Annotated in this window: 36 protein-coding genes and 1 pseudogene; 13 read left to right on the forward strand and 24 right to left on the reverse strand. The window is 63.4% G+C overall.

Annotated features, from left to right (window positions below; all coding sequences use genetic code 11):
- Positions 1-909: pseudogene (locus tag G520_RS25405) on the forward strand (hypothetical protein); the annotation flags it as partial.
- On the forward strand, positions 909-1469 hold the full coding sequence (locus G520_RS0114915) for a cob(I)yrinic acid a,c-diamide adenosyltransferase (protein WP_028536346.1): 561 nt from the start codon (positions 909-911) through the stop codon (positions 1467-1469). The pseudogene G520_RS25405 and the gene G520_RS0114915, both read left to right, overlap by 1 nt.
- 10 nt (positions 1470-1479) lie before the next feature.
- On the opposite strand, the gene G520_RS0114920 is transcribed toward G520_RS0114915, so the two are convergent.
- Together G520_RS0114920 and G520_RS0114925 are read right to left on the reverse strand one after the other, a co-directional pair.
- Positions 1480-2238, reverse strand: a complete 759-nt coding sequence (locus tag G520_RS0114920) for an SDR family NAD(P)-dependent oxidoreductase (protein WP_028536347.1) — start codon at positions 2236-2238, stop codon at positions 1480-1482.
- Between the two features lie 96 nt (positions 2239-2334).
- Positions 2335-2895: an acetate uptake transporter gene (locus G520_RS0114925; protein WP_028536348.1), complete on the reverse strand. Its 561-nt coding sequence runs from the start codon at positions 2893-2895 to the stop codon at positions 2335-2337.
- 309 nt (positions 2896-3204) lie between these two features.
- Here G520_RS0114925 and G520_RS0114930 point away from each other — a divergent pair, with 309 nt between their 5' ends.
- Positions 3205-5070: a methyl-accepting chemotaxis protein gene (locus G520_RS0114930; protein WP_028536349.1), complete on the forward strand. Its 1866-nt coding sequence runs from the start codon at positions 3205-3207 to the stop codon at positions 5068-5070.
- Between the two features lie 50 nt (positions 5071-5120).
- Here the strand turns inward: G520_RS0114930 and G520_RS0114935 are convergent, their stop codons facing one another.
- The 5 genes from G520_RS0114935 to G520_RS0114955 all read right to left on the reverse strand — a co-directional run bounded on the left by G520_RS0114935 (position 5121) and on the right by G520_RS0114955 (position 10245).
- The gene (locus tag G520_RS0114935; protein WP_028536350.1) at positions 5121-6143 is read right to left on the reverse strand and encodes an adenosine deaminase; all 1023 of its coding nucleotides are present in this window, start codon (positions 6141-6143) and stop codon (positions 5121-5123) included.
- A gap of 112 nt (positions 6144-6255) precedes the next feature.
- Complete coding sequence (locus G520_RS0114940) at positions 6256-6612, reverse strand: response regulator (protein WP_028536351.1); 357 nt, start codon at positions 6610-6612, stop codon at positions 6256-6258.
- On the reverse strand, positions 6609-8297 hold the full coding sequence (locus tag G520_RS23000) for a cache domain-containing sensor histidine kinase (protein ID WP_084637661.1): 1689 nt from the start codon (positions 8295-8297) through the stop codon (positions 6609-6611). Before G520_RS23000 ends, G520_RS0114940 begins: the two co-directional genes overlap by 4 nt.
- 93 nt (positions 8298-8390) lie before the next feature.
- Positions 8391-9650, reverse strand: coding sequence for a Y-family DNA polymerase (locus G520_RS0114950; RefSeq protein WP_028536352.1), 1260 nt, complete (start codon positions 9648-9650; stop codon positions 8391-8393).
- 4 nt (positions 9651-9654) lie between these two features.
- Positions 9655-10245 carry a LexA family protein gene (locus G520_RS0114955; protein ID WP_028536353.1) on the reverse strand — a complete coding sequence of 197 codons (591 nt, stop codon included), beginning with the start codon at positions 10243-10245 and terminating at the stop codon, positions 9655-9657.
- A 224-nt stretch (positions 10246-10469) separates the two neighbouring features.
- Here G520_RS0114955 and G520_RS0114960 point away from each other — a divergent pair, with 224 nt between their 5' ends.
- Entirely contained in the window at positions 10470-10865 is a 396-nt protein-coding gene (locus G520_RS0114960; protein WP_028536354.1) for a hypothetical protein, read from the forward strand.
- Positions 10866-11169: 304 nt separating this feature from the next.
- Positions 11170-11622 carry a hypothetical protein gene (locus tag G520_RS0114965; protein ID WP_156876976.1) on the forward strand — a complete coding sequence of 151 codons (453 nt, stop codon included), beginning with the start codon at positions 11170-11172 and terminating at the stop codon, positions 11620-11622.
- A gap of 87 nt (positions 11623-11709) precedes the next feature.
- On the opposite strand, the gene G520_RS0114970 is transcribed toward G520_RS0114965, so the two are convergent.
- Positions 11710-12765 carry a 3-deoxy-7-phosphoheptulonate synthase gene (locus G520_RS0114970; protein WP_028536356.1) on the reverse strand — a complete coding sequence of 352 codons (1056 nt, stop codon included), beginning with the start codon at positions 12763-12765 and terminating at the stop codon, positions 11710-11712.
- Positions 12766-13041: 276 nt separating this feature from the next.
- Between G520_RS0114970 and G520_RS24080 the strand changes: the two genes are divergently transcribed.
- Complete coding sequence (locus tag G520_RS24080; RefSeq protein ID WP_051229433.1) at positions 13042-16665, forward strand: PAS domain S-box protein; 3624 nt, start codon at positions 13042-13044, stop codon at positions 16663-16665.
- 12 nt (positions 16666-16677) lie between these two features.
- Here the strand turns inward: G520_RS24080 and G520_RS0114980 are convergent, their stop codons facing one another.
- Positions 16678-17568, reverse strand: coding sequence for a hypothetical protein (locus G520_RS0114980; RefSeq protein ID WP_028536357.1), 891 nt, complete (start codon positions 17566-17568; stop codon positions 16678-16680).
- A gap of 369 nt (positions 17569-17937) precedes the next feature.
- Between G520_RS0114980 and G520_RS24085 the strand changes: the two genes are divergently transcribed.
- The gene (locus G520_RS24085) at positions 17938-21990 is read left to right on the forward strand and encodes an EAL domain-containing protein (RefSeq protein WP_051229434.1); all 4053 of its coding nucleotides are present in this window, start codon (positions 17938-17940) and stop codon (positions 21988-21990) included.
- Positions 21991-22036: 46 nt separating this feature from the next.
- On the opposite strand, the gene G520_RS0114990 is transcribed toward G520_RS24085, so the two are convergent.
- The 5 genes from G520_RS0114990 to trxB all read right to left on the reverse strand — a co-directional run bounded on the left by G520_RS0114990 (position 22037) and on the right by trxB (position 26409).
- The gene (locus tag G520_RS0114990) at positions 22037-22828 is read right to left on the reverse strand and encodes an alpha/beta hydrolase (protein ID WP_036666379.1); all 792 of its coding nucleotides are present in this window, start codon (positions 22826-22828) and stop codon (positions 22037-22039) included.
- On the reverse strand, positions 22828-24231 hold the full coding sequence (locus G520_RS0114995) for a PhoH family protein (protein ID WP_028536359.1): 1404 nt from the start codon (positions 24229-24231) through the stop codon (positions 22828-22830). The genes G520_RS0114990 and G520_RS0114995 overlap by 1 nt, the downstream gene beginning before the upstream one ends.
- A gap of 52 nt (positions 24232-24283) precedes the next feature.
- A complete protein-coding gene (locus G520_RS0115000) occupies positions 24284-24736 on the reverse strand; it encodes a peroxiredoxin (RefSeq protein WP_028536360.1) in 453 nt (150 codons plus the stop codon).
- Between the two features lie 98 nt (positions 24737-24834).
- Entirely contained in the window at positions 24835-25452 is a 618-nt protein-coding gene (locus G520_RS0115005) for a Smr/MutS family protein (protein ID WP_028536361.1), read from the reverse strand.
- Between the two features lie 3 nt (positions 25453-25455).
- The gene (trxB, locus tag G520_RS0115010; protein ID WP_028536362.1) at positions 25456-26409 is read right to left on the reverse strand and encodes a thioredoxin-disulfide reductase; all 954 of its coding nucleotides are present in this window, start codon (positions 26407-26409) and stop codon (positions 25456-25458) included.
- Between the two features lie 140 nt (positions 26410-26549).
- On the opposite strand from trxB, the gene G520_RS0115015 reads away from it, so the two are divergent.
- Positions 26550-26750, forward strand: a complete 201-nt coding sequence (locus G520_RS0115015) for a hypothetical protein (RefSeq protein WP_028536363.1) — start codon at positions 26550-26552, stop codon at positions 26748-26750.
- Between the two features lie 10 nt (positions 26751-26760).
- On the opposite strand, the gene G520_RS0115020 is transcribed toward G520_RS0115015, so the two are convergent.
- Complete coding sequence (locus tag G520_RS0115020) at positions 26761-27318, reverse strand: hypothetical protein (protein WP_028536364.1); 558 nt, start codon at positions 27316-27318, stop codon at positions 26761-26763.
- A gap of 112 nt (positions 27319-27430) precedes the next feature.
- Between G520_RS0115020 and G520_RS0115025 the strand changes: the two genes are divergently transcribed.
- Positions 27431-27958: a lipocalin family protein gene (locus tag G520_RS0115025; RefSeq protein WP_028536365.1), complete on the forward strand. Its 528-nt coding sequence runs from the start codon at positions 27431-27433 to the stop codon at positions 27956-27958.
- On the opposite strand, the gene G520_RS23015 is transcribed toward G520_RS0115025, so the two are convergent.
- From G520_RS23015 to glnE, 5 genes are all read right to left on the reverse strand, one after another.
- Entirely contained in the window at positions 27944-28504 is a 561-nt protein-coding gene (locus tag G520_RS23015) for a TetR/AcrR family transcriptional regulator (RefSeq protein WP_246542753.1), read from the reverse strand. The two genes, G520_RS0115025 and G520_RS23015, sit on opposite strands and share 15 nt — an antisense overlap.
- Before the next feature lie 23 nt (positions 28505-28527).
- Positions 28528-29550, reverse strand: a complete 1023-nt coding sequence (gene waaF, locus G520_RS23020; RefSeq protein WP_036666381.1) for a lipopolysaccharide heptosyltransferase II — start codon at positions 29548-29550, stop codon at positions 28528-28530.
- 63 nt (positions 29551-29613) lie between these two features.
- Positions 29614-29814, reverse strand: coding sequence for a zinc-finger domain-containing protein (locus G520_RS0115045; protein WP_028536367.1), 201 nt, complete (start codon positions 29812-29814; stop codon positions 29614-29616).
- A 41-nt stretch (positions 29815-29855) separates the two neighbouring features.
- Entirely contained in the window at positions 29856-30779 is a 924-nt protein-coding gene (locus G520_RS0115050) for a branched-chain amino acid transaminase (protein WP_028536368.1), read from the reverse strand.
- Positions 30780-30868: 89 nt separating this feature from the next.
- Positions 30869-33541, reverse strand: coding sequence for a bifunctional [glutamate--ammonia ligase]-adenylyl-L-tyrosine phosphorylase/[glutamate--ammonia-ligase] adenylyltransferase (glnE, locus tag G520_RS0115055; protein WP_028536369.1), 2673 nt, complete (start codon positions 33539-33541; stop codon positions 30869-30871).
- A 56-nt stretch (positions 33542-33597) separates the two neighbouring features.
- Between glnE and G520_RS0115060 the strand changes: the two genes are divergently transcribed.
- From G520_RS0115060 to tldD, 3 genes are read left to right on the forward strand one after another with little or no spacing between them, the layout of a single operon-like run.
- Positions 33598-37398: a YhdP family protein gene (locus tag G520_RS0115060; RefSeq protein ID WP_246542755.1), complete on the forward strand. Its 3801-nt coding sequence runs from the start codon at positions 33598-33600 to the stop codon at positions 37396-37398.
- Positions 37395-38204, forward strand: coding sequence for a carbon-nitrogen hydrolase family protein (locus G520_RS0115065; RefSeq protein ID WP_028536371.1), 810 nt, complete (start codon positions 37395-37397; stop codon positions 38202-38204). Before G520_RS0115060 ends, G520_RS0115065 begins: the two co-directional genes overlap by 4 nt.
- 11 nt (positions 38205-38215) lie before the next feature.
- Positions 38216-39658, forward strand: coding sequence for a metalloprotease TldD (tldD, locus tag G520_RS0115070; RefSeq protein WP_028536372.1), 1443 nt, complete (start codon positions 38216-38218; stop codon positions 39656-39658).
- Between the two features lie 15 nt (positions 39659-39673).
- Here tldD and G520_RS23025 read toward each other — a convergent pair whose 3' ends face one another.
- Positions 39674-40789 (reverse strand): FUSC family protein, encoded by a 1116-nt coding sequence (locus G520_RS23025; protein ID WP_051229436.1) that lies wholly within the window; start codon positions 40787-40789, stop codon positions 39674-39676.
- A gap of 210 nt (positions 40790-40999) precedes the next feature.
- Here G520_RS23025 and G520_RS23030 point away from each other — a divergent pair, with 210 nt between their 5' ends.
- On the forward strand, positions 41000-42187 hold the full coding sequence (locus G520_RS23030; protein ID WP_051229437.1) for a methyl-accepting chemotaxis protein: 1188 nt from the start codon (positions 41000-41002) through the stop codon (positions 42185-42187).
- 66 nt (positions 42188-42253) lie between these two features.
- Here G520_RS23030 and G520_RS0115085 read toward each other — a convergent pair whose 3' ends face one another.
- The 3 genes from G520_RS0115085 to G520_RS0115100 form a co-directional block, all read right to left on the reverse strand.
- Positions 42254-44416 (reverse strand): sigma 54-interacting transcriptional regulator, encoded by a 2163-nt coding sequence (locus tag G520_RS0115085; RefSeq protein WP_051229438.1) that lies wholly within the window; start codon positions 44414-44416, stop codon positions 42254-42256.
- 693 nt (positions 44417-45109) lie between these two features.
- Positions 45110-45826 (reverse strand): RHS repeat-associated core domain-containing protein, encoded by a 717-nt coding sequence (locus G520_RS24090; RefSeq protein WP_051229439.1) that lies wholly within the window; start codon positions 45824-45826, stop codon positions 45110-45112.
- 103 nt (positions 45827-45929) lie between these two features.
- The coding region (locus G520_RS0115100) for a hypothetical protein (protein WP_028536375.1) at positions 45930-46706 on the reverse strand (777 nt) is incomplete at its 5' end.

A 46706-nucleotide genomic window follows, 5' to 3' on the forward strand; every position in this document is an offset into this window, starting at 1 on the left:
CCGCTGGCATCGGCCATCATCCCCGAGCCGGGCATCGAAGCCGAAATCGTCCCGCCGCTGGCTGCCGAGCCGGGTGCCGCCGCCGAGCCGCCGCAGGTCGCGCTTGTCATTCCCGAGCTGAATCTTGAAGCCGAGCCGTCGCCGGCATCGGCCGTCATCCCCGAACTGAAGGACGAAGCGCAAGCCATTCCGACGCTGGTCGGTATGTCAGAACGGCTCGGTGAAGCCGAGGCCGAGCTGCCATCGCTGCTCCCGCTGCAGTCCATTTCCCTCGACAGTTTGCCACGCGGCGTTCTTGGGGGCGGGGTTGGTCCTGAACCTGAACCGGTGTCCGGGCCTGCTTTCGATGTGCTGGCCGACTTGCCGCCGCCTGCGCCGGCTCCGCAGCCGGCGTCGCCGCTGGCTTTCTCCTCCATTGCGCACGGTGCGAGCATGGAGGAGATGATCCAGGCCGCCAAGCTGCGGTTGGCCGACGAATTGCGCCGTCAGCAGACGCGCGAGTTGGAAGAGCGTTTGGCACGGCCCTTCTCCATCGAGGGCGGGGCGACGGGCGACGGGGTAGCGATGGACGAAAGCGCTCCGGCCGGACCCGCGGTGTCCGTGATAAAGGTGGCGGGTGTCGCCGCCGCCTCGCATGTCCAGCCGCCGCCGCCGTCGCGGCAACCGGTGATACCCGTCGACGAAGCGGAGCTGGTCGATCTGCTCGCCCATAAGATCATGCCGCGCATGAAAGTCGAGTTGTCCTTGTGGCTGCAGGATGCCCTCGAATTGCAAGCCAAGCAGATGCTTTCCGGTGTCATGCACCAGCTCAAGGAAGACTACGAGATGTTGTTTAACGAAACCTTGCGCGACAGTTTGCGCCAGGCCATCGCCGAACTCGGCCATCCCGAGCGCGAGGAGAGATTTTGATGGGACACCGCTTGTCCAGGATTGTGACGCGCACGGGCGACGACGGCAGCACCGGTCTGGGAGACGGCTCTCGCGTCGGCAAGGAGTCGCCACGGATAGAGGCGCTCGGCGATGTGGATGAGCTCAATAGCGTGCTGGGCGTGCTGTTGGCCGAGTCGCTGCCGTCCGATGTGACCGACTGGCTGTGCGCGGTGCAGCACGATCTGTTCGATTTGGGGGGCGAGCTGGCGGTGCCCGGTTATGCCGTTCTGACGGTCGGGCATGTCGAGGCGCTCGAGCGCCAGCTCGCCCTGTTCAATGCCGACCTGCCCATGCTCAAGGAGTTCATTCTGCCTGGCGGCTCGCGCGCTTCGGCCCTGTCGCAGCAGGCACGGGCCGTTTGTCGTCGTGCCGAACGGGCTCTGGTGGCGCTGGCGCGCGACGAAGCCGTTTCCACGCCAGCCCGGCTGTATCTGAACCGCCTGTCCGACGCTTTGTTCATCCTGGCGCGCTATCTTAACCGGGCGGCCGGCGTCGCCGACGTCTTGTGGCAGCCCGGCCGGCGCTCCGTGCCGGGCTGAGCCATTCCCGTCAGGACGCTCTGCGTTTGACGGCCTGGCCGCCGAAGGACTGGCAGTTCGGCATCATCATGATGCTGTTGATCGTGACGTGTGCGGGACGGTCGGCCACCCAGGCGACGGTGTCCGCTATGTCCTGCGAACTCAGTGGCGTCGTGCCCTCATAGACCGATTGCGCGCGCTCTGCGTCGCCATGGAAGCGGACCCGGGAAAATTCGGTGCCGCCACAGAGTCCGGGCTCGATGCAGCAGGCACTGACGCCGCTGCCGACCAGGTCGGCGTTGAGATTGTGCGTGAACTGCAGTACGAAAGCCTTGCTTGCCCCGTAGGCGGTTGAGCCTGCGTAGGGGATCTCACCCGCGGTCGACCCGATATTGATCACGACTCCGCGTCCACGCTCCACCATGCCCGGCAGCACGGCCCGGCTTACGTAGGCGAGTCCCGCGCAATTGGTTGCGATCATGGTGTCCCAGTTGTCCAGATCGGCTTTATGCGCGGGCTCCAGACCCAGGGCGAGGCCTGCGTTGTTGACGAGTACGTCGATGGCGGCGAAGGGGGCGGGCAGGGCGGCAATGGCATTTTGCACGGCAGCCCGGTTCTGAACGTCAAGTTCCAGCGGCAAAATCGATGTGCCAAATTCGTCGGCCAACGCCGCCAGCTTGTCGGTGCGTCGCGCGGCGGCGACGACCTTGTCGCCGCGAGCCGCGAACAGGCGGGCGCAGGCCAGCCCGAAGCCGGCGCTGGCGCCGGTGATCAATACTGTTTTTTGCATCGTGTTCTCTCCTTTGCTACGGCCGGATTGCACCGGAAAAAACATCATTCTACGCCTCTGGCCCCGCTCCCGCCGCAGCGGGAGCGGGGATCGCGCTTAGTGCGCGGCGGCGGGGCACAGCACCTGCTTCATGCCGCCGGCCATGGCCGAGGCTCCGCAGATCAGCCCGACTACGCCTGCAATATGCAGCACGGTGGCACTGGCGGTCAGTTCGGCGGCTGCGAGCAGGAAAAAGAGCAGGGTCAGCGTGCCGAAAATAACCTGGCTCATGCGGTCATGCTTGAGAGTGCCGACGAACATCAGCAGCGTGAATACCCCCCACAGCAGCAGGAACGCCGCCATCGATGCAGGGTCGGCTGCGGCGACCAGACCGGTCTTGGGCAGGACCACCAGAAATACCAGCGACAGCCAGAACATTCCGTAGGACGTGAAAGCGAGTGTGCCGAAGGTATTCCCTTTTTTCCATTCCAGTACCCCGGCGATGACTTGTGCTATGCCACCGTAGAAAACGCCCATGGCCAGAATCATGCCGCTCATGGCGAGCAGTCCCAGATTGTGCAAGTTGAGCAGAACGGTCGTCATGCCGAAGGCCAGCAGGCCTAGCGGAGCGGGGTTGGCGGTTTGGTCCTTGAAAGTCAATTCTTTGGTTTCCTGCATGCTAATCCTCAAAAATGGTCTGAGCCGACGGCGACATTTCGGCCATCAGGGCCGCGCAGTATAGCAAGCTCGCGCGTGCCCATGTTGCGGTGCGTCAATGTTGTTCCATCCGCGCCGGTATTGGCTTTGCGCACGTTAACACCCTTTTTTAATACCTGTGAATTAAACACTTTGAATTTATGGGGCCTGCTCAGTAGACTGTCGCCTGCCTCGATGCTCGGGGCGCCGCTGTCCTGTGCCGCCGGGCGCGGCGGCAGCGGGGACTGGCCGTATCCGCCGCTTGCGGAGTGGGGAAACAAGGGGAATGTAATGAAATCGTTAAGAGTCAGGCTGTCTGTCTATTCAAGCCTGCTGGTCGCCGTTGCCGTCTTATTGGTTGCCGGCCTGTGTTACCACAGTCAGATGCGTCAGGCCGAGGATGCGCGGCTGGCCCAGATGCGGCTGGCGGCGGATACGTATTCCGCTTCGCTCGCATCCTGGGTCGGCGATAAGAAGCGCCTGACGTCCGCGTTGTCCGCCGCCGTCGGCCTTGGCGACCCGGTGCCGGCGCTGGCGGAAATCGATAAGGGCGGCGATTTTCTTCTGACCTACATCGGTTTCGCCGACAAGCATTATGTGTTCTCGCGCAAGACCGATGTGCCTGCGACCTACGATCCGACGTCGCGCCCCTGGTACCGGGAGGCGGTGGCCGCCGGTCAGGTCACCCTGTCCCAACCCTATGTCGATGCATTCACCCATCAACTGACCTTGTCCATCGCCGCTCCCGTGGCCAGGGACGGCAAGCCGGTGGCGGTGGTTGCCAGCGATATCAATGTCGATGGCGCACTGGCGGCCATCGGGCAGACCCATATCGGCGACAAGGGCTATCTGTTTTTGATGAACAAGGCCGGCCTGTTGTTGTCGTTTCCGGACAAGGCACGGGTGATGAAGGCGGCACAAGAGGTTTGGCCGGGGTCTGGCCCGGCCCTGTCCGGCACCGGGGTGCAGGACGCCAGGATCGGGGGGCGCGATGTCTACGTCCTGCTGCATCCGGTGGCGGGCAGCGACTGGACGCTGGGGGTCGTGGTCGATCGCCGCGAAGCGGCAGCGCCGTTGCGGCAGGTGGCACTGACCATCGCACTGGCGGTCATCCTGATTCTGGTGCTGTCACTGCCGCTCGTGTACTGGGTCATCTCGCGGGCGCTGGCAAGCCTGGATAGCATGAAATCGGCCATGCGCGATATCGCCGGCGGCGAGGGCGACTTGACGCGGATGCTGCCGGTGTCGAGCCAGGACGAGGTCGGTGAGGCGGTGCTCGCGTTCAACCACTTCATTGCCACGCTCAAAGCCATGATCAAGGAACTGCGTGGCAGCACGCAGGCGATGACGCACACGGTGACCGATGTGGCCGCCGAGCTCAAGCATATCGCCAGCGAGTCGCAGGATATTGCCCGGACGAGTCTGGACAATGGCAGCGCCATGGACAATATCAGCGGTAGCGTGGCGTCGATCGCCGATTCGGCACGCATGACCGACAGCATGATCAGCAAAGCTTGCGTGATTTCGGTCAATAGCGAAAACGAAGCCAAACGCGTCGTGGCCGAGGTGCGCGACCTGGTCGGCAGTGTGAGATCGCTGGCGGAAACCTTGAGTGGTCTCAACCGCCGTGCCGAAGATATCCGCGATATCACCAATGTGATCAAGGATATCGCCGATCAGACCAATCTGCTGGCGCTGAACGCGGCGATCGAAGCGGCGCGAGCCGGCGAGCAGGGCAGGGGGTTTGCGGTGGTGGCCGATGAGGTGCGCAAGCTGGCGGAAAAAACGGCGCAGGCGACCCTGGAGATCGGGAGTCGCGTGAGCGGGATCGTACAGGAAACGGGTACCGCCGCTGACGTGGTCGATAGCGTGGTCGTCAGCGTGGACCGCAGTGTGGCCTCGATCGAGTCGTCGGCGGAAAAAATCGCGGCGGTCAAAGCGATAATGGAACAGTCGATGGTGCGTATCGAAGCCGTGGTGAGTGCAACGGACGAGCAGAGCGGTGCGGTGCAGCAGATCGCGCGTTCGAGCGAGTCGTTCAATGCGCGACTGCAGAGCCTCGATCAGGTGCTGCACCGTGTCGACCGGCAGCTCGATGCGATGGCGGCCCATGCCGAAGGCATCGAAAGCGGCTTCGGCCGCTTCCACGTCGATTGAATTGCCCCGGGCCGCGGCGCCGCCAGGCGCTGCGGCCCGGGGGCGGGAACTCAGTCGGGGAAGGTTGCCGCGATGCGGCGGCAGGCCGCGATATGCATTGCCTTGTCCGCCGCATCGAGCCAGCTCGCTTCAAAGGCATTGATTGCCAGTTGTACGATTTCGGTGCGCTCCAATTTCAGGGCGTGTGTCGTGCCCAGCCAGTTTTCCTGCAGGTACCCCCCGAAGTAGGCGGGGTCGTCCGAGTTGATCGTGGCGCAGAGCCCCGCGGCCAGAAGTTCGCGCAAGGGGTGCTGCTCCAGAGTATCGCAGACCTTGAGGCGGACATTGGAGTAGGGGCAGACGGTGAGCGGGGTGCGGCTGCGCGCAAGACGGGCGACCAGTTCGCTGTCTTCCAGTATGCGTACGCCGTGGTCGATGCGGCACACGTCGAGAACGTCGAGCGCTTCACGGATGTAGTCGGCCGGACCCTCTTCGCCGGCATGCGCGACGCGCGGCAGGCCGAGCGTTTTGCATTCGGCAAACAGGCGCGCGAATTTGGCCGGCGGGTTGCCTCGCTCGCTCGAGTCCAGACCGACACCGTCGATGCCGGCAAGAAACGGCCGTGCGGCTTCCAGCGTCTGCAAACCGTCCTCTTCGGACAGGTGGCGCAAAAAAGAGAGAATCAATTTCGAACTGATGCCGAGTTCGGCTTTTGCCTGATCCAGTGCGCGCCGGATGCCGCGGTAGACGGTCGCGAAAGGGATGCCGCGCCCGGTATGCGTTTGCGGGTCGAAAAAAATCTCGCAGTGAACGATGTTGTCGGTCTGTGCGCGTCGCAGATAGGCCCAGGTGAGGTCGTAAAAGTCGCGCTCCTCGATCAGGACGCCGGCGCCGGCGTAGTAGAGGTCGAGGAAGGATTGCAGGTTTTCGAAACGGTAGGCGGCACGAATGTCGTCCACGCTGGCATAGGGCAGCGTCACGCCATTGCGGCGGGCCAGTTCGAACATCATTTCCGGCTCGAGCGAGCCTTCGATGTGGAGGTGCAGCTCCACCTTGGGGAGCGCCGCGATCAGCGCTTGATGCCGTGTCGTCATCGTCGGTTTATTCCTGTGCTGGTGGCGATGTATCTGTGTATCGCACGGCCAAAGAGCGTAAGGATAGCGATTCCGGCGTCGCGACAGAAGCCCGGTCGCGCTTTTTGTGATTTCAGCTCATATCCAGAGCCCGTAGCAGGTCGTCGCGGCTGATCGGTTTGATCAGCAATTCGTCGAAGCCGGCCGCCATGATCTGTTCCTTTTCGCTGGGGAAGGCGTGTGCGGTATAGGCGATGATTTGCAGGGGCGGCGCCAGCGGTCTGGCCCGCAAAATGCGGCAGACTTCTTCGCCTCCCATTCCCGGCATGCTGACGTCGAGCAGCAAGTGCGTGATGTCCGGGTATTGCTGCAGCAGGGAGAGGCCGGTCGGCCCGTCTTCCGCATCCAGGACCTCCACCCCGTATTTTTTCAGGATTGCCATCGGCAGTTTACGATTGATCTCTTGATCGTCGACGACCAGTACTTTCATGAGATGTCCCCGGTTGTATTTTCCAATGCGCGCACCGGCGCCTGCGGTAGCGTGAAGGTGAAGGTGCTGCCCTTGCCCGGCGTGGAGTCGAGCGCCAGCTCGCCGCCCATCAACTCGACCAGTTGGCGCGATAGGGCGAGTCCCAGCCCCACGCCATCGTGCCGGCGGTTTTCGAAGGTGACAACCTGCCTGAATTTTTCGAAAACCAGGCGCTGCTCGTTCTTGGCGATGCCTGGGCCCGTATCGCGGACGGTGAAGCGCACTCTGCCGGTCTCGCGCGTCACCGCAAGGGCGACTTCACCCTCGCGCGTGAATTTGAGCGCATTGTGCAGCAGGTTGTTCAGTACCTGGGTCAGGCGCATCGCATCGCAATTCAGGTTCGGCGGGACGTCATCGGCTATCGTCTGCGTAAGAGCCAGGCCTTTCTCCGCCGCCATCGGCTGGTAGCTGGCCAGGATGGTGTGAATGAGTTCGCGCACGACAATCGGCTTCATGTCGAGTCTTACTTGCCCGGCCTCGACGCGGGCCAGATCGAGTATCGAATTGACCAGATTCAGCAAGTGGTGGCCGCTGGTCTGTATGACGCCGGCAAATTCGCGGCGCATGGCGCGATCTTCTTCCTCTTGCACCAGTTCCGCATAGCCGATGATACCGTTGAGCGGAGTGCGCAATTCGTGTGATACCGATGCCAGAAAGTCCGATTTCAAGCGGTTGGCCTCCTCCGCGCGCGCGCGCGCCTCGATCAGCCGGCGCAAGAGCCGCGTCGTGGCCAGGGCAAAGGCCAGCAATGTCAGGCTGACGAGCGCGCCGAACAGCAGGTAGCCGCGTTCGCGGGTGTGAAAGTCCGCTAGGGCGGCGTCCTCCGATACGCCGACGAGGACCATGAAGGGATAGTCCGGCAGGTGGTGGAAGGCGTAGAACCGCGTGGTGCCGTCGATAATGCTGCGCAGGCTGTAGACGCCCTGCCGCGCTTTGTGCGAAAGAGCCATGGCGGGGGAGGAGGACAGGCTCTGCCCGAAAGTGACGTCGTTTCCCGACTTGCGCACGCGAACGATGCCATCGTCGCCGAGCAAGGTGATCACACCCTTGGCTCCGAGATCCATTTCGCTATAAAGCCGGACGAAGTAGTAGGGGTCGAGCGAGACCACCACCGCGCCGCCGAAGCGGCCATCCGCCTTGTTGATCCGTCGCGTCATCTGGATCGACCACTTGCCCGAAGCGCGCCCGAGAACGGGTTTGCTGATGAACAGGCACTGGCAATCGCGGGCGATGTGGAATTTGAAATGCTCGCGGTCGGACAGGTCGATGACTTTGTGGTGGGGAAGATTGGACATGATGTAGCTGCCGTGTTCGTCGATGATGCCCAATTGATTGAACAAGCTGCCCAGTATCATCCCTTCATGTACGTAGCGCGGGATGTCGACCTGCTTCCCCTCCCGCTGGTAACTGAATTTGAGAAACAAAACCGCCTGGTCCACGCTTTTCAGCGTGCGTAGCGTGTGTTCCTGGAGTGCCTGGGCGAGATTGAGGTTGGTGCGGTTGATATTGCCGATCTCATGCTGCAGTTCGGAGCGGATTTTGTAGGCAATGGCAGACCAGGTCAGCAGCAAGAGGAGTAGCGTAAAGCCCCAGACTAGTTTCAGGCCGGGGGTCGGGGGCGATTTGAGCCTTTTGTCACGCGTCATCGTCAAATTATAGTTTATATGGGTACGATCTAATCGTAGGCGCAGGACATGCCCGGGTAAATGCCGGTTTGCTCCCGCTGTCGTGCCCCTGTCTCAGCGCACGAGGGGAATGTCGCTCAGGCGGGTGGTGTAGAGGGGGGAGCGCAAGTCCTGTCGCATGTGCCAGCGTTCGCTCAGTGCCTCGGCCGCCAGACGGACCGTGCCGTGGCCGTGGGTGCGGTTGAGCGTATCCAGCGTGCGCATCAGGTTTTCGCGGCGCGGGTCGGGCGGGGGGAGGAACAGGTCTGCCTGTTGCCGGTTGGCGGGTTCTATGTCCAGCAGGACCACTCCTGCTTTATGGTAGCGGCATCCGGCTTGATAAAGTGATTCGAGGGCCGCCAGTGCGACCCGGACCAGAAGCAGCGTATCGGCGCTGGGCGCCGCCAGCGGCAGGCAGGCCCAGTGCCTCGCCTCGCCTCCTGCTGCGGGATGGGTGCCGAGGCTGACGCCGATCAGCGCGCAGCGGCTGCCTTGGGTGCGCAATTTTTCCGCCGCACGGGTCGCGTGGTGGGTGACGGCGGCGCGCAATGCCGGCAGTTCGCTGATACGCTGCGCGAAAGACCGGCTGGAGAGGATTTGCTGCCGCGGAGGCGCCACGTCGTCCAGGTTCAGACAGGATATGCCGTTGAGTTCGGCTACCGTGCGTTCCAGCACGATGCTGAAGCGGCGCCGGATGCGGCCCGGGTCGGCGCGTTTGAGGTCTAAGGCGGTTTTGATGCCGAGCGCGCCCAGCTGCTCGCCCAGCCGGCGTCCGACGCCCCAGACGCGGGCGACCTCGAGGGTGGCGAGTCGCGCATCCATCGCTCCGGGAGGGAGCATGTTCCAGTCGAATACGCCGTCCAGGTCAGGCGTGCGCTTGGCGACATGGTTGGCCAGCTTTGCCAGCGTCTTGCTCGGGCCGATGCCGACGCAGGTCGGAATGCCTACGCGGCGGCGCACCTCGTCGCGCAGGCTGCGCGCAAGCGCGAGGCGATCGGCCCGGCTGTCGAGGCCGAGGAAGCACTCGTCGATCGAATACACTTCCTGGCGCGCGCACCGCTCGGCCAGAACCGTCATCATGCGCCGGCTCATGTCGCCGTATAGCGCGTAGTTGCTGGAAAAAACCGCTACCCCCAGGCGCCGGCACTGCGCGGCGATGCGGAAATAGGGGAGGAAGCCCTCTATGCCCAGTGCCTTGGCCTCGGCCGAGCGCGCGACGACGCAGCCATCGTTGTTGGATAAAACGATGATGGGGCGGCCGATCAGATCCGGACGGAATACACGCTCGCAACTTGTGTAAAACGAGTTGCCGTCGACCAGGGCGAAGTCGGCCATGCGTTCAGAATTTCCGTACGCAGGCGGTGACGACACCCCATATCATGAACTCCTGCTCGTAGCTGGGAATGATAGGGGGGAAGGCTGGATTCTCTGCCTGCAGCACGATACGTCCACCGCGGCGATCCAGCCGCTTCACGGTGAATTCGCCGTCCAGCGCGGCAACGACGATGTCGAACTGGACCGGTGTGCGCCCCTTGTCGACGACCAGCAGGTCGCCGTCGAAGATGCCGGCGCCTATCATGGAATCGCCCTCGACCCTGACCATGAAGGTGGCCGGGCCATCTTCGATCAGATAGCTGTTCAGGTCTATCCTGTCTTCGACATAGTCATCGGCGGGGGACGGGAAACCCGCGCGCACACCGCTCGCGAACAGGGGCAGGTGCAAAGCGTGCGGCGCTGCCGCGGGCAGCCAGTGCGGCGGTGCGGGGGGAGCGGCCAGTCGTTGTGCCTGCCGCCGCTGGACCAGGTCGATGACGGCCGACTTGTCGGCGACGGGAATGCGGAGCTGGGTCAGGGCTTCGCCGGTCTGGATGCGCCCGCTGCCGGCCGGTCGGCCGGCGCCGGGGCGGGAGCCGCCATGTTTCTTGAGCATAGGGAATCCTTAACTGAAGTCGGTATTTGATAATTGTAGCAAAAATCAATTCGGGCATTCATCTTAATTCCCCGGGTCACCAGAAATCCCGCCCGTCAGGTCGGAATCGCGGCGCAACGCCGGCTTGATGACTGGGGACTTTGGGCTGTTGCTGCCAGATAAAGTTGAATTACCAAAGGTGCCACCTATAGTGCTAGGGAGAGTATCCAGCCGGGAGAGGTGTCATGAGCAAAAAGACCAGTATCTACATCAGCGACCGTGCCGAGGATGTAATCAGTCAGGTGGAAGGGGGCAGTTTGTCCGGGCGCATCAACAACATCGTCGATCGCTATGGTCTGGTCGTCAGCCGTGCGCGGCGCGGCCTGATGCGGGAGCTGTCGCCGGAGCAGCTCGCCCTGATCCGGCAGGCGGCGCAAGGCTGGGCGACCGGGAAGGAGCCGGCCGGGATGCTGATAGGCACCCTGGCGGCGCGGGTGGAGGACGCCGCGCGCGGTGCCCTGGCCGGAGAAGACGTGCAGGGGGTGCTGGCTATCTTGTCCGATCTCGAGCCGGCCGAGGAGCTGGCCCTGATCGAATGGCTGGAGCAAGCGCCGCCGGTGCACGATGGGAAAAGTTCCTGACGAAACGCGGTTCGATTTGTTTTTTGTCAAAATGTTGCGGTTTCGCCTGTGTGACTTCGTGTAAACAGCTAAAATCGTACACTTAGGGGATGGACGCGGAACAGGCTATCTGCCAGAAGTAAAGTATTCTACAATGCAGTCTGCCACAGTTTATCCATTGGTGGCGGGGCACCGGTGCACGGTCGGGGGTTGGGCCGGGTTCGGGTGGCTGGCGGCCAGGAAATACCGAGCATTGGGACTCAGAAAACGCGCCTGCGGTGGCGCTGTGATGAAAAGTCTTTCAGGGAATAAAACAGGGAATAAAATGCCAACACATACTGATGCACAAGTTTTGCCAGAGAGCCCGGCCCTGTCCGAGATTCGACAAGAACGGACGTTGCCCGGCAAGCCGGCTCACGTCAGCAACAACGTCGCGATGTTGCTGGACGATATCTCCAGACGCCGCCGCCAGCACTCGTGGAAAGAGCGTGTTGCCCGGGTCGCCATCCGATGGCTGCTGGCCTGCCCGCTGGTGTTCGGGGTCTTTGCGCTGGTTTTCGCTTTCCAGGGCCATATCGACAAGACCATCGTGACCTGCATCGGGATGATTCTGACTTGCACCGTGGGCCTGATTTTCGATTTGCCTGCCATCGTGCGCAAGCATGCCGTGACCAATGACGGTCTGGCTTCGATCGAAGCCGAACTGCACGAGCGCGGCAGCATGTCGCCGGAAGAGGCCCGTCAGTTCTCTGCCAAGCTGGTGAACCTGACTCGCTGAACGGCAACGTTTCCGTGAAGAGGGGGCCGGCGCGCGAGCCGGCCCGGAAAACCGCCCTCGCCGTGAACAACGGCGAGGGCGGTTTTTTCATGCGCGCATCCCGCGCAGGTCGTGCGCGGCCTGACGCAAGGTTTGTACCGTACTGTCCCAGTCGAGGCAGGGGTCGGTGACCGAGCAACCGTAGCGCAGTGTCGCCAGGTCCCCGGTAAAGGGCTGGGTCCCGGCTTCGATGAAGCTTTCCAGCATCAGGCCGACCACGCTGCGATTGCCGTGCAGGATCTGGCGCACGACGTCGCCGACGACCAGCGGTTGCAGTTCGGCATGCTTGGCGCAATTGGCGTGTGAGCAGTCGACCACGATGTTGGCCGGCAGCGATGCCTTGCGCAGCGACTCCTCCGCCATCGCGATGCTGACGCTGTCGTAGTTCGGGCGGCCGCCGCCGCCGCGCAGGACCAGATGCCCGTAGCGGTTGCCCCGGGTGCGGATGATGGCCGAATTGCCTTCGGCATTGATGCCGAGGAAGCTGTGTGGCTGGGCGGCGGACATGATCGCGTTGACGGCGGTCGAGACCGAACCGTCCGTGCCGTTCTTGAAGCCGACTGGTGTCGACAGTCCCGACGACATCTCCCTGTGGGTTTGCGATTCCGATGTGCGCGCGCCGATTGCGGTCCACGCGATCAGGTCGCCGATGTACTGCGGGGCGATCGGATCGAGTGCTTCCGTCGCAGCCGGCAGGCCCAGCGCGTTGACGGCGAGCAGGAAGCGGCGCGCCTGCTCGATGCCTTCGTCGATGCGGAAGGAATCGTCCATGCGCGGGTCGTTGATGAAGCCTTTCCAGCCTGTCGTGGTGCGCGGTTTTTCGAAATAGACCCGCATCACGATCAGGAAGCGGTCGGCCAGTTCGTCCGAGAGCGCCTTGAGGCGGCGGGCGTAATCGAGCCCGGCGACCGGATCGTGAATGGAACAGGGCCCGGCAATGACGATCAGGCGGTCGTCCTCGCGGTCGAGAATCGCTTGCAGTTCCCGGCGCCCGGTCAGTACGGTTGCGGCGGTCGTTTCGTCGAGCGGCAGGCGACGGTGGATCTCGGCCGGCGTCGGCATGGCATCGAAAGAGTCGATATTGAGGTTTTCGGTCGGTAGCATGGGGGTACGTATTCGTTTATATGTCGTTCAAGACTATCAGATACGCCCGGGCTTGTGCGTGCCGCCATTGCCCAGCGCTAGAGTGCAGATTCTCAGCGGTAAATGTTATTAATAGCTTGCCATCTTTCCATAATACCTGAACAATGTTGCGGATCAATGGCTTGCCGTGCAGACGGACCCTGCGGGCCCCCAGTGCGACTGGCACGGGCGCGGCTCGCGTGAGCAGGGACTGCCGCGTGCGCCTGTTTGAACCAAGGCTTGGAAAGGAATGGCTGGATGGGCCTGCGCCCGTTATCGAAAACGTCCCGCTGGATACTGTACGGCATCATCGCTTGCACGCCGTTTTTCGTGCCCGGTCTTCAATCCGCTGCCGGGCATGCGGAGGCGTCGCTGTTGCTGTTGCTGCTGCCCGTTGTCCTGTGCGCCGCCATCGGTGGACCGATGGCGGCTCTCGCTTCGACGGCGGTGTCGACGCTGGCCGCCGATTATCTTTTATTCGAACCGGTTGCGGCGCTGCGCGTGTCCAATGCTTCCGATTTGCGCAGCTTGCTGAGTTTTGCCCTGCTCGGACTGGCCATCACCGCCATGAGCTGGGGCATGCACCGGGTTTTGCGCCGCAGCGCGGCCAACCGGCAGTCCTTGCAGGAACTGGCTACCTTGGTCGATGCGGCCGGGTCGGCCATCGTCGCTACCGATGGCGAGGGACTCATCACCCGCTGGAGCCGCGGCGCGGAGCTTTTGTTCGGCTACCGCGCGGATGAAGCACTGGGTCTGCCTTATGACTTCCTGCTGCCGCCGGGGGACCGCTTGCGCGACCGGCGCCTGCAGCAGCGCGTGATCGCGGGCGAGGACGTGGCGCCGGTCGAAGGCCGTTTTCTGCGCAAGGACGGTGTTCCGGTCGATGCCCTGCTGTCCGTGTCGGCCCTGCGCGATGCAGGAGGATGCGTCGTCGGTGTCGCGCGCGTGTGCAGCGATCTTTCCCGCCACAGGCAGGCGGAGGAGGCGAGGACGGACGCCGAGTTGAAGTTCCAGGCCCTGGTCGAGTCGTCGGTGGCGGGCTTTTATATGGTACAGGACGGCAGACTCTGCTATTTGAACCCGGCCTTTGCCTCGATTTTCGGCTATGAGCCCGGCGATTTATACAATGCCCCGCTGGAAAAGCTGTGTGCCGCAGAAGAGTTGCCCACGGTAGAACGCAATATCCGTCTGCGGCTGGACGGGACCGTGCGTGCGATCCGCTACAATTCGATCGGCCTGCGTTGCGACGGGAGCCGTATCGCCGTCGGCATCCACGGCAGCGTCTTCATGCAGGGCGGGCGGCCCGCCATTATCGGCGCCCTGGTCGACATGACCGAGGTGCAGCGCAGCCGGGAGGAACTCAAGGTCCTGGTCGAAGCGAAAACGGCCCAGCTGCGGCAGCGCGAACAGGTGCTGCAGACGATACTCGACAATGTTCCCGCGATGATCGGCTATTTCGATCGCGATATGAACAACCGTTTCGCGAACCGCGCCTATCACGACTGGCATGGTTCGCAAAGCGGCGAACTGCTGGGCAAGCATCTGAGCCAGATCCATTCCGACAGCGTTTATGGCGATCTGCTGCCCTATGTCGAGTCGACGCTGGCCGGAGAGGCGCAGTCGTTCGAAATCGCGGTCGATCGCACCGGCGGGCCGTCCGCGCGTTACCTGCAGGTGCATCTGGTTCGCGATACGCTGGACGGGCGGGTGCAGGGTTTTTATTCCATGTCTATGGACGTGACGCCGATGAAGCAGGCGCAGAATGCGCTGCGCGATTCGGAAGAGCACTTCCGCCAGCTGTTCGACGCCGCACCGGTCGCGATGGGCCTGTACCGCGCCGACGGTTGCTGCGTGATGGCCAATCAGGCCCTGGCGACCCTGGTCGGCGCCAGTCGCGAGCAGTTGATGGCGCATGACTTTCACCATACGCCGGCCTGGCGCGAGTCGGGCTTGCTGGTCACCGCGCGCCGGGCCCTGTCGTTTCGTGGCGAGCAGCGGCTGGAAACCCACTTCGTGTCTTCGCTCGGCCAGCGGCTGGAAGTCGATTGCGAATTCACCCTGCCGCTGATCAAGGGTGAGGTGCACCTGCTGATGGTGTGCCGCAATCTGGCGTCGCAGCGTGAAGCCGAGAGGATGAACCAGCAGGCGCTCGAGGCCGAGCAGTCGCGGCAGCGCGCCGATCAGCACTACCGTCATGTACTGGAAAATCTGACCGACGGTTTCTACGTGACCGACCTGCAGGGGCGCCTGCTGGAGGTCAACGATGCCTATTCCCGGGTCTCGGGCTATGACCGCGAGACGCTGCTGCGGATGCATGTCGGCGAACTGGAACAGGGACTGGCTCCCGACGCCATGCTCGCGCGGCTGCAAAGCATCGCCGAGAAGCGCAGCATCCATTTTGAAACCTTGCATCGCCGCCGTGACGGCACGGTGTGGCCGATCGAAGTGTCCGCCTCGTATTCGCCCGCCGATGGCGGCAAAATTTTCGTGTTCAGCCGCGATATCACCGAACGCAAGCGTACCGAGGACGAGATCCGCACGCTGGCGTTCTACGATCCGCTGACACAGCTGCCCAACCGGCAACTTTTGATGGATCGTTTACGGCAGGCTTTGCGCGCGAGCCAACGCAGCGGCCATCCCGGCGCCTTGCTGTTTCTCGATCTGGACAACTTCAAGCAGCTCAATGACACGCTGGGCCACAATATGGGCGATCAATTGCTGGTCAAGGTCGCACGCCGCCTGAAGGCGTGCGTACGCGAGCGTGACACCGTGGCGCGGCTGGGGGGGGACGAATTCATCATCGTGCTCGAAGGGATGAACGTCGCACCCGAGAAGGCGGCGGCGCAGGCGCGCCAGGTGGCGGGCAAGATCGTCAAGTCGCTGGACCGCCCCTACCTGCTCGGGCTGAACGAGTACAACAGTACGACCAGTATCGGTGTCACCTTGTTCTATGGCCAGACCGAGAAAACCGATGAGCTGTTGAAACAAGCGGATCTGGCGATGTACCAGGCCAAATCGTCGGGGCGCAACACCGTTTGTTTCTTTGATCCGGTGATCCAGTCGGCGGTCGAGAACCGTTCGATGCTGGAAAAGGATTTGCGGCGTTCGCTGACGCGCGACCATATCCTGTTGTACTTCCAGCCGCAGGTCGATCGCCATGGCCGCCTGATCGGCGCGGAATCGCTGGTCCGCTGGCACCATCCGGCGCGCGGGGTGGTCGGCCCCGACGAGTTCATCGGCCTGGCCGAGGAGTCCGGGCTTATCCTGCCCCTGGGGCAGCGCGTGCTGGAGCTGGCGTGCGAGCAACTCGCGCGCTGGCACGACGATCCCGTATTCAATACCCTGACGCTGGCGGTCAATGTCAGCGCCCGCCAGTTCCGTCATCCCGATTTTGTGCCGCAGATCCGGCGTCTGCTCGACGTGCATGGCATCCGGCGTGGACGGTTGAAGCTTGAACTGACGGAAAGCCTGCTGCTGCAGAATGTCAACGAGTCGATCAAGAAGATGGTCGAGTTGTGGGAGATGGGGGTCAATTTCAGTCTCGATGATTTCGGTACCGGTTACTCATCGCTTGCCTATCTGAAGGAGCTGCCGCTCGAACAGCTCAAAATCGACCGCTCCTTCGTCAACGATATTCTGAGTGCCGGCAACGATGCCGCCATCGTGCGTGCCATTATCACCATGGGGCATAATCTCGGACTTTCCGTGGTGGCCGAAGGGGTGGAGTCGCAGGCGCAGTGGGATATTCTTTTGGCCGAAGGCTGCGATATCGGACAGGGTTTTCACTTCAACCGTCCGATGCCGATCGAGGAATTCGAGCAGGTTCTGGGATTGCCGGGTGTGTCTTCCAGCGAGGACGACCGGATGCCGGCCAGAGCTTGACGCACGGCGGTCTCAGCGGAGGGTGGCGAGCAGCAGTACGTCGAGCGCACTGTGCTCCGTGTCGGAGAATTCTCCGGCGCTATCCCATATCCTGACGAAACTGCCGTGCGGAAAGACGACCTCGTCGCCGCAGGCCTGCGCCGCGGGCGTCCCGACCTGTATGCCCTCTGCCCTGCGCCGGTTGTCGCTGCTGGCGAGGGTGAAGCCCCTGATCAGTGGAACGGCGTTGGCGAGCCGGTGCCCGGCGGGGAGGGCCATGCTCCGGCTGTAACGGGCGGTGGTATTGGTCGAATAATGCAGCGGCTGGGCCAGGGTGTCGTGTTTCTCCGCGCTGACGAGGTAGAACGGATAGACCGAACACAAGGCGCCGCCGGCGGACGGCCTGCCATGCAGGCCTACGGTGCCGGTCACCCGTGCCTCGGACGAACCTTGCGCCTGATGAAAGGCGGCAGCGGCTGTCAATACGCCGAAATCCCGCCCGAACCCGTTGTACTGCCCGACGACGAACCCGCTCATGGCGGTTGCGCCCCACTGTGGAGTGTCGCCGCCGGTGTCAATGACATCCCAGCCGCCGTTGTGCAAGGGATTCAGGTATTCCAGTTTGACCCGGTCCGGGTCGGCGCCGCACCAGGCTATCAGGTTGACGGTGGCATGAGCCTCGTGCAACTGGCTGTTGCCGGCGGTATCCAGTACGGTGCAATTCACACTGCCGCGTATCGAGCCCGCGCCTGCGGCTACATCCACTATATTCAGCTCCAGCTTGGCAATGGCATAGTCCCCCGGCTTGAAGCGGATGCTGAATTCTTGCATTCCCAGAACATAGGCCTGTATCTCGCCGTCGCCTTTGAAACTGAACCAGGGGCTGTCGTGGCTGACGGTCTTGCTTGCTATGCGAAAGCTCATGCCTAACCTTTAATGATCGAAGATGTGCCGGGCGGGTGCATTTCCGGCATGGCGCCCCCGAGACAGGCGGGAGCGCCACGGATCGCTCAATTCTATGGCACTGAAAGCCCTGCGCGATGGCCAGACAAACAGTTGACGCACCGTGTCCGGTATCCTATTTTTAAAGGTCCGCGTCTCTGGGATGCGATTCGCTTTCCGTCCCCTGCTGCGTTCGGGCAGGCTGGTTGCATGATCTCCTACCCTGACATCATGGCAATTTGCTATACCGGGTTATGGCCGCATGAGTCCATGCGGTGCCGATGTTTCCGCGTCGCGATCATCGAGGGGTGCGGCGTATATCCCCCCCCAGTCTCCAGGAGCGATTCACGCATGACTGCGTCGAAAGGCCGCCGCTGGCTATGGGCGGGTGCCGGTTTGTACTTGATGTTCGAGACCTTGTGGATCGTGCCGCCGTACGCCGCACTATGGGGGAGCGCCGGAGTCCGGCTAGCCTTGCCGCTGGCCGTGGTCAAGCTCGGGCTCGCGCTGCTGCTGCTGTCCGGGCCGCGCGAAGCGGGAGGGACGCCGTGGCGCGGCGCTTCGCCCGTAGCCTGGCATGAGCGCATCCCGGTTCGCTATGGCCTCGCGCTGGCTGCGCCTTGCCTGGCCCTGTATCTGTGCGCCGGTCTCGGCGGCGATGTCGGTCAGCGTCCCTTGCTGATCCTGTTTATCCTGCCGGTCATTCTGTGTGCGATGTACGGTGGAGTCGGACCGGGCCTGCTTGCCACCCTGATCACGGTGCTGGGGGCCGGCTATTTTTTCATTCCTCCCGGCGGCCGCTTCGCCATCGAATGGTCCATTTTGCTGCTGGATGGCGTTCTGGTCAGCGTGCTGAGCGGCGGCCTGCATCGTGCGCGCTCGCGCGCGATGCAGGCGCAGGCCGATCAGGAGGCTGCGAGCGGGCGAATGCGCGCGAGCGAGGCGGATCTGCGCGCGATGTTCGATGCCAGTCCGGTGCCGCACTGCGTTTCACGCGTGGATGACGGGAGTGTGGTCGATGTCAATCCGGCCTTCCTGGCCCTGTTCGAGCTTGCGCGACAGGAGGTGCTGGGGCGTCCGCTTGCCATCGTGTGCGGGGAGGCGGGTCTGGCGGGCGACGGATGCGAACGCACCGAGTTCGAATTGCGTCGCCGCAACGGTTCGCGGATCAGCGTTCTGGCTTCTGCGCGCCCCATCGCCTATGCCGGCGCGATGTGTCGTCTGAGCAGCCTGGTTGACTTGAGCGCCGAGCGCCAAGTCAGCGATGCGCTGCGCCGCAGTGAACAGCAGTTTCGTCTGCTGGTGGATGCGATGACCGACCTGTCCTTCTGCCTGCTTGATCCCGAGGGGCTCGTCGTCAGCTGGAGTGCTGGCGCGGAGCTGATCAAGGGCTATTCTGCGGCCGAGATCGTCGGTCATTCCTGCGCCTGCTTCTATTCTCCCGAGGACCGCGCCGACGGGCTGCCCCAGCATTTGCTGGCGCAAGCCGTGCGGCAGGGGCGTGTCGACAGCGAGGGATGGTGTATCCGGCGCGATGGCAGTCGCTTTTGGGCGCACACGACGCTGTACGCCGTCAGCGGCAGCGACGGGCAGCTGCTCGGCTTCGGCAAAGTCACGCGCGATCTGAGCCGGGAGCGCGCCGCCCTGAACGAGTTGCGTGCAAGCGAGGCGCGCTGTGCCGGAATCGTAGAGTCGGCCATGGATGCGATTCTGGTCATCGATGCCGCACAGCATATCGTGCTGTTCAATGCCGCGGCCGAAACCATGTTCGGCTGGAGCGCGAGCCTGGTGCTCGGGCGCGGGCTCGATTTTCTGCTTCCCGCTGCGCTGCAGAGCGGTGGCCGCGCGGCATTCGAGTCCATGGCCCCCGATCGCAAGACCGGCGATTGGCGCGCCGGCGTGGTCGAGTTGTTCGGTCTGCGCGCCAACAGCGAGACCTTTCCGCTGGAGGCATCGCTGGCGCGGCAGGAAACCGCGGGCGAAACCTCGTTCACTGTCATTCTGCGCGATATCAGTACGCGGCGCCGCGCCGAAGCCGCGATAGAGCGACATGCGCGACAGCTGGAGTCGCTACAGGAGATGAACCAATTCATTCTGACCGCGCATGACCCACGCCAGGTGGCGCAACTCGGCCTGCGCCATCTGCGCAGCTGGGTGCCGTACTGGGGTGCGACCGCGATGGTGTTCGACTGGGAAAAACGCACGGCGACGGTCTTGGCGCTCGAGCGCAGCGATGGCGCACGGTACGCCCCCGAGACGCTGATGACGCTGGAAAGCTACGGCTTGGCCGACCTCGATCGGCTGCGTTGCGGCGAGGCCTGCCTGGTCGCTGACCTTGGGGCCTTGAACGATCGTAGCGCCTTGCTGGAGCGGCTGTATCGGCAGGGCATGCAGTCCTACCTCAGGCTGCCCCTGATCGCGGATGGCGCGCTACTCGGCGCCTTGAATCTGGCGTCCGACCGTGCCGGTGCTTTTGACCCGGTGCAGCAGCAGGAGGCTGAAGCCGTCGCGCATCAATTGGCCATCATGCTGCAACAGGTGATCCTGCGTCACAGGGTAGAACGGCTGAATCATATGTATGCGGTGCTCAGCGGGATTAATGCCTTGATCGTGCGTTGCCATGATCGCTCGGCCTTGTTCGACGAGGTCTGTCATATAGCGGTCGAGGCCGGCGCGTTCAAGATGGCCTGGATCGGTGTCATCGATCCGGTCACCGGCATCGGGCGTGTTGCCGCCAGCTACGGCGGGGATGATGCTTATCGCGAGAAAATCGAGCTGGATGCGAATCCGGACTCGCCGGTTTCCCGTCGCCCGTCGTGCCAAGCCGCGCGCAGCGGGGAACTCGTCCTGTGCAATGACATTGCCGCCGACGCGTCGCTGTCCGCGCTCTGGCCCGACTTCCTGCACGGCGGTCTGCGTGCCGTCGCCTGCCTGCCTATTGCTGTCGAGGGGAAGACGGTCGCCGTCCTGGCCTTGTTCGCGGGTGAAGTCGGGGCGTTCGATAGTGTCGAAGTTCCTTTGCTGGAAGAGCTGGCCGGCGACATCGGTTTTGCACTCGACCATATCTGCAAGGAGGAGGAACTCGACTATCTCGCCTATTACGACGCTCTGACCCGGCTGGCCAACCGGACCCTGTTTCTCGATCGCCTGAGTCAGACGCTGGCAGCGGCCGCGCGCGAAGTCCGCCGCTGTGCGCTGATACTGATTGATATCGAACATTTTAAATTCATCAACGATGTCTACGGACGCAGGACGGGGGACGAGGTTTTACAGTTGCTTGCACAGCGCCTGGCTGGATGTGTCGATGACCCCAGCCTGCTGGCCCGGCTAGGGTCGGATCAATTCGCGACGATCGTGCTCAATGCCGACAGTGATGACGAGGTGGCGCGTAGAGTCGAAAGCCTGTTGCGCGACTGTCTGGAAGTTCCCTGCGTGCTGGGGGCCGGCGAGTTGCGCGCATCGGCCAAGTTCGGTATCGCCATGTATCCACTGGATGGCAACAATGCCGAATCACTGCTGGAAAATGCCGAAGCCGCGTTGAAAAAAGCCAAGGCGACGAGCGAAAAATTCCTGTTCTATCGCCAGGAGATGACCGAGCGCGCCGTGGCAGCGCTGGCGCTGGAGAATCAACTGCGCCAGGCACTGGTTCGGCGCGAGTTCCTGCTCTACTACCAGCCCAAGATCGATGCCGCCAGCCGCGAAGTGGCCGGCGTCGAGGCCCTGCTGCGCTGGCAGAGCCCGCATGCGGGTCTGGTCGAGCCAGCGCGCTTCATTCCCATGCTGGAAGAGACCGGATTGATTCTTGATGTCGGAGCCTGGGCGCTCGGGCAGGCGGCCGAAGACAGGCAGAGCTGGGAGCTGGCCGGCTTGAGCGCTCCCCGCGTCGCGGTCAATGTGTCCGCCATCCAGCTGCGTCGCAAAGACTTTGGCAGCAAAGTTGCACAGGTATTGGCCCCTTTCGGTGCCGATCCCGGCATCGACCTCGAGATCACCGAGAGCTTGATCATGCAGAATATCGATCACTGCATCGAGTCGTTGCAGGTGATCCGCGCGACCGGCATCCGGGTCGCCATCGACGACTTTGGCACCGGCTATTCTTCGCTGGCCTATCTCGCGCGTCTGCCGGTGCAGGCGCTCAAGATCGATCGCGCCTTCGTCACGACGATGCTGGAGCAAGAGGATGCCATGACCCTGGTGGCGGCGATCATCTCGCTCGGCCATTCACTGCGTATGGAGGTGATTGCGGAAGGGGTGGAGACCGAGGCGCAGGCGGTCGCGCTGGCCGGGCTCGGCTGCGATACGATGCAGGGTTACTTGTTCAGTCGCCCGGTCAGTGCCGAGCGCATCGGCGCCATGCTGGCCCCGTGCGCGCCAAGCCTCCCCGTTCCGGGCGCGGAAGGATAGCAAGGACGGCGTGGCCGTCCTTGCTGCTGGGGTGCCGCGTACTGCGCTATAGCGTTTCGAGCCAGAGAAATATACGTTCTGCCGTTTTTTCCCAATGCGTGTCCAGCATCATCATATGCCCCATGTGCGGCAGTATCTCGGCGCTGACGCCGAGGCGCTCCGCGCTCGCGACCACGTCTTCCGGCGAGACCAGACGATCTTCAGCGGCGCCCAGGACCAGCGCCGACGTCTCATGCAGGGGCATGATGCCGAGCGGATTGACGAGCGTCATGTCGATGATGGCGCGCTGGCTTTCCTGCTGGCACAGGCCCATGGTGCTGGCCACTGTCTCGTCGGGCGCATCCGGGGAAAACAGCATCGCGCGCAATTCGTCGACGGCGGGGAGATAGTTGCTGCTCTGATACAGATTCAGTCGCATGAACAAGGATGGCGCCTGCGTCATCAGGCGCAGGCTGGAAGCCGCCATGCCGTAAGGAGGAACCGAAGCCAGTAGCGCGACACCCGGCAGCGGCTGATGAGTCAGATAGTTCTGAATCACATAGCCGCCCATCGAGTGACCTATCATCACCGGCGCGGTCTTGAGCCGTTTGACCGCCCATACCAGGTTGCGGCGGTAATCTTCGATGCTGATTGCCGATAGGTAGTGGTGGCCGTCGCTGCCGCCGTGTCCTTCCAGGCTGAGTGCCCAGCAGTCGAAACCGCGTTCGGCGAACCAGGGCATGAAGTGTTGCTGCCAGCACCACGCGGCGCAGAAGGCGCCGTGGACGAAAAGCAGCGGGGGCCGCGCGCGCGCGGCTCCCCGCGCGGCCTCGTGCACGAGCTCGAGGCTCGGCTGCATCACAGAACCTCGGCCGCGTGGTCGGCCAGGCGCGAACGCTCGCCGCGCTGCAAGGTGATGTGGCCGGAATGGTCCCACCCCTTGAAGCGATCGACGACGTAGGTCAGCCCCGAGCTTCCTTCGGTCAGATAGGGCGTGTCGATCTGCGAGACGTTGCCCAGGCAGACGACCTTGGTGCCGGGCCCCGCACGCGTGATCAAGGTCTTCATCTGCTTCGGCGTCAGGTTCTGCGCCTCATCGATGATCAGGTATTTGTTGAGGAAGGTCCGGCCGCGCATGAAGTTCAGGCTCTTGACCTTGATGCGCGAGCGGATCAGGTCGCGCGTGGCGGCACGCCCCCAGTCGCCGCCGTCGTCGTCGCTCTTGTTGAGTACGTCGAGGTTATCTTCCAGCGCGCCCATCCACGGGGCCATTTTTTCTTCTTCGGTGCCGGGTAGAAAGCCGATGTCTTCGCCCACCGGCACGGTCACCCGCGTCATGATGATTTCGCTGTACAGCTTTTGTTCCAGCGTCATCGCCAGGCCGGCGGCCAGGGTCAGCAGGGTTTTGCCGGTGCCGGCCTGGCCGAGCAGGGTGATGAAGTCGATTTCGGGATTCATCAGCAGGTTGAGGGCAAAATTCTGCTCGCGGTTGCGCGCGGTGATGCCCCATACATTGTTTTTCTGATGGCCGTAGTCTTTCAGCGTTTCCAGTACCGCCGTCTTGCCGTCGAGGGTGACGACCCGCGTCTGTAGCGGCGATTCTCCCTCTTGCCACAGCATCTGGTTGATGTACAGGCTGGGCGTGTCGGGGCCTTTGAGCTGATAGTAGCTGCGCCCGCGATCCTGCCATGACTTGAGGTCGCGTCCGTTGCGCTCCCAGAAGGTGGCGTCGATCTCGCGGGTGCCGGTGTACAGCAGGTCGGTGTCTTCCAGAACTTTGTCGTTGAAATAGTCTTCGGCTTCCAGGCCCAGCGAGCGGGCCTTGATGCGCATATTGATGTCTTTGGAAACCAGGATGACCGGGCGATCGCGGTACAGGTCCTTGAGTGCCATGACGATGCCGAGAATCTGGTTGTCGGCTTTGCCCACTGGCAGGGATGTCGGCAGGACGCTATGGATGGCCTGGGTCTGCAGAATCAGTTTGCCGGTCGCCGCGTCGCGGCTGTGCGACTTGAGGGGAATGCCCTCCTCGATATGATCTTCGGCCCCGCTGACGATCTCGTCGAGGAAGCGGCTGGCCTGGCGACCGTTGCGCGCGACTTCGGACATGCCTTTCTTGTGATCGTCGAGTTCTTCCAGAGTGATGATGGGGATGAAGATGTCGTGTTCTTCGAAGCGGAAGAGAGAGGTCGGATCATGCAACAGAACGTTGGTGTCGAGCACAAACAGCTTGCTGGTTTTGGTCTTTTTACGACTGGCCATGATTGTCCCCTTGTCAGCACGCGGTCCGGCCAGGATGGCCGGACCCGCGCGGTTAAAGTGTTTTCACGAACTCCAGCACTTCCGCAGCGTGACCTTCCACTTTCACGCCGCGCCATTCGCGGATCAACTGTCCGCTCCCATCGATGACGAAGGTGCTGCGCTGGATGCCCCTCACCTGTTTGCCGTACATGCTTTTCATTTTGATGACATCGAACAGATTGCAGGCGATTTCTTCCGTATCGCTGGCCAGTTCGAAGGGCAAACCGAATTTGCTCTTGAAGTTTTCGTGAGACTTGAGGCTGTCGCGCGAGATGCCGACGATGTCGGCGCCGAGCGCCAGGAACTCGGGGTGCAGATCGCGAAAGGCGATGCTTTCGTTGGTGCAGCCGGGGGTATTGTCTTTGGGATAAAAGTAGATGACGAGCGGTTTGCCGGCGGTGGCGGGGGAGAACGTGGTGCCGGAAGTCGCCGGCAGAACGAAGTCGGGGCAGCTGTGATCGGGCATGCCTTGCTCCTGTGACGATTATGGATGAATCCGTCTCACTGTCTAGGGTAGCGCAGAGCGCTGCCGCAGGACATGGGGCGGTCGAAAAAAAATGGCACTCAAGGCATGCCACGCCGCAACAATACCCACAAGGCGCCGCTGCCGCCGTGCAGCGGCGAGGCCTCGCAGTAGGCCAGAATGCCGGGATGGTGCCTGAGCCAGATACGGACCATGCGCTTGAGAACCGGTTCGCCGCCGGAACCGAAGCCCTTGCCGTGAATGATGCGCACACACTGCCCGCGCCGTTGCGCATGGTGCAGGAACACCAATAGCGCGTCTTGCGCCTGATAACGGTCGTGGCCGTGCAGGTCGAGTTGGGCGATGCAGGGCCAGTGTCCGGCGCGCAGGCGCTTGAGCGTGGAAGAGGGCATGCCGTCGCGGCAGAAGCTGTCATAGTCTTCCGCCGGTTCGAACCAGCCCGCCATCTCGCGTAGCCGCGCCCGCTCGGCATCTTCCGTCAACGGTGCCGTCGCTTGCTGCGGCCGGCGTCGCGGCGGGGGATGCGAGGCGGTCGGCCACGCCTGGCGCGTGTCCTTGAGCGGACGCACGTCGGCGAACAGGGTGCGAAAATCGGGCTCCGGCTCCGGAGCCGGTGTCTGGACGGGGGCGGGGGCTTCTAGGCGCTCGCGCGCGAGTCGTCGCGCGAGCGCCTTGAGCGGGTCATGCAAGGGCTTCAAGATTTATTTCAGCTGATCGAGGTAGCGTTCGGCGTCGAGTGCCGCCTGGCAGCCGGAGGCGGCGCTGGTGACGGCTTGGCGGTAAATGTGATCTTGTACGTCGCCTGCAGCGAAAACACCGGGGATGTTGGTGGCGGTTGCGTTGCCCTGGTGTCCGCCCTGCGTGATCAGGTAGCCGGTCGCATCCATTTCGAGCTGGCCTTTGAAGATTTCGGTATTGGGCTGGTGGCCGATGGCGATGAAAACCCCGGTCAGATCCAGGTCTTCGCATGTGCCGTCTGCCGTCGCCACGCGCAGACCGGTGACGCCACTGTCGTCGCCGAGGACTTCATCCACGCTGCGATTGAGTTTGAGGCTGATCTTGCCTTCGGCGACGCGTTCCTGAAGCTTGTCTATCATGATTTTTTCGGCGCGGAAGGTCTCGCGGCGATGGACGAGCGTGACGTGGCGCGCGATATTGGCCAGGTACAGCGCTTCCTCGACGGCGGTATTGCCGCCGCCGACCACCGCAACGTCCTGTTGCCGGTAGAAGAAACCGTCGCACGTCGCGCAGGCCGATACGCCTTTGCCTGCGAAGGCCTGTTCCGACGGCAGTCCAAGGTATTTGGCCGAGGCGCCGGTGGCGATGATCAGCGCGTCGCAGGTGTATTCGCCCGAGTCGCCGATCAGGCGGATCGGTTTTTCGGTCAGCAGGGCGGTATGAATATGATCGAACAGGATTTCGGTGCCGAAGCGCTCGGCATGGCGCTGGAAGCGCTCCATCAACGCCGGGCCCATGACACCGTCGGCATCTGCCGGCCAGTTGTCGACCTCGGTCGTCGTCATCAGCTGCCCGCCCTGGGCCATACCGGTAATGATGACGGGCTTGAGGTTTGCCCGTGCGGCGTAGACGGCAGCGGTATAACCGGCCGGACCGGAGCCAAGGATCAGTAGCGGACTGTGGCGTGGTGTACTCATCATGGATTCCTGTTTTTTATGGTCGTATGCGTTGCTATTCTAACAGTTTAGCCTGACATCGCGCATTTCAAGACCTAGCATGAAAAATGCGTGTTGCGCCTGCACGGGGCGGACAGAACGGAATGAGCGGGAGGTGTGATATGGATCCGGTGGGACAGGCAGCAAATCAGGTCGCTTCTGCAACAGGCTACGGCGGGGTACAGGTCAGGGTGCTGAAGACAGCGGAGAACCTGGAGGCGGAAAGCGTGTTGTCGCTGGTGGATGGCGCGGTTGCGACGATGCAGCAGACTGCGGCCGTCAACCTGTCGACGCTAGGACAAAACGTCGATGTCCAGGCCTGAGCGGTCCCGCTCAGGCCTGTGTTTTGGTCATGGCGTTGTAACGAGGGGGTTGTAGCAACTGCTGAGTGGCCTGGTAGGAGTTCACGGCCTGGCTCTGGCTCGCATCGAGGCGTTCGGCTTCGCGCTGATTCTGGGCGCTGCGTTCGCTGGCTCGGGTTTGTGCCGCACGTTCTTCTTGCGCGCGATCCGCTTGCGCGGCTTGCTGCGCCGGGATTTCGGCCTGGCTTTCCATGTCGGCGCGCGAGCGGGCAGGGGCTTGCGCCGCATTGGCCGTGCGAGTGGTGTCGGAGCGTGTTCCGACCTGGGCGACGGACTGCGCGGTCTGTGCGCTTATGCTGACCTGGGTTGCCGTCAATTGCATCTGCAATTCGCTGGCGACCCGGTTTGTGTTCTGGGTGCTTTGCGATTGCTGTTGCTGCACCGCTTGCGCCTGCACGGCCGTCGTTTGGGCCGCGATGTCTGTGGCGCTGTCTTCGCGGGTCGCCGTCTGTTGCTTTTGCGCTGCGTTTTTCGACGCCTGTGCGGCATAGGTGTCGTTCGGCAAGGCATTGATTGAGCTTACATTCATAGCCAGCTGTCCTACACTGATAGTCGATGTAATTCTAGTATAAATTCATAAGGATAGCGGCGTTAATTTGCGCGACGACGGGCGAGTATTCCGGGAAGGTAAAGGAAGAGCGATGAGCGGGGTGTGGCTGGCAGGACTGGGCGCCGCCCTGGCGCTGAATGTGGCGCTGGCGGGCGACGCCGGCGCCGGGCGCGCGCCGTATGGCACCTGGTACGAGTGGGCGCACTATCATGCAGCGAATTCACTGGAGTGCGCGCAAGCGACCGTGCTGATCCTCTGGCCGTCGGCGGCAGGCATAGAAGTGTTGCGCCAGTGCCGCGATGGCGAGGGAGCGATGCGGCGCAGCGACGAAGAAGCGACCGGAAGCGGTGGCGCGCTGAGCTGGAAAGTCTACTCGATCTGGCCGTTCTATCACCGGGAACGGGTGTTGCTGGCCGACCCCCGTAACCGCTATCTCGTTGTCGGCGCCGATGGCCTCGACGACGTGATGGTGTTTTTTGCCACCCCCGACCCGGCCGCCGATCTGGTCGGCGACGTGGTGGCGCGGCTTGCCGCGCTCGGTGTCGAAGTCGAAGCACTCGTGCATGCGCGCCGGATCGATACCGCGCATGCCGCCCGCGATGCATCAGACCTGCATTGAATGCTGATCCCGCAGTACGAGCGCCAGCATGCGCTCGGCAAGTTCGTCCACCGACAGCCCGCCGTCCTGGCGATACCAGTGTACGGTCCAGTGCAGGCTGCCCAGCAGCGACCGCCGCAGCAGGCGCGTGTCGGTCTTGATCAAGCCGGCGGCAGCGGCCTCATCCAGCACCTGCTGCCAGAGCGCTTCATAGCGGTCGCGCAGCACGATCAGCCCCGCTCGTTCGGTGGCCGCGACGCTGCGCCATTCGTAGAGCATGACCTCCAGTGCCGCCTGATTGTCCCCCAGCAGCGAATTCAGATGGACGTGAAACAGGGCGGCCAGCCGCGAGTGTGCATCGCCGGCCTGCGCGAGAGCCTGTTCGAGCTTCTCGGTCGTACTGCTGATGCCGAGCGCCATGACGGCGGTCAGGATGTCGTCCTTGCTGCGGAAGTGATAGAACAGACTCCCCGACTGCATGCCTATCGCTTCGCCCAGGTCGCGTACCGTGGTGCGTTCGAAACCGTGATCGCGAAACAGGCGTGCCGCCACGCGCACCAGTTCCATGCGTCGGTCCCCGCCATGCGGCCTCATTGCGGGAGAACCCCGGGCAGCAAACCCTGCGCTGCGCGCCAGACACGCTGCGGCTCCATTTTCTCCAGGCAGTCGGTATGGCCGAGCGGGCAGCTGCGCTCGAAGCAGGGGCTGCAGTCCAGTCCCAGTGTCACGATGGTCGCATGTCGGGACAAGGGCGGAGTGAAATCGGGGCTGGAGGAACCGTAAAGCGCGACCAGCGGGATGTCGAGCGCCGCCGCGACATGCATGAGGCCGGAGTCGTTGCAGATGGCGATGTCGGCCAGCCCCATCAGGTCTATCGCCTGGTCGAGCCCGGTCTTGCCGCAAAGATTGACCGCCGCGCCGGAGAGGGCTGCGATCTCCTCTGCGATTTCGCGGTCCTTGCCGGAGCCGAACAGCCAGACCGCGATGCCGGCCGCCTCGAAGCGGCGTGCGAGTTCGGCGAAATGGCGGGCCGGCCAACGCTTGGCGGGGCCATACTCGGCCCCCGGGCAGAAGGCGGCTATCGGGCGTTCGCGGCTCAGGCCGAAGGCGGCGAGCGTCGCGTCCTGGCTGGCGGCGGATATCGTGATGTGCGGAGCGGGGATAGGGCGCACGATGGGCTGGTGCTTGTCCTCGGCCAGCGCATAAAAGCGTTCGACCATCATCGGCAACTGGTTTTCGTCCAGCTCGCGTGCATCGTTGAGCAGCCCGTAGCGCGATTCGCCGATAAAGCCGGTGCGGCGGCGGCTGCCGGTAAACAAGGGGATGAGTGCCGACTTGAGCGAGTTGGGCAGCACGATCACCTGATCGAAATGCTCGCGCGCGAGTGTGCGTCCCACGCGCCAGCGCGCCGACAGTTGCAATGCTCCGTGTCCGAAGGGATTGAGATGGGCGCGTGCAACTTCCGGCATGCGTGCTAGCAGCGGCAACGTCCACTGCGGCGCGAAAACATGCAGCTCCAGACCGGGATGGCGCTCGTGCAGACGCCGGTATAAAGGCTGAGCCATGACGCTGTCGCCGATCCAGGATGGGGCAATTACCAGGATTTTTTTCATATCGCACAGGCAAGGCGCGCCGACACGGGCCGAATCAGGCCGTGCCGACGCGCCGGGGTGGGGTCAGTGATGGTGTCCGAGCGGGCCGACCAGTTTGTAGCGGGTGCTACAGTAGGGACAAGTCGCTTCGCCGCTTGGGTCCAGTGGCAGGAAAACCCGGGGATGCGAGTTCCATTGCACCATGTCCGGCATCGGGCAGACCAGCGGCAGGTCGGCGGCGGCGACTTCGATCACGTGCCGGGTGTTTTCTTTGAGTTCGCTCATGCTCTGTGTCCTCGCGGGACGCCGTAGCGTCCCTTCGCGTCTTACTCTACGTAGCTCAGCCAGTGTTCGTGGGCCGGATCGAGGCCCTTGACGCTGTCGAAATAGCGTTTCTGGATTTCGGTGGTGACCGGGCCGCGATGCCCGGCGCCGATCTGGCGGCCATCGAGCTCGCGGATCGGGGTGACTTCGGCGGCGGTGCCGGTGAAGAAGGCTTCGTCCGCGCTGTAGACTTCGTCGCGGGTGATGCGCTTTTCGACCAGGCTCAGCCCCATCTCGGCCGCGATCGTGATCACGCTGTCGCGGGTGATGCCTTCCAGCGCCGAGGTCAGGTCAGGCGTGTACAGCTTGCCCTTGCGGACGATGAACACGTTTTCGCCCGAGCCTTCCGCCACATAGCCGTCGACGTCGAGCAACAGCGCTTCGTCGTAGCCGTCGCGGGTGGCCTCGGTATTGGCCAGGATCGAGTTCATGTAATTGCCGTTGGCCTTGGCCTTGCACATGGTGATGTTGACATGATGACGGGAGAACGAGGACGTCTTGACGCGGATGCCGCGCTCCATGCCTTCTTCGCCCAGATAGGCGCCCCAGGGCCAGGCGGCAACGATCACGTGCACGTCGTCTGCCGGCGGCGCCACGCCGAGCTTGCCCGAACCATAGAAGGCCATCGGCCGGAAATAGCACGACTTGAGCCCGTTGGCCTTCAGCACGTCGTGGTGCGCGCGATTGATCTGCTCGCGCGAGAAGGGCAGCTTGATGCCGAGAATGTGCGCCGAGCGGAACAGGCGGTCGGTGTGGTCGCCGAGGCGGAACACCGCAGGGCCGCGCGGCGTTTCATAGGCACGAACGCCTTCGAACACGCCCATGCCGTAGTGCAGCGTGTGGGTCAGAACATGGGTCGTGGCATCGCGCCAGTCCACCATTTCACCGTCGTACCAGATAAAGCCGTCTCGATCGGACATTGACATCTCGGTTTGCTCCGCATTTTTTTCAGATGATGTGTGTCGATTATACCGTTGCCCCGGCGCTTGTGAACCCGACGCTTGAAAAACAGCCTTCACTCCTGGCCAAACAGCGCATGCCACAGTTGCTTTCCCGCCTGGTAGCGTTCGCGCAAGGCGTCGTCGACGTCGACGCGGTCGAGATCGTTGAGGCGGGCCGCATGCTGCAGCCGGCGTAAATGGCGGTAGGTGTCGCGACAACCGCGTGCGAGATCGGCCGGGATCAGTCCTGCGTCGGCCGCGCAAGCGAGCAAGGCGATGGTGCCGCTGTTGGCGGTCAGCGCCGGCAAGTCGGCGGCGTGACCGAGAATCAGGTACTGCATGATGAATTCGATATCGACGATACCGCCGCGCGCATGCTTGACGTCGTGCTCGAGCGCCGGATGGCTCTCCAGCATACGGCTGCGCATGGACAGGACTTCGGCGCGCAAACGCTCCGCGTCGCGCGGGAGGGTGAGGATGGCGTGGCGTATTTCGGCGAAGCGTTCGCCTATGCCCGCGTCGCCGGCGATGAAGCGTGCGCGGGTCAGCGCCTGGTGCTCCCAGGGCCAGGCGTCGAGCCGCTGGTAGCGTTCGAACGCTTGCACGCTACTGACCAGCAGGCCGCTCGATCCATTGGGGCGCAGGCGCAGATCGATGTCATACAGGCGGCCGGCCGCCGTGGCGCTGGTGAGCCAGGCTATCATCTTGCGCGCGAGGCGCGAATAGATTTCGGCGGCATTCTGATCCGGGTCGTCGTACAGGAAAATCAGGTCGAGATCGGAGGCGTAGCCCAGTTCCTTGCCGCCGAGCTTGCCGTAGCCGACGATGGCGAACCGCGGGGTGTCGCTTTCGCGCGCAGGAATGTCCAGCCAGGCGTGGCGCAGCGTGGCGGCCAGCACGGTGTCGGCCAGGCGCGACAGTTCGTCCGACAGCGCCTCCAGCGTCCACATTCCGGCCAGATCCTGGGCTACAAGCCGAAAGGCTTGCGCGTGCTGGAAATGGCGCAGCATATCGATCTTGCCTTCGACATCGCCATCGAGGCCGTCCAGCTGCGCTTCCAGCTGCCGCGCCAGTACCGGCCAGTCGGGCGGCGCGTACAGTACGCGTGCGTCGAGCAATTCGTCGAGCAGGATCGGGTGCCGGGTCAGATAGGTCGATACCCACGAACTGGATGAGCATAGGGCAGCGAGACGCTGCAAGGTCTGCGGATATTCGGTCAGCAATGCCAGATAGGACGCGCGGCGGCTGATCGCCTCCATCAGTCCGATGATGCGCCCCAGCGTGGCGCCAGGGTTCGGGTAGCGGGCGGCGACTTCGATCAGGGGGGGGAGCAGCGCATCGAATTGCCGGCGGTTGAGTTGCGGCATCTGCTGATAGCGTTGCGAACGCGCGAGCGCTTCGAGCTGGCGCGCAACGTCGTCCGGGTCGCGATAGCCGAGCGCAGTCAGCGCCGGACGGATGTCGTGTTCGGCCAGGTCGCGCCAGGCCGGATACAGCGGGTGCTCGGGGGCGGTGTCGGTCGGCAGGAAAAAAACCTGTTCGAAATGCCGCGCCACGCGCTGGCGCTGGCGGGCGAGTTCCGTCATGAAGGTGTCGCGGTCGGGCAAGCCGAGCCCGTGGGCCAGTTTTTCGAGTGCCTCATCCGTGTCGGGAAGGGTCTGCGTCTGCTGGTCGTCCGTGTATTGCAGGTGATGTTCGAGCCGGCGCAGAAAGGCGTAGGCTTCCTGCAGCTCGGCGACGGCGCCCGGTTCGAGCAGGCGCAGCTCGCCCAGTCGCGCGAGGGTCGCGCGCGTGCCTCGCAGTTGCAGGCTCTTGTCGCGGCCGCCGCGGATGAGTTGGAAGACCTGGGCGATGAACTCGATCTCGCGGATACCGCCCGGGCCGAGCTTGATATTGTTGACCATGTCGCGGCGGGCGACTTCGCGCCGGATCTGCGCGTGCAATTCACGCATGGCGCCATAGGCGCCGTAGTCCAGATATTTGCGATAGACGAAGGGGCGCACCAGCTCGGCCAGACCGTTCTCGTCGCCGGACAGGGCGCGCGCCTTGATCCAGGCGTAGCGTTCCCACTCGCGTCCCTGGGTCAGCAGATAGTTCTCGAGGGCGGTGAAACTCATGGCCAGCGGCCCCGAGTCGCCGTAGGGGCGCAGGCGCATGTCGACACGGAAAACCTGGCCGTGATCGGTCAAGTCGCTCAGCAGGCGTATCAGCGCCTTGCCGAGCAGGGCGAAATACTCGTGATTGCTGATGCATTTCTCGCCGTCGGTCTCGCCGTTTTCCGGATAGATGAAGATGAGGTCGATGTCGGACGAGGCATTCAGCTCGTCGCCGCCGAGTTTGCCCATGCCGACCACGATCAATTGCTGCGCCAGGCCGCTGTCTTCGCCTATCGGCTGCCCATGGCGGGCGAGCGAGCGCTGAGCGACATCCAGCGCGCGCTCGATACAGAAGCGGGCCAACTGGCTCACCCCGCCCACGACTTCGTCCAGGTCGGCCATGCCGCCGATGTCGCGCACAATCAGGCGCGCCATGAAGGCCTGGCGCAAATCGCGCAGCGCGGGCGACAGTGCCTCGGGGGTCGCCAGTGCGTCCCAATCCGCGCAGGCCTGCATCTGGGCCAGGTCGAAGGGAGTGTCGACATTCCGCTCCAGCTCGCGCGCAAGATCGGGAGCGGCGGCTAGCAGGCGACACAAATAAAACGAATGATGCTTGGCCGTCTCGATGGCACGACTGGCATTTGATGGCATAATGAGTCCGTCCGGCTATGTCGGTTTCATTCCACCATTGTAATGGTTTGTCCCTCTTGGAAAAACGCTTTCAAGGTATTCGTCAGTTGCCGGTCGTTCATACTCTGAAACGACTGCTCAAGGCGTTGTCCCTGCTCTCGGGCCTGGCTGCGTTTCTAGTTGCGCTCGCTTTTCTCGTTTTTACCTACTGGCTTCTGCCGCGGCTGGACAGCTACCGCCCTGCGCTTGAGAGCTATCTGTCGCAGATGACCGGCCGTCGCGTCGCGATCGCGAAGCTGTCCGGGTACTGGGATGGCGTGGCGCCCTTGCTGGAGATATCGGGGCTCAGCATCGCCAATCCGGGCGGCGGCGCCCTGACGCTCGAGCATGTCGGTGCCAAGCCTTCGTGGGAGAGCCTGCTGGTGCTTTCCCCGCGCTTGTCGCGGGTCCAGCTGGACGGTCCCAGCATCGAACTGCTGCGCGGGCGGAACAATCTGCTGTATCTGAACGGTTTTCCGCTCAATGCAGGCAAATCGTCGGATGGACGGCTGAGCAATCTTCTGCTCAGTCAGAGCCGCATTGAAATCAATAACGCGCGGCTCGGGTGGCAGGACGACTACAACGGGTTTCCCCGCATCAATCTCGACCAGGGTCGGCTGGTGCTGACGCGGGGGTGGTTCGGCCATACCTTGCTGGTCTCCGGACGCCCGACCGATAATCCCGGCAACAGCGTCGAACTGTCGGTCCGCTGGCGCGGCGACGATGTGCGCGACTGGGTGCACTGGAGCGGTTCGATACAAGGCCGTATCAGTGGCGCCCTGGCCGGAACCTGGCGCCAGTATCTGGCCTCCTTCGGCACCCTGCGCACCGGCGAGGGCCGCGGGTCGCTCGACGCGACTTTCAGCGGCGGTCGCTTCGACCGCATCACGGCCGACTTCAAGCTGCAGAATGCCTTGTATGCCGCTCCCACGGCCTCTTCCGGCACGGTCGCGATCCCCGTCTTCGGCGGGCGGCTCGATATCGCGCGCCACGGCGAACGCTACGATATCGACGCGAGCGACCTGACGCTGTCGAGTTCGACCGGCATCGCTTTCGAGCATTCGCATATCCATGGCTCCTGGCAGGGCGGGGCAAGCGGTGGCGGCGAGTTGAGCCTGGACAACGTCGATCTGTTGCACCTGACGCCATTGGTGCACGGGCTCGGCCTCGATCGCAATCCGCTGTTTGCCCGCTTCGCGCCATCCGGGCGCCTGCAGGCGGTGAAAGTCATGTGGAGCGGCCATCTCGAAGCGCCGACGCGCTATCGGGTCAGCACCCGCTTCAACCAGCTTGCCTGGAAAACCTTCGGCGCGATTCCGGGCGTGTCGGGTGTGTCGGGCAGTGTCGACTTCGACCAGGCTGGCGGCCGCCTCACGCTCGATATGTCGAAGTCGCAGGTCCGTATCGATCCGGTGTTCCCGCATCCGCTCGATTTCGCGTCCCTGAACGCCGATATCGCCTGGCAGGTGGTGCCGCATGGGGTGAGCGTCGACTTTCGCGATGTGCGCTTCTCCGATGCCGCGCTGGCCGGGCGGCTGTCGGGGCACTACCGCTATGTCGGCACCGGCGCCGGGCAAATCGATTTGACGGCGAGCATAGAACGTGTCGACGCGATTCGCGTGCCGGATTACATGCCCTATGTCGTTGGGCGCGATACCATCAGCTGGTTGCGCCAGGCCCTGCGCGGCGGAGAACTGACGCAGACGACGCTCAAGCTCAGCGGCGATCTCGATCGCTTCCCGTTCCGCGGCGGGCGGGGGGGCGAATTCCTGGTGCAGGGCAGGGTGCGCGGTGGCAAACTCGCCTACCAGCCCGGCTGGCCTTTGCTCGACGGTATCGATGCGAGCCTGCGCTTTCATAACGAGAGTATGGAAATCGTCGGCAACTCGGTATCGACCGTCGGCGTTCCCCTGTCTGGCGTCAAGGTCACGATTCCCGACCTCGGGGCGGCCAAACCGCAGCTGCAGGTGCTCGGGCAGGCCAACGGCCGCATGCAGGACATGCTGGCCTTTACCCGCAAGAGCCCGGTCGATGGGTGGCTCGACGGTTTCACCGGCTCCCTGCACGCGACCGGCAGCGGTAAACTCGATCTCGGTCTTACGATTCCGCTCGCCGGCAAGGATCCGGTCCTTGTGCGCGGCGACATCCGGTTCGATGACAACGGGCTGCGTTTTGCGCGCCTGCCCCTGCCCGAACTCGAACATGTGACCGGCCATCTCGCATTCAGCGAACATGGCGTGTCCAGCCCGGGGCTGCACTTCGATGCCTTCGGCGGCGCCTTTGTCCTCAAGGCCGACAGCGATGCAGGCGGCGCGATGCGCTTCAATCTCGATGGCAATGCCGACAGCGGCAAGGTCATGCAGCGCTACGTGCCTGAATTGGCGCCCTATACGGTCGGCCGGTCGCCCTATTCGGCGCACTTTACCGTGAACAAGGGGCTCGAGTCGCTGCAGGTGACGTCGCCGCTGAGCGGTACGGCGCTCACGCTGCCGGCGCCCGCCAGCAAGGCGGCGGCGCTGGCGGCGCCCCTGGTGTTGAATCTGCAGGATGCGGGGCGTGCGGGGCTGCGGCTCGACTTCAGTGTCGGGACGCTGGCGGCCGGCCGTTTCCATCTAGCCGGGAACGGCGATATTCAGGCCGGGCAGGTCGCGATCGGCCGCACGCTGCAGGAGTCGATCCCCGATGGCCTGTCGCTGCGGGTCGCGGCGCCAAGCATCGATCTCAAACCCTGGATCGCGCTGCCTGGGACGGCGCCCAAGGGGGCGCCGTCCCAGTTCAGACTCGATCTGGAGACGCCGCTGCTGACCTGGGGCGAAATACAGTTGCACGATTTGACCATGGCGCTCAGTCACGGTGCCGGCGGAGGCGCTTGGCACGCGACACTTGTGGCGAAGGAAATGGGCGGCGATATCGATTATTTCTCGAACGGCGCCGGACTCGTGCGTGCCCGGATGTCGCGGCTGGCCATCGATGCCGGCCGTGAGCCGCGACGGGGGCTGACGCGCGCTAACAGCGGTTTGTCGCGCCTGCCCGCCCTGGATGTTCAGATTGCCGATTTCTCCGTGCATGGTGCGCGGCTCGGACGTCTGGAAATGACGGCGCGGCAGCAGGGCGAAGACGATTGGGTGATGGCGCCGGTCAATCTGGTCAACCCCGATGGCCGCCTGAGTGGTTCGCTGACCGTGCGCTCGGTGACCACGACGCCGTCGGTGGACAGCCATTTCAGCATCGAAAGCGGCAATGTCGGCAAGCTGCTCGATCGTTTCGGCTATCGCGATACCTTCTACAAGGGCGAGGGGCGGGTGGTGTCCGATTTGCGCTGGCCCGGCGCCTTGCCCGACTTCGACGTGGCGCGGGTCTCCGGTCGTATCGACCTCGACCTCAAGAACGGCCGCTTTGCCAGGGTCGACCCCGGGGTGGCGCGCCTGCTCGGCGTGCTGAGCCTGCAGTCGTTGCCGCGCCGCATCCGGCTCGATTTTACCGATGTCTTCAGCGAGGGCTTCGCTTTCGACGAGCTCAAGGGCAGCGCGGTGGTCACCTCCGGCGTGTTCGCAAGCGATAATCTGGCGATGAAGGGGCCGGCCGCCGACGTGTCGATCAAGGGCAGTGTCAACCTGGGGACCGATCAGGAACAACTGCGCGTGCATGTTGAACCGCATATCGCCGAGAGCGTCGCGCTGGCAACCGGGGCGGCATTGATCAATCCGGTGATCGGGGTCGCGGCTCTCGCCGCGCAGAAAGTATTGCAAGACCCCTTTGGCAAGATTTTCTCGGTAGACTATCTCGTGACCGGGTCGCTGACGGAGCCGGTCGTCAAGAAACTGGGAGCCACCAAATGAAGCAGCCCTACCTTGCCGCCGCCGTGCAGATGGTGTCCGGTACCGACTGGCGCACGAACCTGCAGCGCGCTCAGCACTGGGTGGCGGAAGCCGCGACGTCCGGCGCCCGCCTGGTGGTGCTGCCGGAGTATTTCTGCCTGATGGGCGCGCGCGACACCGACAAGCTGGCGCTGGCCGAAACGCTTGGCGACGGCCCGCTGCAGACCGCTTTGTCGCAGATGGCGGCGCGGCACGGAATCTGGCTGGCGGCCGGAACCCTGCCGCTGGTGAGCGGTGAGCCGGGACGCGTGCTCAACAGCCTGCTGTTGTTCGACCCGCACGGGCACCGTATCGCGCACTACGATAAAATCCATCTGTTCGGTTTTTCCGGCCTCGGCGAGCGTTATGCCGAAGCCGACACCATCGCGCCCGGGCGCGAGCCGCTCAAGGTCGATATCGACCTGGGCGAACTGGCTTTCGGCGTGTGTTACGATCTGCGCTTTCCCGAACAGTTCCGGCGGCTCGTGCCTTTCGACCTGCTGGTCTTGCCCGCCGCCTTTACCGCGACGACGGGCGAGGCGCACTGGGAGGTGCTGCTGCGCGCGCGCGCCATCGAAAACCAATGTTATGTTCTCGCGTCCGCGCAGGGCGGCGAACACGAGAACGGCCGTAAAACGCATGGCCACAGCATGATCGTCGACCCCTGGGGGCGCATCGTGTCCTGCCTTGAAAAGGGCGAGGGCGTGGTGCTGGCCACGATAGACCCGAACTTGATCCAATCGATACGCACGCGCCTGCCGGCGCTCGCTCATCGCGTACTGGAGTGAAAGACAACGCCATGCATGACGATTTTTCTGTAGCAGGAGATCTGCTGCTTTCCCCCTACGCTCTTGGCGACGCCGAGCTGGATGCCACGCTCGCGCGCATCGCGCAGCATGACGTCGATTACGCCGATCTTTATTTTCAGTACACGCGCAGCGAGAGCTGGAGTCTGGAAGAGGGCATCGTCAAGTCGGGCAGCTTCAGCATCGATCAGGGCGTCGGTATCCGCGCCGTTTCCGGCGACAAGACCGCCTTTGCCTATTCCGATGATATCGGTGTCGAAGCATTGACGCGGGCCGCCGATGCCGTGCGTGCGATCGGTGTCCAGGGGGGCGTCGGCCGCGTCGATGTCGGCCGTCGCAGCACGGGGCGCGCGCTTTATCCCGCCATCGATCCGGCCGCGAGCCTCGACGCGGTGGCCAAGGTGGCGTTGCTCGAAAAAGTCGAACGTCGCGCGCGCGCGATGGATCCGCGCGTGATCCAGGTGATGGCCGGTCTGTCGACCGAATACGATGTGATTTATCTGGCGCGGCTGGACGGCGTGCGCGCCTGTGACATCCGTCCGCTGTCGCGACTCTCGGTCTACGTGATCGCCGAACAGGACGGCCGCCGCGAGCAGGGCGCGAGCGGCGGGGGCGGGCGCTTCGATCTCGGGTACTTCGATGACGAAAGCATCGACCGCTATGTGAGTCAGGCGGTCAACCAGGCGCTGGTCAATCTCGATTCCCGTCCCGCACCGGCCGGGCAGATGACGGTGGTCCTCGGGCCGGGATGGCCCGGCGTGCTGCTGCATGAAGCGATAGGCCACGGGCTGGAGGGGGATTTCAACCGCAAGGGAACGTCGGCCTTTACCGGGCGCATCGGTCAGCGCGTGGCGGCGCCTGGCGTCACCGTGGTCGATGACGGTACCCTGCCGGGACGCCGCGGGTCGATCTCTATCGACGACGAAGGGGTGCAGTCGCAGAACACCGTGCTGATCGAGGATGGCATTCTCAAGGGCTATATGCAGGACGCGATGAATGCGCGCCTGATGGGGGTGGCGCCGACCGGTAACGGCCGCCGCGAGTCGTATGCGCATATCCCGATGCCACGCATGACCAATACCTATATGTTGGCTGGTAGTCATGATCCGCAGGAAATCATTGCTTCGGTCAAGGATGGTCTGTATGCGGTGAATTTTGGCGGCGGCCAGGTCGATATCACCAGCGGAAAATTCGTCTTTTCCGCCTCCGAAGCCTGGCGTATCGAAAACGGCAAACTCAGCTATCCGGTCAAGGGCGCCACGCTGATCGGCAACGGGCCGGACGTGCTGCATAATGTGGGCATGGTCGGCAGCGATCTCGCGCTGGACGCGGGCGTCGGGGTGTGCGGCAAGGAAGGGCAGAGCATTCCGGTGGGGGTCGGTCAGCCCACGCTGCGCATCGATGGCGGCCTGACCGTGGGCGGCACGGGCGGCTGATGGCGGGGCCGGCGCTTACGGCGCCGGCTTTGTCGAGCTCCAACGTTCCATATTGCGTCGTACCAGACCGTGCAGATGCCACACCTGGCGCAGCAATTGCACGTTCAGCCAGTAATAGCCCTGGGCGTCGAAACTGCGCGTCGCCTCGTCGTCCGGGGCGGCCTCGTGCGTGGTGAACGGCATGGCCTCGATTTGATCGAGCACCTCCGGCCAGTCGTTGCTCAGTGCCTGCGACAATAATTCCAGTATCGACATCGCTTCCACCTGCTCGCCGGCGAACTGCTGGCGCATGCATTCCAGTTCTTCCTGATGCTGGCTGCCACGGCTGACCAGATCCATCTGCTCGAGCGTGCTGATGATCCCGCGCTGGGTGCGGTGCAGCTGCTCGAGCTGGCCGCCGTCGAGCGCGATTTCCTTGTGCATGGCGGCCATCAGGCTGCGTTGCCGTACCAGGCGTTGATTGAGCCGGTCGAATATCTCCTGGTACAAATGCTCGTTTTCCAGTCGTGCGATGCGGTCGAACAAGCCTGCGCAATCGTGCAAGTTGTCGGCCAGCAGATACTTCCAGTTGTCGGTTGCGCGCAAGGGCAGCAGCCGTGCGAACAGCATCGACAGCGCAACCCCGGCGAAAACATTGCCCGAGCGCCATAGCGCCATGTCGAGCGGGCTGTCGCCGAGGCCGGCGACCACCGCCAGGGTGATGCCGGCCAGTTGTGCGATATACCCGTCGCGGCCGAGCGCGAAATACCCCGACAGCAAGGCCACCACCGTCATGAACGCGTAGCAGAGCAGGGGTGAACGCGCATACAGCCAGATCGATATCATGCCGGCGATCGATCCGGCCAGGGTTCCCAGCGCGCGCTGCCGGCCTTTGTTCAGCACGCTGCCGACGTGGGGCAGCCCCCCCATCACCACGAAAATGGTGATCGCCATCCATTCGCCGTGCGGGATCGAAAACAGCAGACTCAATAACAGCGAGCAGGCGTAGGCCGCCGCAACGCGCAGCGCATGCAAATAGAGATGATGGCGGTGCAGAAAGCGGGGGGATACGGTCAGGTGCAAAGGGAAACGGCGCGATATCATTATCGTCAGATCCGGCGGTCGCAGAGGGTTGATCGGCGGGGCGTGCATGCCATACTACATCATATCTGGATCGTAATTTAAATGGTTGTTTTGTAATTGCATGACTACACGCAATCTCGTTTAGAATGAGCTGTATTCTATCCGGGCAAGACCATTCAGTTGATATGCCACAAGCGGTTTGAAAAAACGCCAGCGCGACGAATGCGGCTCAGTAGAATGTGAGGGCAAGTACATAATAGCGACCATCTGGGAGGTGGCATGCACTATAACTCTTCTGTTCGACAGCAGATCCTGCTCGGTTTTGGGGGTGTAATCCTGGTCATGGCCGCTGCGGTGGCCACTATCATTATAACGGCGCCGGCCCCTGGGGGCAGCGATTCGACCGGATGGTTCGCGCTCGGAGCTGCCATCGTCGTCAGTGCGGCGCTGGGTGTTTTCGTCAGCGCGCGCGTTGCCAGACCGGTGCGAAAAATCCTGTCCCTGCTCGATGCGCTCGAGCGCGGCGATCTCGGTGACGACAGCGTCCAGGCCGGCGCGGCCGATGGCGAATTTGGCGCCGTGGTCGACCATGTGCTGCAGATGCGCGCCAAATTGCGGCTGTTGGTGAGCGAGGTTCAGCAAAGCGCCCAGGATGCGACGGATGCCGCCCATCTGCTTGCGGGCATGACCGAACAGGTGACCGGCAGCGTCCAGCAGCAGGCCGACTCCACCCGCGAGGCCGCAGCGACCATCGAAGAGATGACCGTCAGTATCAATCAGGTGGCCAACAGTTCCGGCAAGGCCTCGCGCATGGCCAAGGAAGCCGGCGAGACGGCCAGCGAACGGGTGCAGGATGTCATGCGCTCGTCCGAGCAGATGCGCTTTGTGGCGGACAAGGTGCAGGAAACCTCGCAGCGCATCGAAGCGCTGACCGGGCAGGTCGAGAAAATCGGCAATATCGTCGGGGTGATCGTCAATGTGGCCGACCAGACCAATCTGCTCGCACTGAATGCTGCGATCGAGGCGGCCCGTGCCGGGGAGTTCGGCCGCGGCTTTGCCGTCGTCGCCGACGAAGTGCGCAAGCTGGCCGAGCGCAGCGCGGTCTCGGCGCAAGAAATCACGGTCATGATCAATACCATCCAGTCCGATGCCGGTACGGTGGTCGAGAGCATGCAGCAAAGCCTGGAAAGCGTGCTCAACGTGAGCCAGGGGGCCGAGCAGAGTGCCGAGTCCATGCAGGGGATTCAGCAGAGCTCGCTGAGCGTGGTCAAGTCGATCGAATCGATCAACGGCACCTTGCGCGAACAGCGCATGGCCAGCCTCGATCTCGCTCAGAAGGTGGAGCACGCCGCGAAAATGGCCGAATCCAATATCGAGACCGTCAACCAGTTGCGCACGACATCGAGCACCTTGCTGGAACTGGCCAACAAGCTCAACCTGCGCGCGGCCGACTTCTCCCACGACTGATCCGTCGCATGTTCTGCGCCCCCGCCGCTGCCCGGTTTGCCGGGTGCCGCCGGGGGCGCTGTCGTTTTACCAGTTGTCGTCGTCCTGCGTCAGTCCGCCGCCTTCGTCATCGGCTATCGACTTGACCGAAATGCCCATGCGCTGCATGCGCGAGAGCAAGGTCGTGCGCTTGAGCCCGAGACGGGCGGCGGCGCCCTTGGGGCCGGCAACGATGCCGTTGGTCTCCTTGAGCACCCGGATGATGCGTTCGCGTTCATCGTCCGGCGCTGCGGGCGACGGGGACCGGTGCCCGAGGGGGGCGGGCGCTGCCGTCGGCTGCGATTTCCACGACACCGGTTCCAGATGATGCTGCAACTCGGTCAGCGGCAGATTGAGCGTCGAGCCGCGGCTGAGAATGACCGCGCGTTCGATCACATTCTCCAGCTCGCGGACATTGCCCGGCCAGGACAGTCGCGATAGCGCGTCCAGCGTCTGCTGTGGAATATGTTCGATCGTGCGGTTCATGCGGCGCGCGATTTTCTGCGTGAGAAAGCGGGCGAGCAAGGGGATATCGCCCTGGCGTTCACGCAAGGGCGGAACGACGATGGGAAACACATTGAGCCGGTAGTAGAGGTCGCTGCGATAGCGCCGCTCGGCGACCATCTGCCGCAGGTCGCAATTGGTCGCCGCGATCACGCGCACGTCGACCGGAATCACCTTGCTGCCGCCCAGACGTTCGATTTCGCGTTCTTGCAGCACGCGCAGCAGCTTGGGCTGCAGCTCGAGCGGAATGTCGCCGACCTCGTCCAGAAACAGCGAACCGTGATTGGCGAGTTCGAAGCGACCGAGTCTCTGCCCGGTGGCGCCGGTGTAGGCGCCGCGCTCGTGACCGAACAAATCGCTCTCCAGCAGGCCGGCGGGGATGGCGGCGCAGTTCATTTTGACCATGGTGTTGCCGCTGCGCGCGCTTTTCTGGTGGATGGCACGCGCGATCAATTCCTTGCCGGTGCCGGTCTCGCCGAGAATCAGGACGGTACAGTCGCTGGCGGCGACCATGTCGACCTGCTCCAGAACCGCCGCCATTGCAGCGCTTTCGCCCACGATCTCGCCGAAACCGCTGTGGCTGCGGATTTCTTCGCTCAAATAATGATTCTCGCTGGCCAGCCGGTCCTTGAGCCGCGAAATTTCTTCGTAGGCCAGCGCATTGTCGATCGCGATCGCGATCCGCGCCGCGATTTGCTGCAGCAGCAGCAGGCTGTCGCGCGAGAAAGGCGCGGCGCTGCCGTGGGCCAGATGCAAGGCGCCGAGCACCGAGTTGCCGGCGACCAGCGGCAGCGTACAGGAGGCCTGGAAGCCCTGTGCCGTCAACTGCGACACATGCTCGTAAGTCAGCGCGAGCTTTTCCATCTCATTGCGATCGGCCAGCAGCGGCGTGCCGTTTTGCGCGACCCGGCCCGACAAGGAGCCGTCCCAGGCCACTTCGCGGCTGGCACGCAAGGGCTCGCGATCGGGCTGGAACAATACCGAGTGGCTTTGCAACCGCTGACCTTCGTTCAGGCACAGGTCGAGACTGATGAAATCGATGCCGAAAAACCGGTGTACGGCGAACGCGAGCTCGCTTGCCAGCTCGCGTGTTTCTAGCTTGGAAATGACGGTATTGGTCACGTCGACCAGAATATGGAAGTAATCGCGTTCCAGGCGCAACTGTTCTTCCTGTTCCTGTGCCCGGTCGCGGTCGCGCAGGTTTTCCGCCGCAATCGCGGCGATGCCGGCCAGCTGCGTCAGAAACGCGACCTCGGCCGCGGAGAACGGGGCCTCGTCGTATCGGATGAACTCGATGCCGCCGAGGCGTTGTGCGGGCGTGGTCAGCGGAATCTGGCAGTAGGCGCCCAGACCGTGGTAGGGCGGCAAGGCCGCCAGATCCGGGTGCTCGCGCCGCCAGCCGGCCGCGTCGTAGTGGACTGCGACTTGTTCGGCGAGCACGCGCGCGGCCGGCCCTGTGGCCAGCCGGGTGTCGTTCAGACGGGTCGCCGCGCCCGAGGCGTCGCGGGCCAGCAGGGTAACGCTGTCGTCGTCGAGCAGAATGAGGTTGACCCGGTCGAATTGCACGATGGCAATCGACCGCTCGGACAGCGCGGCCAGCAGCGAGGCGGCGTCGCGCTGGGTCAGAACGGTCTGCGATACCCGGATCAGGACGTCTTGCCAGGCCTGGGCGATGCCGGCGTCCTGCTGTGTGTGCAACTCGACCATGAGGGCTTTTCGGTGACAGCGCCGGTCCGCCCATGCGGCCCGGCCTATGCTGGGTGCCAGTGTACTGGAATTGCAGCGTGCTCGAAATGTCCTGCATGGGCCGGGTTTGACGCGGCGCAAAGGGTGGAGAGGTGCCTGGCCGCCGAGCGCCGGCTTCTGCTCGCTGCCGGTGCCGCGGTCTGTTGCGAGTGGCTCTTGCCCCGGCCGCGAATACGGGCGGATGCCCTGCGTTTCGGCTCCCGCCGGGGGCGAGTGCCGGGCCACGGGCGTGTCATGGCGCGGCCGGTTGTGGGGCAAGCCCGTGGCCGGCGGGCTTGATCGCTCAAGTGAATAAACCGAGCAGACTGATTACGGTGAGAACGGCTATGGCGGAAGTTTGTGACGTGGGGCCGGATGAGACGGAGTTGAGGTAGCAGAATGCCTGGGGCATTCCGAATGCCGTTGCCTGCGCGCGCAGGGGGCGGAATTTAATGACATTACCGACTGCGTTTTGCATGCCGGAGATAGTGCTGCTGGCAGCAAGGAGGCGGGCGGATTGTCCGGATGCGGCCGATGTCGGCATTGGAATGTTGCCGATGTTATGGGCCTCTGGCGTTTCGAGGGGCATGACCCGGCTGCGGGTCGTGCGGCCAAGCCGGGCTGTCCCGGCGTTTTCCCGTAGCATCGTTCCTCGATGCTCAAGGGGCTGCTGCATCAAGGTGGGCCGGGAGCCTTGCGCCTGCTCGTGGAGGCCGGCGAGCGGCGCGGTGGCGTTTCCGGGGTGCCGGCGCCAAGGGAGGTTGCCGCTGCGTGTTCCACCGGGCCGCCGCGCGATGTGTTGAACTTGATCACATCTGCACTGGGTTGTTGCGCTGTGACATGCCTGGAATCGTCCGCGTCGCGAGTGACTGACATTCGTCGGTTCATGCCCAGCCCATCGTTGTGTCGTTTTGCCCCGGCTCCTCCTTTATAGCTGGTGATCCCCGCCCCCGCGCTGACGATGCCGGTGGCGAGCGACGCCCAGCCGAGCGCGGCTGCGGCCTGCGGATCGGTTTCTTCCAGCGAGGCGGCGGCGATGGCGGCCATCACGCCGCCTGCGGCGGCGATCGAGGCGCCGGCGGTGAAAATGGCGAGCACGATGCCGAATACGCCCAGCGCGATGCCGACGCCGGCCTGGGCGCTCATATGGCCGCTGGGGTCGGCGAGATTGACCGGGTCGCCGTCGCAGTAGGCATAGGGGTTGATGCCGCCAGCGCCGAAGGGGCTGAGGCTGTCGGGGCAGGTGAAGCGCATCAGCGTGGGGCTGTAGGCGCGGTAGCCGTTGCCGAGGTGGTAGTGGGTGCCGGCCGGATCCTGGCTCTCGCCGTTGAAACCGGGGATCGTGGCGAGGGCGGAGGGTCCGCCGCTCAGGGTCAGCAACACGCTGTTCATGGCATCGGTGGCGGTGAGTTACAGTGGCATGGTTGGCTCCTTGAGTAAGAACAGGAAGGCGTGTCTTGAAGCCACGGTGTTGCCTTCTGATGAAAAGGATTTATCAAGGGGAAAAAGTTTTCTTGTTCAACTGACCGGAAAATTCGGGGGCGCGGCCTCTCAACAGGTTGCGAAAGATGAGAGCTGTTCCTCTCCAGCCTCCGCTGGGACCGCTGACGATCGCCGATGGGTTACCGTCTATTGCGGCCACAGAGTCTCTTGTCGATATCCGGTAGTCGCTATAGGCGTAAACAACGCGGCCTGTCGCTTTGGCCAGTCGTTTTGCTGCCGAGTTACGACCCCCTTTGGTTGCATGGCACGCGAGTAACCTTAGCGGTGCGGTGCCCGTATTGCCGCCGACGGCCCTGAGATCTATGTTATTTCGTTCTCTCAGCAGATCGACGAAGCGCTCAGGCGTCGCTTGCTCCACGAAATCGAAAGGTGCTCGGACTTGGCCGAAACTGCCGTTTTTATACTGCTCGACGGAGCCGAAACCAGAGGCATAGATCAGCTTTGGCCCCTCTGCTCTGGTATACGTACCATGCGTCAGAATGGCGGGTTCTCCTTTGCCGCGATAATTGTTGGTGTAGCCACCGACAGTGAGTTTGCTTTCTCCATCGGTAACGGTTTCCAAGGTAAAAAAGGTCTGCGCATCCCAATTGGCATTCTTGCCCGCTGTGGCTTGAGGGGCTTTGCTTCTGCTCTTGCTCTGGGCGTAGCCCATGCCGCCCGCCCCGGCGCTGACGATGCCCGTGGCGAGCGACGCCCAGCCGAGTGCGGCTGCGGCCTGCGGATCGGTTTCTTCCAGCGAGGCGGAGGCGATGCCGAGCACGTCGGCGGT

This window comes from Paludibacterium yongneupense DSM 18731, from assembly GCF_000422925.1.
Taxonomy (GTDB): Bacteria; Pseudomonadota; Gammaproteobacteria; order Burkholderiales; family Chromobacteriaceae; genus Paludibacterium; species Paludibacterium yongneupense.

Bases quoted from the DNA above. Each gene is read 5' to 3' on its own strand.
- G520_RS0114990 (WP_036666379.1), bottom strand. From the start codon at position 22,828: ATGCAGCCGAGCCTCGAGCTCGTGCACGAGGCCGCGCGGGGAGCCGCG.
- G520_RS0114960 (WP_028536354.1), top strand. From the start codon at position 10,470: ATGAGCAAAAAGACCAGTATCTACATCAGCGACCGTGCCGAGGATGTA.
- G520_RS0115025 (WP_028536365.1), top strand. From the start codon at position 27,431: ATGAGCGGGGTGTGGCTGGCAGGACTGGGCGCCGCCCTGGCGCTGAAT.
- G520_RS0115085 (WP_051229438.1), bottom strand. From the start codon at position 44,416: ATGGTCGAGTTGCACACACAGCAGGACGCCGGCATCGCCCAGGCCTGG.
- G520_RS0114965 (WP_156876976.1), top strand. From the start codon at position 11,170: ATGCCAACACATACTGATGCACAAGTTTTGCCAGAGAGCCCGGCCCTG.
- G520_RS0115045 (WP_028536367.1), bottom strand. From the start codon at position 29,814: ATGAGCGAACTCAAAGAAAACACCCGGCACGTGATCGAAGTCGCCGCC.
- glnE (WP_028536369.1), bottom strand. From the start codon at position 33,541: ATGCCATCAAATGCCAGTCGTGCCATCGAGACGGCCAAGCATCATTCG.
- G520_RS0114915 (WP_028536346.1), top strand. From the start codon at position 909: ATGGGACACCGCTTGTCCAGGATTGTGACGCGCACGGGCGACGACGGC.
- G520_RS0114980 (WP_028536357.1), bottom strand. From the start codon at position 17,568: ATGAGCTTTCGCATAGCAAGCAAGACCGTCAGCCACGACAGCCCCTGG.
- G520_RS0115015 (WP_028536363.1), top strand. From the start codon at position 26,550: ATGGATCCGGTGGGACAGGCAGCAAATCAGGTCGCTTCTGCAACAGGC.
- G520_RS24090 (WP_051229439.1), bottom strand. From the start codon at position 45,826: ATGAACAGCGTGTTGCTGACCCTGAGCGGCGGACCCTCCGCCCTCGCC.
- G520_RS23015 (WP_246542753.1), bottom strand. From the start codon at position 28,504: ATGGAACTGGTGCGCGTGGCGGCACGCCTGTTTCGCGATCACGGTTTC.
- G520_RS0114995 (WP_028536359.1), bottom strand. From the start codon at position 24,231: ATGGCCAGTCGTAAAAAGACCAAAACCAGCAAGCTGTTTGTGCTCGAC.
- G520_RS0114950 (WP_028536352.1), bottom strand. From the start codon at position 9,650: ATGGCCGACTTCGCCCTGGTCGACGGCAACTCGTTTTACACAAGTTGC.
- G520_RS0115065 (WP_028536371.1), top strand. From the start codon at position 37,395: ATGAAGCAGCCCTACCTTGCCGCCGCCGTGCAGATGGTGTCCGGTACC.
- G520_RS0114935 (WP_028536350.1), bottom strand. From the start codon at position 6,143: ATGACGACACGGCATCAAGCGCTGATCGCGGCGCTCCCCAAGGTGGAG.
- G520_RS23030 (WP_051229437.1), top strand. From the start codon at position 41,000: ATGCACTATAACTCTTCTGTTCGACAGCAGATCCTGCTCGGTTTTGGG.
- G520_RS24080 (WP_051229433.1), top strand. From the start codon at position 13,042: ATGGGCCTGCGCCCGTTATCGAAAACGTCCCGCTGGATACTGTACGGC.
- G520_RS0114970 (WP_028536356.1), bottom strand. From the start codon at position 12,765: ATGCTACCGACCGAAAACCTCAATATCGACTCTTTCGATGCCATGCCG.
- G520_RS0114925 (WP_028536348.1), bottom strand. From the start codon at position 2,895: ATGCAGGAAACCAAAGAATTGACTTTCAAGGACCAAACCGCCAACCCC.
- G520_RS0115050 (WP_028536368.1), bottom strand. From the start codon at position 30,779: ATGTCAATGTCCGATCGAGACGGCTTTATCTGGTACGACGGTGAAATG.
- G520_RS23025 (WP_051229436.1), bottom strand. From the start codon at position 40,789: ATGCACGCCCCGCCGATCAACCCTCTGCGACCGCCGGATCTGACGATA.
- G520_RS24085 (WP_051229434.1), top strand. From the start codon at position 17,938: ATGACTGCGTCGAAAGGCCGCCGCTGGCTATGGGCGGGTGCCGGTTTG.
- G520_RS0114940 (WP_028536351.1), bottom strand. From the start codon at position 6,612: ATGAAAGTACTGGTCGTCGACGATCAAGAGATCAATCGTAAACTGCCG.
- trxB (WP_028536362.1), bottom strand. From the start codon at position 26,409: ATGAGTACACCACGCCACAGTCCGCTACTGATCCTTGGCTCCGGTCCG.
- waaF (WP_036666381.1), bottom strand. From the start codon at position 29,550: ATGAAAAAAATCCTGGTAATTGCCCCATCCTGGATCGGCGACAGCGTC.
- G520_RS0114955 (WP_028536353.1), bottom strand. From the start codon at position 10,245: ATGCTCAAGAAACATGGCGGCTCCCGCCCCGGCGCCGGCCGACCGGCC.
- G520_RS0114920 (WP_028536347.1), bottom strand. From the start codon at position 2,238: ATGCAAAAAACAGTATTGATCACCGGCGCCAGCGCCGGCTTCGGGCTG.
- tldD (WP_028536372.1), top strand. From the start codon at position 38,216: ATGCATGACGATTTTTCTGTAGCAGGAGATCTGCTGCTTTCCCCCTAC.
- G520_RS23000 (WP_084637661.1), bottom strand. From the start codon at position 8,297: ATGACGCGTGACAAAAGGCTCAAATCGCCCCCGACCCCCGGCCTGAAA.
- G520_RS0115020 (WP_028536364.1), bottom strand. From the start codon at position 27,318: ATGAATGTAAGCTCAATCAATGCCTTGCCGAACGACACCTATGCCGCA.
- G520_RS0115000 (WP_028536360.1), bottom strand. From the start codon at position 24,736: ATGCCCGATCACAGCTGCCCCGACTTCGTTCTGCCGGCGACTTCCGGC.
- G520_RS0114930 (WP_028536349.1), top strand. From the start codon at position 3,205: ATGAAATCGTTAAGAGTCAGGCTGTCTGTCTATTCAAGCCTGCTGGTC.